Below are 54,904 nucleotides of genomic sequence, written 5' to 3'. Positions count from 1 at the left end.
CGACCAGGCCGTTGGGACCGCCTCCGACCACCACGGCGTCCACCGAGTCCTCCACGCCGATCGGCCTACCCGGACACCACGCCCGCTACACCGCCGCCCTCACCCGGGCGGGACCCCCGCGCCTGCGTCAGCTGATCGGTTCACCTAACCGGGTCCTCGGTGGAGGCGCCGAACCCGCTCGCCAGGGCCCGCACGGCGGTGTCCAGCAGCGCGACGAGTTCGGCGTCGTCGCGGTCCAGCCACTGCTCGTAGGCGGCCAGCGCGACGCCGAGGACGGCGTAGGCGATGGCCTGCGGGGCCAGCGCGTCGACCGGTTCGCCGAGGCGCCGACCGACGAACTCGGCGATCACCTGGCGCCAGGCCTGGTACCGCAGCGTGGAGTGCGCTTGCAGGGCGGGCACCCGCAGCAGCAGTTCCATCCGCCTGCGGTGCCACGGCGCCTCCTCCGGCGGCACCCGGTTGAAGTCGACGAGCACCCGCCGGATCACCTCCATCAGCGGGACGTCCGGGCCGTAGCGGTCCAGCTCCTCGCGCAGCCACCGCAACTGCTCGTCGAAAGCGCCCCACGGCACGTCGTTCTTGGACGCGAAGTAGTGGAAGAAGGTGCGCCGGGCGATCGAGGCGGCGCGGGCGATGTCGTCGATCGTGGTGCGCTCGAAGCCCTGCTCCGCGAACAGCTCGAAGGCGACGTGCTCCAGCTCGGCGCGCGAGGTGGCGCGGCGGCGGCCCGGGCGCCCGGTTGGGCCGGACGTGTCACGCGGCAACGGAATCCTTCCCTTCCTGCACTGGGTGCACATACTCTCCCCCACGACGGCCGCGGCACCGCCCCCAGGTGAGAGGAAGCCCGCCATGAGCGAGGACAGCACCGCCCGCACGTCCGACACCGAACCGACCGTCGACGAGGAGCTGCTGGTCGAGGAGGTCTCCATCGACGGCATGTGCGGCGTCTACTGAACCGCCCGATGACCGCCTTCGACACCGGCTCCGGCTACCGGCTGAGCCCGGACGTGGCGCTGCGCCCCGAGCCGTTCGGGGCGCTCGCCTACCACTTCGGCAACCGGCGGCTGTCCTTCCTCAAGGTCCCCGAACTGGTGGACCTGGTGCGCGGGCTCGGCGAGCACCCGAGCGTCGACGCCGCGCTGGAGACCGTGCCGCCGGAGCGGCGCGGCGCGTTCCGGCGGGCGCTGGCCTCCCTCGCCGACTCCGGGCTGATCGTCCCCGTCCGCGACGGACCGAAGGAGTCCCGATGACCGCCACCGCGCAACGCGTGCCCTCCCTCGTCGAGCACTTCACCTCCGGCCTCGACGCACCGATCTGCCTGACCTGGGAGTGGACTTACGCCTGCAACCTCGCCTGCGAGCACTGCCTGTCCTCCTCCGGCCGCCGCGACCCCGACGAGCTGGGCACCGAGGAGATGAAGGCCGTCATCGACGAGCTCCAGCGGATGCAGGTCTTCTACGTCAACGTCGGCGGCGGCGAACCGACCGTGCGCCCGGACTTCTGGGAACTGCTGGACTACGCCGTCGCCCACCAGGTCGGCGTCAAGTTCTCCACCAACGGCCTGCGGCTGGACCGCGACCGCGCCGCCCGGTTGGCGGCCACCGACTACGTGGACGTGCAGGTCTCGCTGGACGGGGCGACCCGCGAGGTCAACGACGCGGTGCGCGGACCGGGTTCCTACGACATGGCGATGCGCGCGCTGGAGAACCTGGCCGAGGCCGGGATGCCCGGGGCGAAGATCTCGGTGGTGATGACCCGGCACAACGTCGGCCAGCTCGACGAGTTCAAGGCCATCGCCGACGACCTCGGGGCGCAGCTGCGGATCACCCGGCTGCGGCCCTCCGGGCGCGGCGCCGACGTCTAGCACGAGCTGCACCCGACCGCCGAGCAGCAGCACGACCTGCACCGCTGGCTGACCGAGCACGGCGATTCGGTGCTCACCGGCGACTCCTTCTTCCACCTCAACGCGCTGGGCTCGACCCCGCTGCCCGGGCTGAACCTGTGCGGGGCGGGGCGGGTGGTCTGCCTGATCGATCCGGTCGGCGACGTCTACGCCTGCCCGTTCGCCATCCACGACGCGTTCCGCGCGGGATCGGTGCGCGACGCGGGCGGATTCGCCCGGGTGTGGCGGGAATCGGAGCTGTTCACCGAGCTCCGCGGGCCCTCGTCGGCCGGGGCCTGCGCGTCCTGCTCGGCCTACGACGCGTGCCGGGGCGGTTGCATGGCGGCGAAGTTCTTCACCGGCCTGCCGCTGGACGGCCCCGATCCCGAGTGCGTCCGGGGCGGTGCCGATCCGTCCTCCGTGGACCCCGCGGTGCTGCCCCGCCCGACGCAGGACCACTCCCGGGGACGCCCCGTGCGGCTCGGGATGCCCTCGGTCCGGGTGCCCGACAAGCCTTGCGACTCCAGCCCGCTGTCGGGGGCGACGTGGAGCTGACCGGTCCGGTCGGGCTGGGCCCGCGCACCGCGCCGTCCCGGGTGCTGTTCGGGCCGCACGTGACGAACCTGGGCCGCGGGCGGGCGCTGTCGGACCGGCACGTCGCCTACTACGCCGAACGGGCGGCGGGCGGGGCGGGGGTGATCGTCACCGAGGTGGCCTCCGTCGACCCCTCCGACCACCCCTACGAGCGGGCGCCGCTGGCCGCCGACTGCGCGGCGGGCTGGGCGGCGGTGGCCGAGGCGTGCCGCCCGCACGGGGCGCTGGTGCTGGCCGGGCTCGGGCACACCGGCTCCCAGGGTTCCTCGGCGTACCACCAGCGCGCGCTGTGGGCGCCCTCGCGGGTGCCCGACGTGGCGTCCCGGGAACTGCCGGTGGAACTGGAAGCGGACGAGATCCGGCGGCTGGTCGCCGGTTTCGCCGAGGCCGCGGCCACCGCGTCGGCCGCCGGGCTCGACGGCGTGGAGATCGCCGCCGGGCAGCACTCGCTGCTGCGGCAGTTCCTGTCCGGGCTCACCAACCACCGCACCGACGCCCACGGGCGGGACCGGGCGCTGCTGCTGCGCGAGGTGCTGGGCGCGGTCCGGGAGCGGCTCGGCGACGGCGTCCTCGGCTTGCGGCTGTCCTGCGACGAACTCGCGCCGTGGGCCGGGATCACCCCCGAACGCGGCGCCGAGCTGGCCGCGGAGTTCGCCGCCGCCGTCGACTACCTGGTGGTGGTGCGCGGGTCGGCGATGGGCACCTCGGCCACCCGACCCGACCTGCACACCCCGCCCGGGTTCAACAACGGGCTGTGCCGGGATGTCCGGACCGCGGTGTCCGGGCGGACGCCGGTCGTGCTCCAGGGCAGCGTGGTCTCCCCCGAACAGGCGCAGCGCGCGCTCGACGACGGGGTCGCCGACCTGGTGGAGATGACCCGGGCGCAGATCGCCGATCCGCGGTTGGTGGCGCTGGTGCGCGACGGTCGTCCCGAGCGGGTGCGGCCGTGCGTGCTGTGCAACCAGAAGTGCCGGGTGCGCGACGCCCGCAACCCGGTCGTGTCCTGCGTGGGCGAGCCGCGCAGCGGCCACGAGACCGAGGACCCGCCGGTGTCGGGCACCGACCCCGCGCCGCGCGAGGTGCTGGTGGTCGGCGGCGGGCCGGCGGGGCTCGAGGCGGCGCGGGTGCTCGCGCTGCGCGGCCACGACGTGCTGCTCGCCGAGCGCGGCGGGCAGCTCGGCGGCGCCGCCCGGTGGGCGGCCCGGGTGCACGGCCGCGACCGGCTCGGGGCGCTGGTGGAGTGGCTGGTCGCCGAGGTGCGGCGGCTCGGCGTGCGGATCGCGCTGCGCACCCCGGTCGCGGCGGCGGACCTCGTCGGCCGCGAGGTGGTGCTGGCCACCGGCTCGGTACCGGGTCCGCGCGGCTACCCGGTCCGGGGCGGGACCGCGCTGGACGCCGCGGCGCTGCTGGCCCACCTCGACCGCGGCGGCACCGCGGACGAGGCGCTGCCGGCGGGACCGGTCGCCGTGTTCGACCCGGTCGGCGACGCGGTGGGCGTCGGCGTCGCCGAGCTGCTCGCGGCGGCCGGGAGGGACACCGCGCTGCTCACCCCGGACCCGGTCGCGGGCACCCAGCTCGCGCTGACCGGCGACCTCGCCGACGCCAACGCCCGGTTGCAGCGCGCCGGGGTGCGGTTGCGCACCCGGTCGGTGCCGCGCGCGGTGACGGCCGGGGCGGTGCTCGTCGAGCACGTGCTCACCGGGGTGCGCGAAGAGCTGCCCGCGGCCGCGGTCGTCCACTGCGGACACCGGCTGCCCGACGAGGCGCTGGACGCACCGCTGCGGGCCGGGGACCGCACCGCACCCCGGACGCTGCACGAAGCGGTGCTGGAGGGCAGGCGGGCGGCGCTGGCCGTCGGGGCCACCGCGCCGGTGCCCGCCGGGAAGGCGGCCGGATGAGCGCCGCGTACCGCCACCTGTTCACCCCGCTGCGGTTGGGCCCGGTCACCGCGCGGAACCGGATAGTGTTCTCCGCCCACCTGACCAACTACGCCGAGGACGGCAGGCCCAGCGCCCAGCACGCGGCGTACTACGGGGCCCGCGCCGCGGGCGGGGCCGGGCTGGTCATCACCGAGGAGCACTCCACGCATCCGACCGATTGGCCCTACGAGAAGCTGATCCACGGCTTCGACCGCGCCGCGATCCCCGGCTACCGGCGGATCACCGACGCGGTGCACGCGCACGGGGTTCCGGTGTTCGCCCAGCTCAACCACAACGGCGGACAGGCGTCCTCGATGTACTCGCGGCGCCCGGTGTGGGCACCCTCGCCGGTGCCCGACCCGCTGTTCCGCGAGGTGCCCAAGGCCGTCGACCGCGCCGAGATCGCCGAGATCGTCGCCGGGTACGCCACCGTCGCCGCGCACTGCGCCGAAGGCGGGTTCGACGGCGTGGAGCTGCAGTGCTCGCACTCCTCGATCGTGCGGGGCTTCCTGTCCCCCGCGACGAACCTGCGCACCGACGACTACGGCGGTCCGCTGGCCAACCGGGCGCGGCTGCTGCTGGAGATCATCGCGGCGGTGCGCGACGTGCTGGGTCCGGAGCGGGCGCTCGGCGTGCGGCTCTGCGGCGACGAGCTGATCGAGGGCGGCACCACCCTCGACGAGGCGGTGCGGGTGGCGCGGCTGGTCGAGGCCACCGGAGCGGTGGACTACCTCAACACCTCGGTCGGCGTGGCGACCTCGACGCTGTACATGATCGAGGCGTCGATGGCGATCCCGCCCGGCTACGCGCTGCCCATCGCCAACGCGCTGCGCCGCGCGGTGCGGCTGCCGGTGGTCGGCGTGGGCCGCATCAAGGACCCGGCCCAGGCCGAACGCGCCCTCGCCGAGGGGCACTGCGACCTGGTCGGCGTGGTCCGCGGGCAGATCGCCGATCCCGACTTCGCCGCCAAGGCGCGCTCCGGCCACCCGGGCGACATCCGCACCTGCCTGTCGTGCAACCAGGAGTGCGTCGGCCGGATGGGGCTGAACCGGTGGCTGGGCTGCATCGAGAACCCGCGGGCGGGCCGGGAGGCGACCCCGCTGCCCGCGCCCCGGCGGCCGAAGCGGGTGCTGGTGGTCGGCGGCGGCCCGGCGGGCCTGCAGGCCGCCGCGACGGCGGCGCAGCGCGGCCACCGGGTCACCCTGTTCGAGCGCTCCGCCACCACCGGCGGTCAGGTCGCGGTCGCCGCCTCGGTGCCCAGCCGCGCCGAATTCCTCGACGTGACGCGGAACCTGCGGGCCGAGTGCCTGCGCCGCGGGGTCGAGCTCCGCACCGGCGTCGAGGTCGCGGCCGACGATCTGCGCGCCGCCGGGCCCGACGCCGTGGTGCTGGCCACCGGCGCCCGGCCGCAGCGGCCGTGGTGGGCGGGCGAGCTGGCGCGCGTCGTCGACGTCCGCGACGTGCTGGAGGACCGGGCGCGCCCGGCGGGTGCGGTGCTGGTGGTCGACGAGCTGGGCTTCCACCAGGCCACCTCGGTCGCCGAACTGCTGGCCGACCGCGGCTGCTCGGTGCGGATCAGCACCCCGGGCATGGTGGTCGGGCAGGACCTCGGCGTGACGCTGGACCTGGAGACCTTCGCGCTGCGCGCGCACGACAAGGGCATCACCGGCGGTACCGACGAGGTGGTCCTGGGCGCGGCGGCCGACGGCGACGCGGTCGTGCTCGACGTGCTCACCCACACCACCGGGGCCATGCGGCAGGTTCGGTTCGACTGGGTGGTCTGCGCGACGCACCAGGAACCGGAGGACGCGCTGTGGCGGGAGCTCGCCGACGCGCCGTTCGCCGTCCACCGCGTCGGCGACTGCCTCACGCCGCGCCGCGCGCACGCCGCGGTGGTCGAGGGCGAGCGGATCGGGGCGTCGCTGTGATCGGGGCGGCGGTCGTGGCGCTGGTGGTCGTGCGCGACGGCGAGCTGCCCGCCGGGGCCGACGAGACCACCGCCGAGTGCTCCGGCGCGGTGCTGCTCACCGGCACCGGGACCGGCGAGGCCGCCCGGTCGCTGACCGCCGCGCGGCAGGTGTGGTGCCTCGAACTCGGCGGCACCGGCCCGCACGCGGTGGCCGCGGCGGTCCGGCCACTGCTCGCCGAGGTCCCGGTGGTGGTGCTGCCCGCCTCGCCGGACGGGCGGGATCTGGCCCCGCACCTGGCGCTGGCGTGGGACCGGCCGCTGCTGGCCGGGGCGGTGCGCTGCACCCGCGAGGAGGCCGTGCTGACCCGGCTGGACGACCGGGTGGAGCTGCGCGCCGAGTTCACCGGTCCGGTCGTGGTGACCCTGCGCCCCGGGGTCCGGGGCACCCCGCCGCCGGTGCCACCCCCGCATCCCACCGACCTCACCCGCCCAAGTGCTGTTGAACCAGGTGAGGAGCACCTTCATCCGACTAAGCCGGATGAAGGTGCCCCTCACTCACCACCCATCCGGGGGTGGATGCGGAGGTGGTGGCGGTGCTCGACCCGGAGCCGGGGAGCACCGAGCTCGCCGAGTCGCGGCGGATCCTGGCCGCCGGGGCCGGGGCGGTGCCGACCGGTGCGGACGGTCGGGCGGTGATGGCGCGGCTGACCGCCGTCGCCGCCGCCTTGGGCGGCTCCGCCGGTGCCACCCGGGTGGTCACCGACGCCGGATGGGCCGAGCACGACCGGCAGATCGGCACCACGGGCGTGGTGGTCAATCCCGAGCTGTACCTCGCCTTCGGCATCTCCGGCGCGGCCCAGCACGTCGGCGGGCTGGGTCGACCGCGCCACGTGATCAGCGTGAACACCGACCCGTCGTGCCCGATGACGGCCCTGGCGGACCTGGGCATCGTGGCCGACGCCCCCGCCGTGCTCGCCGAACTGGAGCACCGGCTCGGCCTGCCGGGAGGCGACCATGACCGCTGACGCCGTGGACGCCGTCGTCGTCGGGGCCGGGCCCGCCGGAGCCGCCGCCGCGCTGGAGCTGGCCCGGGCCGGGGCCGAGGTCGTGCTGCTGGAACGCGGACCGTTCCCCGGCTCGAAGAACGTCTACGGCGGCGTCGTCTACGGCCGGGTGCTCGACGAGGTGGTCCCCCGCTGGTGGGAGGAAGTGCCGGTGCAGCGCTGGGTCACCCGCCGCAGCACCATGCTGATGACGCCGACCGGCTCGGTCTCGGTCGACGTGCGCAGCACCGCGTGGGGCGAAGCCCCGCACAACGGGATGACCGCCTACCGCGCGGACTTCGACGGCTGGCTGGCGGACAAGGCGGTGGCCGCCGGGGCGGAGCTGATCACCTCGACCACCGCCACCGGCCTGCTGCGCGACACCGGCGGCGCGATCACCGGCGTGCGCACCGATCGCGGCGAGCTGACCGCGCGCCTCGTGGTGGCCTGCGACGGGGTGAACTCGTTCCTGGCCAAGGAAGCCGGGCTGCTGCCGCGGACCGACCCCGAGCACCTCACCCTCGGGGTGAAGGAGACGCTGGCGCTGCCGCGCCCGGTGCTGGAGGAGCGGTTCGGGTTGCGCGGCGACGAGGGCGTGGACATCGAGATGATCGGCTGCACCGGCGACATCCCCGGCGGCGGATTCCTCTACACCAACCGGGAGACGGTCGGGCTCGGCGTGGTCCTCTCGCTGCCGGGCCTCACCGCCTCCGGCAGGCGCCCGGAGGAGGTCGTCGCCGACCTGCGCAGGCATCCGTCGATCGCGCCCTACGTGCGCGGCGCCGAGGTCGTCGAGCATTCGGCGCATTTGATCCCGGAGGGCGGCTACCGCACCATGCCGCCGCTGGCGGCCGACGGGCTGCTGATCGCCGGGGACGCCGCGTCGATGTGCCTGGCCGCCGGGCTCTGGCTGGAGGGCGTGAACTTCGCGATCGGCTCCGGGCTGGCGGCGGGCCGCGCGGCGGCCGAGGCGATCGGCGGCGGCGACACCTCGCGACGCGGCCTGGCCGGGTACCGCGCGCGGCTGGCCGACTCGTTCGTGCTCGCCGACCACCGGCGGTTGCGCGGCGCACCGGGTTTCGTGCTCTCCGACCGGGTGCAGCGCGCCTACCCCGGTCTGGTCTGCGACCTGACCCAAGAGGTCTTCACGGTGCGCAACCCCGAGCCGAAACCCGGGCTGCTGCGGTCCTTGCGGCGCGGCGCCCGGCGGCGCGGCATCGGGCTGCCCCGGCTCGCCGCCGACGCCTGGCGGGCGTTGCGGATCTTCGGATAGGAGGAGAGATGGCTTCGCGGCACTACGACGACATCGCGTTCGCCGACCGGATGGCCTCGGTGGAGTTCCGCGTCGGGCGGCGTCCGCACATCACCGTCGACACCGAGGTCTGCCGGTCGTGCACCACCAAGGCGTGCGTGACGGCGTGCCCGGCGGACCTGTTCGTGCCGACCTCGGACGGCGGCGTGCTGTTCAACTACGAGCAGTGCTTCGAGTGCGGTACCTGCTACCAGGTGTGCAACCGGGAGGGCGCGCTGTCCTGGTCCTACCCGGACGGCGGCGACGGCGTCGTCTTCCGGCGGGGGTGAGGGGTCGTGGCTGCGCTGATCGTGGTGGCGCTGAGCTGGTCGTGGCGCCGCGTCGCGGTGGACCCGCTGACCGGGACGGCGACCGCCGACGAGCGGGACCGGGGTCCGGGCCCGGCCGAGGAGGCGGCGCTGGAGCGCGGGCTGCGGCTGGCCGAGCGCTGCGGCGGGCGGGTGCTGGCGGTGTCGGTGGGACCGCCGGGAGCGGCCGGGCCGCTGCGCGCGGCGCTGGCCGCCGGGGCCGACGAGGCGCTGCGGGTGCACCGCGCGGAAGCGGCGGCGCCGCGACCTCGCCCGGACGGCGGTGCGGCCACCGCCGCGGCGCTGGCCGCCGCGATCCGGGACCGCGCGCCCGCGCTGGTGCTGTGCGGGGACCGCTCGCCGGACGGCGGGACCGGCGCGGTGCCCGCGTTCCTGGCCGCGCTGCTCGGTGCCCGGCAGGCCCTCGGCGCGGTGGACGTCGAGGCCGACGGCGCGGAGCTGCTGGTGCGGCGCCGGATCGACGGCGGACGCCGGGAGCTGCTGCGGCTGCGCGCCCCCGCCGTGGTGTCGGTGGAGGGCGGCCTGCCGCTGCGCCGGGCCGGGCTGGCCGCGGTGCGCGCGGCGCGGCGGCGGGACGTCCCGGTGGTCGAGGCGGTGGAGCCGGAACCGGCGCGAGCGGTGCGCTGGGGCGAGGTCCGGGCGCACCGGCCGCGGGCCCGGGAGCTCCCGGCGCCTTCGGGAGACGCGCCGCTGCACCGCATCCGCGAGCTCACCGGCGGTGCCGTCCCGGCCGAACCTCCGGTGCTCAGCACGCCCGGATCCTCCGCGGCGGCGGCGGAGGTGCTGCTGTCCTACCTGGACCGGCACGGGTACCTGCCCGAGGAGCACCGGTGAGCCCCCGGGTCGCCGTGGTCACCGGAGCCGCCCGGGGCATCGGCGCCGCCGTCGTGGAGCAGCTCGCCGGGGACGGCTGGCGGGTGGTGGCCGCGGACCTGTGCGGCGAGGTCGCCGGGGCCGCATACCCGCTGGGCACCCGCGCGGAACTGCGCGCCCTGGCCCGGCGCCATCCGGGCGCGGTGCGCGACGTGGTCGCCGACGTCCGCGACCCGGCCGCGCTGCGCGAGGCGGTCGCGGTGGCCGAGGACGAGTTCGGCGGGCTGGACGCGGCGGTCGCCGCGGCGGCGGTGATGGCGGGCGGCCGACCGCTGTGGGAATCCCCGGCGGCGGAGTGGGACGCGCTGTTCGATGTCGGGGTGCGCGGGGTGGCGCACCTGGCCGCCGCGGCCGTGCCCGCGATGCTGCGCCGGCCCCGGCCCAGCGGCCGGTTCGTGGCGCTGGCCTCGGCCGCCGCGCACCGCGGGCTCTACCACCTCGCCGGGTACAACGCCGCCAAGCACGCCGTGGTCGGGTTGATCCGCGGGCTGGCCACCGATCTGCGCGGCACCGGGATCACCGCGACCGCCGTGTCGCCGGGTTCGACCCGCACCGCGATGCTCACCGCGACCGCGGCGCTCTACGACCTCGACGACGTCGAGGAGTTCAGCGGGCACCAGCTCGTCGACCGGCTGCTGGAACCGGCGGAGGTGGCCGCGGCGGTGTGCTGGCTGTGCGGTCCGGCGTCCTCGGCGGTGACCGGCACCGTGGTGCACGCCGACGGGGGGTTCACCGCGTGAGCGACCCGCACCCGCCCGACCCGCCGGGGCCGGGCGCGCTCCACCTGGTCCCCGACCCGTCGCTGCGGGTGCTCGACGGCGGGCGCGCGCTGCTCGGCGGGTCCCCGCTGCGGGTGCTGCGGCTCGGTGGGGCCGGGGCCGCGCTGGTGGCGCGCTGGCTGGACGGCGATCCGGTCACCCCGCGCGCGGCGGAACGGGCGCTGGCCGACCGGATCATCCACAGCGGACTCGCCCACCCGCGGTACCCGGCGTCCCGGTGGGGCCCGGCCGACGTGGCGGTGGTGATCCCGGTCCGCGACGACACCGCCGGGGCCGCCCGGGTGGCCGACGCGGTGGCCGGGGTGGCCGACGTGCTGGTCGTGGACGACGGTTCGGCCGCGCCGGTGCCGGGCGCCGCCGTCCGGCACCGGCGTCCGCGCGGCCCGGCGGCGGCCCGCAACGCCGGGTGGCACCGCACCACCGCACCGCTGGTGGCGTTCCTCGACGCCGACACCGCGCCGCCGCCGGGCTGGCTGGATCCGCTGCTGGCCCAGTTCGGCGACCCGGCGGTGGCCGCGGTGGCGCCCCGGGTGCGCAGCCTTCCCGGCCGGGGTGCGCTGGCCCGCTACGAACGCGCCCGGTCGTCGCTGGACCTCGGCGCCGGACCCGGCCCGGTCCGCCCCGGCGGCCGGATCGGCCACGTGCCCTCGGCGGCGCTGGTGGTGCGCGCCGAGGCGCTGGCCGAGGTGGGCGGCTTCGACGAGTCGCTGCGGTTCGGCGAGGACGTGGACCTGGTGTGGCGGCTGGTCGCGGCCGGGCACCAGGTGCGCTACGAACCCGCCGCCGAGGTCGGGCACGCCCCCCGTGCGAGCTGGGCGGGATGGGTGCGACAGCGCTTCGCCTACGGCACCTCGGCCACCCCGCTGTCGCGGCGGCACGGCAGCGCGGTGGCGCCGGTGCGGCTGTCGGTGTGGAGCGCCGCGGCCTGGGCCGCGCTGCTGCTGGGCCGCCGGGGGACCGGCGCCGCGCTCGTGGCCACCAGCGCGGCGCTGCTGGTGCGCAAGCTCGGCCGGGTCGGCGTCCCGCGCCGGGAGGCGGTGCGGCTGGCCGCGCTCGGCCACCTCGGCGCGGTCCGGCTGCTGGCCGACGCCCTCGCCCGCCCGTGGGCACCGCTGGCCTGGCCGCTGCTGCGCACCCGGTCCGGCCGGATCGCCGCGGGCCTGATCGCGGCCCGGCACCTGGTGGCGTGGTGGCGCGAACGGCCGGACCTGGATCCGGTGCGGTGGACGGCGGCGCGGCTCGCCGACGACCTCGCCTACGGCGCCGGGGTCTGCTGGGGCGCGCTGCGCGAGCGTTCCGCCGGTGCCCTGCTGCCGCACCTGACCGACCTGCCCGGTCGATCCAGCGTCCCGGTGCGCGGCGCATGACGCGGCTGTCCGATCTGACCTGGCCCGAGGTCGGCGCGGTGGCCGGCCGCAGCGCGCTGCTGGTCCCGGTCGGGGCGACCGAGCAGCACGGGCCGCACCTGCCGTGCACGGTGGACACCGACATCGCGGTCGCGCTGTGCGAGCGGGTGGCCGGCAGCCGCGCGGACGTGGTGCTGGCGCCGCCGGTCGCCTACGGCTCCAGCGGCGAGCACGCCGGCTTCCCCGGCACCCTCTCCCTCGGCCAGGCCGCCACCGAGCTGCTGCTGGTGGAGCTGGTGCGCTCGGCCGACGCCTTCGCCGGGGTCGTCCTGGTCAGCGCGCACGGCGGGAACCGGGCCCCGGTGCGCCGGGCGGTGTCCCGGCTGCGCGCCGAAGGGCGGCGGGTCGCGGCGTGGGAACCGAGCGGCCCCGCCGACGACAGCCACGCCGGGTTCACCGAGACCGCGGTGCTGCTCGCGCTGCGCGCCGACGCGGTGCGCGCGGAACTCGTGGCCGCGGGCAACACCGCACCGCTGCCCGAGCTGATCGACCGGCTGCGCGCCCGCGGCGTGCGCGCCGTCTCCCCCGGCGGGGTGCTCGGCGACCCGCGCGGCGCCACCGCCGCCGACGGGGAGCGGCTGCTCGCCGCCTGGAGCGCCGAGCTCGCCGCCGCCGTCGACGGCGTGCGGTGACCGGACCCCGCCGGAGCGGGCAGTATCGTTGGTCCGCACCGACGACCGGGGAGGGGATTCGGGTGGCCCGGCTCAGCAGGGCGGAAGCGCAGCGGCTCAACCGCGGCAAGGTGCTGCGCGCGGCGCGCGAGGAGTTCGCCGAGCGCGGGTTCCGCGAGGCCAAGGTGGACCGGATCGCCGAGCGGGCCGAGCTGACGCGGGGTGCGGTGTACTCCAACTTCCCGGGCAAGCGGGCGCTGTACTTCGCGGTGCTCGCCGAGGCCGCCGAGAACGCCCCCGTCCCGGCCGCCCCGGACTCGGTCCGCACCGGCGGGGACGCCCTCGGCGCCTTCGCCCGGACCTGGTTGTCCCGGCTGCCGCTGGCCACCGACGAGCGCCACGGCGACGCCCGGATCGACGTGGACCTGATCCCCGAGGTGCTCGGCGATCCGCGCATCCGGCGGCCGTTCGCCCAGCTCGTGCGGGTCGACGCGCTGCTGCTCGGGTTGGCCCTGGAGCGGCTGGCCCCGGGCGGGCGGCGGGTGCGCGCCGCCGCGGCGGCGTTGACCACCCTGCACGGCGCGAGCCGGCTGGCCGCCGCCGCGCCGGGGTTCGGCGAACCCTTCGACGTGGCGCGCACCTGCGCCCGGCTGGCCGATCAGGACTTCGAGGACGCCTGGCACCCGCCGTCGTTCGCGCCGCCCGCGCAGCCCGCCGACGAACCGTGGTCCCCGCCCGAGGCCGCCGACCTGGTGCGCGGGCGCCCGGCCCGGCTCGACGCCGACGGCGTGGTCGCCGTGCTGGGCGTGCACCGGCTCTCCGGCGTCGAGGACGCGGTGCGGGCCGCCCCGGCCGATGCTCGGGTCACCGCCGTGGCCGTCACCGAGGACCCCGGCGAACTCGCCGGACTGGTCCGGCTGGCCATCGTCGACCTCGGCGGATGCCTGCGGGCGTCGTTCCCCGAGCGGGCCTGGCCCGGCCTCCAGGTGGTCTGCGACTCCTCCGGGGTCCTCGCCGCCGCGGCCGGGGTGACCGCCGTGCGCGATGACACCGAGGTGGCGGTGCGGATCGAGGCCGGGCGGGTGGTCTCCCGCGCCGAAGGGCTCGGCGCCTGCCACACCGCCGCCGTGCTCGCCCGCCACTGAGCTCCCGAGGACGGGCGCTCAGACCCCGGTGCGCCCGTCGATCCGTTCGCGCAGCAGGTCCGCGTGGCCGCAGTGGCGGGCGTACTCGCCGATCATGTGCTGGTAGATCCACCGCAGCGTGACCTGCCCGCCGTGGAACGAGCTGGTGTGGTCGAGGCCGCGGGCGGCGCAGTTGTCCTCCGCCCGCGCGATCTCGGCGCGCCAGCAGGACACCGCCTGCTCGCCGGTGGCGTCCGCGTCGAACTCGAAACCGCCGTCGTGCGCGGAGGTCCCCTCCGCGGCGAAGATCGGCGGCGCGTCCTCCTCGGCCAGGACCCGGCGGAACCAGCTCCGCTCGACCTCGGCCATGTGCCGCACCACGCCCAGCAAGGTCAGCGGGGAGGGCGGCACCGCGGCCTCGCGGAGCTGGCCGTCGGTCAGTCCGTCGCACTTCTGCGCCAGGGTGGCGCGGTAGAAGTCCAGCCAGCTCTCCAACGAGGCGCGCTCGTCGGCGTCCAGCGGGGGCATGATGCGTTCGGTTGTGCTCACGGTCGCCATCCTGCCCGACCGCACCGACAGCGCCACGCGGCGCGGCCGATCACCACACCGTGTAGCCGCCGTCGACCACGAGATCGGTCCCGGTGCAGTAGCTGCTCGCGTCGGAGGCGAGGAAGACCACCGCGGGGGCGATCTCGGTCGGCTCCCCGACGCGGCCGAGCGGGGTGCCCTCCAGCCAGACCCGCCGCCACTCCTCGTTGCCCATGCCGCGCTTGGTGAGCTCGGTGCCGACGTAGCCGGGCGAGATGGAGTTGACCCGCACGCCGCGCGACGACCACTCGCCCGCCAGCGACTTCGTCAGGTGGATGACCCCCGCCTTGGCGGTGTTGTAGGCCGACTGGGGCTGCGGCCGGTTCGCGATGTGCCCGCTCATGCTGCCGGTGTTGATGATGCTGCCGGAGCCCTGCGCGAGCATCAGCCGCCCGGCCGCGCGGCAGCAGTAGAACACCCCGTCCAGGTTGACCGACAGCACGCGCCGCCAGTCCTCGTCGCTGAGCTCCTCGCTGGGCAGGTTCTGCACCACGCCCGCGTTGTTGACCGCGATGTCCAGCGACCCGGCGGTGTCGGCGACGTGCTGGAACGCGGTCTCCACGGCGGCGGAGTCGGTGACGTCGGCGGCGACGAACTCGACCCCGAGCCGCTGCGCGGTGGCCTCGCCCGTCTCCGGGTTGACGTCGCAGATGAACACCCGCGCTCCGGCGTCCCGCAGCCCGGTGGCGATCGCCTCGCCGATGCCCTGCGCGCCTCCGGTCACCACGGCGGTGCGGCCGTCGAGCGCGAACAGCTCCTTCATGGACCCTCCTCGGTGTCGTGCCCCGAGGGAACCCGATCACGGCACCGATGTCGAGCGCGCGCCGTCGGAACCCCGGCATCCGAGCGGTGCGGGCCGGACCGCGTGCACGAGCGGGTGCGGTGCGTGATCCACTGGTGCGGTGTTGGCGCACCGATCACGAACGCCGCTCGCCGCCGAGGGCCGCGGGTGAACGACGCGACCTGTCCGCTGCCCCCGGCGCTGGGCGGTCTGGAGCGCACCACTCCGATCCCCGAGGACGCGCGCACGGAACCGATTCCGGCCGTGGAGACCACCATTCCGATCCACGGAGACACCGAGACCACCGCGCCGCTCCACGGAGACACCGAGACCACCGCGCCGGTCGAAGCGGCCACCGAGGAGATCACCGCGGTCACCCCGCTCGTCGACCCCGCGGCGAGCGCGACGACGGCGCTGATCCCGATGGTCCGGGAGCCGTCGCCGCCCCGCTGGCGGATGCTGTGGTGGGTCGCGGCGATCCTGCTGACCGCGCTGAACCTGCGGGCCAGCATCGCCAGCGCCGGATCGGTGCTGCCCGAACTGCGCTCGGCGCTGCACCTGCGCACCGTGGTCGTCGCGGGCGTGACCGCGCTGCCCGCCGTGTGCTTCGCCGGTGCCGCGCTGGCCGGACCGGGGTTGCAGCGGCGCTGGGGCGCCTCGGCGACGATCACCGGCGGGCTCGGCATGCTGGCGGGTTCGCTCGGGGTGCGGGCGTTCGGCGGCGGGGGTCTGCTGCTGGTCGGGACCGCGGCGGCGTGCTGCTCCCTGGCGCTGCTCAACGTGGTGCTCCCGGCGGCGGTGAAGCAGCAGAGCCCGGAGCACGCGGGCACGCTCACCCTGGCCTACGCCGCGACGATCAGCGTCGGAGCGGGGCTCGCGGGCTGGAGCACGCCGGTGCTCAGCACCGCGGCGGGACTGCGCACCGGGGTCGCGCTGTGGTCGGTCCCCGCCGTCGTGGCGCTGCTGGCGTGGCTGCCGTTCCTGCGGTTCGGTAGCCCTCGGCGCGCCGCCGCGCCCGCGCCGGGGCGCTCGCTGGTCCGCTCGGCGCGGGCGTGGCAGATCACGGTGTTCTTCGGGCTCCAGTCGCTGTTCGCGGTCACCCTGCTGTCCTGGCAGCCCGTGCTGTTCCGGGACCGGGCCGGGATGACCGCGATCGAAGCGGGCGAGCTCACCGCGCTGAGCATGGGCGCCTCGATCGTGGTGTCGCTGATCGCGACCCTGCGCGCCGGACGCCGCGACTCCTACGCCCCGTGGCTGGTCGCCACCACGCTCGGCGGTGGGCTCGGGCTGCTCGGGCTGCTGATCGCGCCCGCCGCGCTGCCGGTGCTGTGGGCGCTGCTGCTCGGCGCCGGGATGGCCGCGCTGTCCCTGGCGCTGGCGCTGATCCCGGAGAGCACCACCTCCACCGGTGAGACCACCCGGCTCTCGGCGATGGCGCAGGGCGGCGGCTACGCGCTCACCGCCGCGGGCCTGGCCGCCATCACCCTGGCGCACGACTTCACCGCCGACACCCGCGCCCCGCTGCTCCTGCTCTGCGCGGCCTGCGCCGTCCAGCTCGTCGCCGCCGTCCTGGCCGGCCGCCCGGGCACCGTCCGCTGACCCGGTGCCGCGCGAGGACGGCCCTCGTGCGGGCGGATCCGCTCATCCGGTGACCTCGTCGGCGCCGGACGGCCGGGCCGCCCAGGCGGTCCGGGTGCCGCGGACGACGAGATCCCGGCGGTGCAGGACGGACTCGGGGCCGTCGGCGCTGAGCAGGTGGTCCAGGACCTCGACGTCGTCGGGGTCCAGCCGGTCGGCGAAGGCCGCGCGGATCCGGCTCAGGTAACCGTGCGCGTAGCGCCCGGCGCTCGGCGGCGCCGGGTCCGCCTCGGCGGCGAACGACCGCTGCCCGACGACGTCGAAACCGGCGTGCTCCAGCTGGGAGCGCCAGTCGGGGTGGGCGTTCCAGCGCGCCTGCGCCACCACCTCGTGGCACCGGGCCTCCAGGCCGGGCCGTCCCCGGCCGACGTCGGCGGGCAGGAAGAACGGCAGGTCGTCCAGCTCGACGACGGCCAGCAGCCCGCCGGGCCGCAGGGCGGCCCGGACCTCGCGGAGCAGCCGGTCCGGGTCGGCGACCTCGTGCAGCAGCGAGGCCGCCCACACGACGTCCGGCGCCCCGACCTCGGGCCAGCCCGCGTCCAGGTCGGCCCGCACCGCACGCACCCGGTCGGCCAGGTCCGACCCGCGCGCCGCCGCGCGGAGGCGTTCCAGCATCGGTTCCGACCGGTCGACCGCCACCAGCTCGGCCGCCGGGAAGCGCCCGGCCAGCGCGAAACCACCCGCACCGGGGCCCGCCCCCAGGTCGACGATCGCGCGCGGGTCGTCCGGAGCGTGGCGCGCGACCCACGCCACCAGGTCGTCCAGGTACGCGGCGAACACCTCGGCGTCGCGTTCGAGCAGGTCCGCGAGCGCGCCGTGGTCGTGCCCGCCGTCGCCGTGGTGGTCCGAGTGCTGTGCCATGCGTTCAGACTAGACGCGTCCTGCGTCCGAGGCATATGCTCTTGCCGATGACGCAAGAAAACGTCCTGGACGGCTTGATCCGGCAGCGGATCCGCGGGCTGCGGCTGGCGCGCGGCTGGTCGCTGGACGCCCTGGCCGCCCGCTGCTACCTCAGCCCGTCGACGCTGAGCCGCATCGAGACCGGGCACCGCCGGATCGCCCTCGACCAGCTCGTGCCCCTCGCCCGCGCCCTCGGCACCACGCTGGACCAGCTCGTCGAGTCCGCCGAGGACGAGGACGTGGTGATCCGGCCGGAACCCGAGCACACCCGCGGGGTGACGACCTGGCTGCTCTCCCGCGAGCGGGCGCTGCACGGCGTGAGCGTGGCGAAGATGCGGATCACCCCGCAACGGGTGGTGGACGAGCTCGCCGTGCATCCGGGGCGGGAGTGGTTCACCGTGCTCTCCGGCACGGCCCGGCTGCGGCTCGGGGAGCGGACCATCGAGGTCGGCGCGGGCGAGGCGGCCGAGTTCTCGACCATGGTCCCGCACGCGATCGGTGCCGCCGACGGACCCGTGGAGATCCTGACCCTCTTCGACCACGACGGGGAACGCGCGCACCTGCACGACCCCGAGGCCACCTGACGACCCGGTTGGGGTGACGCGCCGCGGGGTAGCTCGGGGGCCCGAACCATCGGAGGTCACCGTGGCAACGTCACCACCGAACCCGGAACGGATGCTGGGCATCTACCTCAACGACCACCTCGCGGGGTCGACCCTCGGTACCGCGCTGGCCGCCCGGATCGCCCGCAGGCACCGGGGAACGGCCACGGGGCGCGAGCTCGACGCGCTGGCCCGGGAGATCCGGGCCGACCGGGCCTCGCTGCACGGCGCCATGCGCTCGATCGGTGTCCGCGTCGCCCCGCACAAGGTGGCCCTCGCCTGGCTGGCGGAGAAGGCGGGGCGGCTCAAGCTCAACGGTGCGCTGTGGACGCCCACCCCGCTGAGCTCGGTGCTGGAGCTGGAAATGCTGGCGCTCGGCGTGCGCGGCAAGGCCGCCGGGTGGCGCACCCTGCTCAGTCGCGCCGAGACCGACCGGCGGCTCGACGCCGACCGGCTCCGCGACCTGATCACCCGCGCCGACCACCAGCTCGAGGCGCTGGAGGAGCTGCGGATCCAGGCCGCCGCGCGGACCTTCGGCGGCGGCTGAGCGCTCCCCGGGCGCGGACCCGCCGCCGTGCGGCGCGCTGAGGGGCCGGACCCGGCGCCCGGCCCCTCAGCTGCTCGGCCCCCTCAGCGGCTCCGCGAGCGGCTCAGTACGAGTGCCGAGCGGTGGCGTCGTAGAGCACGCCGCCCAGCCCCAGCGTGTCGGCGGCGAACTCGCCGACCTCGGTCAGCTCGGGTGCGGCGTAGGTGTCGGTCATGCCGTGCCTCCTCGTCGTGGGCGGTGGCGCCCGGCGCGGGCACCTGCTCCGGTGATCGGCGGCGATCCGGGCGGGTTGAGGCCCCGGCGACCGGAGTTCACCCGCGTTCCGCAGCGGTGCCACCCGGCCGCGGGCCCGCCGCGCCGTTCGGCGCGGTGAGGAATGGCGGCGGCCCGGTCCGGGTAGGCCACCGGAGTGGAAGCGGTCGCCGACCGCGACCGCGCGACAACGCCACGACGAGATCGCGAGGTCCACCATGACGACCCGAGTGGAACCCGTTCACGGCCAACCCGCGACCGACCGATCCACCGCGCAGCTCATGACCGATTTGAGCGACCAGCTCACCCGCCTGGTGCGCAGCGAGATGCGGTTGGCGCAGCGGGAACTCCAGACCAAGGGCAAGCAGGCCGGGATCGGTGCCGCCATGTTCGGCGCCGCCGGGATCCTGGCGATGTTCGGGGGCGCGACGCTGGTGGCCGTGGCGGTGCTGGCGCTGGCGCTGGTGCTGCCCGCCTGGCTGTCCGCGCTGATCGTGGCCGCCGTGCTGCTGGCCGCCGCCGGGATCGCGGCGCTGGTCGGGCGGACCCGGCTGCGCCGCACCGTGCCGGGGCAGCGCGGCGGCCTGGTCGAGTCGGTCAACGACGACTACCACGAGCTGAGCGAGGCGGTGCGGAAATGACCACGGAACGCCCGAGCCGGCACCTGTCCGACGGCGATCCGCCCGCGGGGCTGCGCGCCGAGCACGACCTGGCCAAGCAGGAGCTGGCGGAGACGCTGCACGAGCTGCGGCACCGCACCGACGTCACCGGGCGGTCGAAGGCGGCGGCGCACCGCTACGCGCAGCGCAGCCGGGCCACCGGGGTCCCGCCACCGGTGCTCGGCGCGGTCGCCGCGGTCGCGGTGGCGGCCGCCGTCGCCTACGCCGTCTCCCGGGCGTGCCGGAGCTGACCCGACGCCCCCGCCGCGGAGGTGTTCTGCGATGACGAGCCTGCGCAGCCGAGCGGTGATCGCGAAGTACCGGATCACCCGGCGCAAGCGCGTGTTCTCCGACGTCGACAAGCTGCACGAGAGCATCCGGCACCCGTCGGCGGTGCCCCGGGTGCCGCGCGGGGCGTTCCGCGGCTGCCGGATCTCCTGCCACGACGTGCGCGGTTTCCCGTACTTCCGGATCACCCCGGAGTCGGGTCCGGCCCCGTACCACGTGCTGTACCTGCACGGCGGCGCGTACGTGCACGGCATCGAAGGGGCTCACTGGCACTTCCTGGACCGCTTGGTGCGGACGACCGGGTGCGCGGTGACGGTGCTGCTGTACCCGCTCGCGCCGGAGCACACCCACCGGGAGGTGCTGCCCGTGGTGGAGGAGTGCTACGAACGCGCCCTCGGCGAGCTGGCTCCGGACCGGCAGGTCGTCATGGGCGACTCCGCCGGCGGCGGGTTGGGCCTGCACCTGGCGCAGTGGCTGCGGGACCAGCACCGGCCGCTGCCCCGCCGCACCGTGCTGATCTCGCCCTGGCTGGACATCTCGGCCGCCCACCCGGCCATGGCGGGGCTCGACCGGACCGATCCGTACCTGAGCCGCCCCGGGCTGCGCGAGGCCGGCCTGCTCTACGCCGACGGCCTCAGCCCGCACGACCCCCGGGTCAGCCCGCTCTACGGCGGTCTGGACGGGTTGGGGCCGACCGTCGTGTTCAGCGGCACCCGGGACGTGCTGCTGTCCGACGCCCGCCGGTTCCGGGAGCTGGCCGCCCAGCACGCCGTCCCGCTGGACTACGAGGAGTACCCCGGCATGTTCCACGGCTGGATGCTCCAGGACCTGCCGGAGGCCCGGCAGGCGACCCGGCGGCTGGCGGCGCTGCTGGAGTCGGTGCCCGCCGCGCGCTGAGCCGGTCAGCTCGCCGCAGCACCCGCCGTCGCGGGCCGGGCGGGCTGCGGGACCGGAGCGACCTCCGCCAACCGCGCCCACCGGGAGCGGGCGGGCAGGGCGCGGCGCTCCGGCATCCGGGCGAAGGCCAGCCAGGCGACACCGGTGGCCAGGACGGTGACGATCCCGGCGACCTCCAGCGCCCAGCCCGGACCGGACAGCTCCGAGAGCCAGCCGAGCAGCGGTCCGCCGACCGCACCGGAGGCGGCGGTCACCATGGCCTTGGCCGCGAGCACCCGGCCGCGCATGTCCTCGTCGGTGTCGAGCTGGATCCGGGTGCTGGTGGCGGTGTCGAGCACCACCGCGCCGATCGCGATCGGGAACATGATGGCGGCGAACTGCCAGATCGTCCCCGAGGCCCCGCTGACGAACTGCAGGGCGCTGGTGATCATCGCGGCGAACAGCAGCAGGCTCAGGGTGAGCTGGCGGAAGGCCGCCGCGACCAGCCCGCCGACCACGGTGCCGACCGCGAACACCACCGACAGGGTGCTGTAGCCGGAGGCACCGGCGCCGAGCGGGCCGTTGGCCATCGCCGCCATCGTCACCTGGTAGTTGCGGCCCAGGCAGGACAGCACGAAGCTGAGCAGGAACATCACGACCAGCGGCCGGTGGCCGAGCACGTACTTCAGGCCCGCCTTGACCCCGGTGCGCGCGGCGTCGCTGGTGGCCAGCGGGTAGAGCTGGTCGTCGCGCACCCGCGCGATCGCGACCAGCACCGCGATGAAGCTCAGCCCGTTGAGCACGAACAGCAGCGGCACGCCGGTGACCGCGACCAGCGCACCCGCCAGCCCCATGCCGAGGATGCGACCGCCGGAGCTCAGGATCGACCCCAGGCCGAGGGCGTTGCTCAAGTCCTCCCGCGCGACCAGTTGGGCCCCGAAGCGGCCCAGCGCGGGACCGTCGAACACGCTGACCACGCCGGAGACCAGCGCGATGGCGTAGACACCGGCCAGCGGTCCGTCGAGGAAAGCGCAAGCGGCCAGCACGAGCGCGAGCAGCCCGTGCAGCGACTGCGTCACGAAGATGATGCGCTTGGCGGGCCAGCGGTCGGCCAGCGCGCCCGACCAGGAGGCCAGCAGCACCCCGGGCAGCGTCTGGAACAGCAGGGAGAGGCCGAGCAGCCCCGGGGAACCGGTCTCGGTGAGCACGTACCAGTTCAGCGCCAGGTTCTGCATCCAGGCGCCGGTCACCGAGACGAAGTCGGCGACGGCCCAGCGCCGGTAGTTCGGATGCCTCAGCGCGCGGAACATCGTCCTGAGTCGGGCGCGCAACACGGGTCCTTTCACGGGGACAACGCCCCAGGCAGGAACCCCGAGGCACGGATACGACCGTGCCAGCGAATCCGCGGCGATGAACACTCTTTGTGTTTGCCCTCTCAAGAACAACCACGTCAGAGCGACAGTCGCGGACGGTCAGCCACAAAATTGCACACTAGGAGTAGTCATCGGGGTGGAGGCCGGTGCTGAACCACCGCCGCACCCGCACGTCGCGGTACGGCGTCCCCGGCTCCAGCCGACTCGGGAAGTTCACCCGGTCGCCGCCCGAGCGCACCCGGTGCGCCGACCGACCGGTGAACCTCAACCGGTTCCCGCTGACCTCGTCGGCGGTGAGCCGCCGCGCCCGCAGCGATCCCGAGTAGGAGACCACCGGGTTCAGCGCCGCGGCTCCCGACGGCCCGCCGACCGTTCCCGGCGCGGTGGTGGGCGGTGCTCCCGCCGCGCCGCGCGTCGTCGCTCCCACCGCTCCCGGCCGGCCTGCTCGGAAGGGTCCGCGCCGCCCTCGCCTTCCTCGGCGTCCCCGCCGGAATCACCCGAGGCGGTGTCGCGGGCCGCTGCGCCGGCGTCCTCCGCCGTCCGGCCCGCACTTCCCCCGACGTCCTGGGCCGTGCGCCCGACGTCCTCGGTCGCCGACTCCGCACCGACTCCCAGCGAGCGGGTGGCCGACCCGGCCCCCTCACCGACCACGCGAGTCGCCGACCCGGCGCCTTCGCCGACCTCGCGGGTGGCCGCCCCGGCGCCTTCGCCGATCTCCTCGGTCGCCGCACCCGCGCCGCGGCCGACCTGCTCGGCGGCCGATCCGAGGCCGACGGCCGCCGACTTCACGCCGCGCGCGACGTGCTGCAGGACTTCGGGATGCCGGTCGATGGTGCGCAGCACGTTCTCCAGGATCGAGGCGACCTCGTCGAGCCGGACGTCGAGCAGCGCCTGCGCCTCGACGCCCTTGAGCTCCAGCGCGGCCCGGCCGAGCACGGCGTCCACCCCGACGTTGAGCTTGAGCAGGTCACCGACCTCGGCTTGCAACGACACCTTGGCGCGCAGGTCGGAGACCTCCAGGTTGAGCTCGTCGACCCGCAGGTCCGGCACGTCCAGGTGCACGTCGGGCTCGCCCTTGCGCCGCGCTTCCGCCGAGTTGATCTCCTGCCGGTCCTCGCCGCCCTCGGTGCCGTCGGTGCCGTCGACCATGTCCGCCTCCCCCTCCGACCGTGCGCGCCTCCGCGTTCCTCCACCCGTAGTGCACGGCCCGCCGGGCGAGTAGGGCCTTTGGACCCGGGTTCCGAGGGTGCCCCGCTCGTACCGTCAACGCAGCCCGCACGCGCGGAGCGGGACCGGCACGCCGTGGCACGGGAGGTCGAGCGGATGAAGGCAGGACCACGGATCGCGACCGCTGTCGCGGTCGGCTACGCCCTCGGGCGGAGCCGCAAGGCGAAGCTCGCCTTCGCCGTCGGCGGCTACCTGGCGGGCAAGCGGCTGGGCGGGGGCTCCCAGGCGCTCCTGCACAAAGCGGGCGAGGCGGTGACCTCCTCGCCCGAGTTGCGGCAACTCGGCGAGAGCCTGCGCGGACGCCTGTTCGACGTCGCCCGGAGCGCGGCCACCTCCGCGGCCACCCACCGGATCGAGGCGCTCACCGACTCGCTCACGCGGGCCGCCGGGGGATCGGGGTCCAGCGAGGGCGAGCGCGACCAGGACCAGGACGACCAGGAGCGCGGACGGGTCCAACGGAAGCGGGGCCGGGACCGCGGCGAGGAGCAGGACGCGGGCGACCAGGACCAGGACGACCAGGGCCAGGAAGAGCAGGACGAGCTCGAGGAGCAGGTCCCCGCGCCCCGGCGCCGCCCGGCCGCGCCCGCCCGCCCGCGCAAGCCCGCCACGTCCCGGTCCTCCGGCGCGAGGACCTCCGGTGGTGGTTCCACCCGCACGAGGAGGGGGGCGTGATGGCCGAGCGCGAGGACGACCCGGTGGGGCGGCTGGAGCAGGCCGCGCGCGGCCTGCTCGACGCCGCGGTGTCCCGGTTGGTCGGAGTGGTCGAGGACAAGGTCGACCGGCTGGCCGACCGGCTCACCGACGTGGTGGACAACGACGGGTCCGGGCTGGCCGCCGCGCTCACCGGCGGGGGCGGTGCCCGCCAGGTGCTGGGCTCCGCCGCCTCCAAGGTGAAGGAGAAGGCCACGGGCTCCTCCGGCGGAAGCGGCGGAGGAGGCGGTGGCGGCGGCGGTGGCGGCAAGGTCGTCAACATCGTCGAGAACGTCGACGTGGGGTTGCCGCTGCGGGTCGTCTACGACCAGTGGACCCAGTTCGGCGACTACCCAGAGTTCACCCGCAAGGTCGAGTCCGTCGAGCACGACGACGACGCGACGGCGCGCTGGCGAGCGCAGATCTTCTTGTCGCACCGGACCTGGACGTCGACCATCGTCGAGCAGGTCCCGGACGAGCGGATCGTCTGGCGCTCCGAGGGCGCGAAGGGGTCCGTGGACGGCGCCGTCACGTTCCACGAGCTGACGCCGACCCTCACCCGCGTGCTGCTCGTGCTGGAGTACCGCCCGGACGGGTTCCTGGAGAAGACCGCCGCGCTGTGGCGGGCGCAGGGCCGCCGGGCGCGGGCGGATTTCCGGCACATCAAGCGGCACATGATGACCCGCACGATCCTGGAGCAGGAGGACACCCCGGGCTGGCGCGGTGAGATCCGCGACGAGGAAGTGGTGCGCAGCCACGAGGACGCCATGAGCGACGACCAGGACCAGGGGCAGGACCAAGAGCAGGAACAAGAGCAGGAACAAGAGCAGGAACAGGAGCGGGCTCCCCGGCGCTCGCGGCGGCGCTGATCCGCAGGCGTAGCGACCGGCCCGCCCGGGTATCCCGCCCGGCATGGACGATGTGCGCGACTCGTTGTGGTCCGAGGTCGACCGGCCGGAGCACCCGGCGCTGCGCGGGGAGCACCGCTGCGACGTGGTGGTGGTCGGCGCCGGGATCGCGGGGCTCACCACCGCCCTGCAACTGGCGCGGCGGGGGTGCGGGTCGCGGTCGTCGAGGCGGGCCGGGTCGCCGGGGCGACCACGGCGTACAACACCGCCAAGGCCACGGCGTTGCAGTCCACGGTCCACAGCGCCATCCGCGCGCACCGCGGGACCGAGGCGGCCCAGGTGTACGCGGCGGCGAACACCCACGCGGTCGCCGAGATCGCCCGGCTCGCCGAGCAGGAGGGCATCGAGTGCGACCTGCGGCGCCGGCCCGCCTACACCTACGCCACGGGGGCGAGCGATCTGCCCGCCGTGGAGCAGGAGGCGCAGGCCGCGCGGGAAGCCGGTCTGCCCATCACGTTCAGCACCGTGGTCGACCTGCCGTTCCCGGTGGCCGGGGCGGTCAAGCTGGACGACCAGATCGAGTTCCACCCGGTGCGCTACGCGCTGGGCCTGGCCGCGGCGCTGGTGCGCGCGGGCGGCGCGATCTTCGAAGGTACCCGGGCACTGCGCCTGCGCGAGGGTTCGCCGTGCCGGGTGGAGACCGAGCACGGCGCCGCCGTCGGCGACCGCGTCGTGGTCGCCACCCACTACCCCGTCTGGGACCGGGGCTTCTACTTCGCGCGGTTGGAACCGCATCGCTCCTACGCGTTGGCCGCGCGCATCCGCGGTGACGCGCCGCAGGACCTCGGGATCAACACCGGGCAGCCGACCCGGTCGATCCGCTCCTACGACGGTCGTCTCGTGCTGGCCGGGGAAGGGCATCCGACCGGGGCGGTGGCCGGGACGGGGCCCTACGACCGGCTGGAGGCCTTCGCCCGGGAGCACTGGGACGTCGCGGAGGTGACGCACCGGTGGTCGGCGCAGGACCCGGTGCCCTACGACCGCTTCCCGATGGTCGGCCAGTACACCCCGGTGTCCGCGCGCACCTACGTGGCCACGGGGTTCATGAAGTGGGGCCTGACCGGTGGCACGTTCGCCGGGACGGTGCTCGCCGACCTCATCACCGGCCAGGACAACGCGTGGGCCGAAGCGCTGTCGCCGAACCGGGTCTCGCCCCGGGCCGCACCGGTGCTCGGGAAGATGAACCTCCGCGTCGGCGCCCACTTCGCGGCCGACCGGATGGTGCGCTCGCAGGTCGAGGAGGTCGACGAGATCCCGAGCGGCGAGGCGCGGATCGTCCGCGACGGCGTGGAGCTCAGCGGCGTCTACCGGGACGACGACGGCGGGCTGCACGCGGTCGGACTGCGCTGCACGCACTTGGGCTGCCTGGTCCGGTTCAACGGCGCCGAGCGCACCTGGGACTGCCCGTGCCACGGCTCCCGGTTCGACGTCGACGGCGGGGTGCTGGAAGGCCCGGCGGTGCGCCCGCTGCCGTCGAAGGAACCGAAACCGCCGTCCTGACCGCACGTCGACGAACACGGGAGGTGCTGTTGCCACCGATGACCACCGCGCCCGACCAGGCGAGCACGTCGCCGCCGCTGCCGCGCTCCCGGGGGCCGGTGTCCGCGGCCGTGCTCGACGCGCTGGCCGCCCCACCCCCACCGGGGCCGCTGCCGCTCGACGAGGCCGAGCGCGCCGATCCCCGCGGCGAGGACCTCGCGGTGGCCCTGCACACCTGCTACGAACTGCACTACCGGGGCTTCGCGGGCGTCTCCCCGGATTGGGAGTGGGAGCCCGAGCTGCTGCGGCTGCGCGCCGCGCTGGAGCGGAACTTCCTGGCCGCGCTGCGGGACGAGGCCGACGGCCCCGACGACCTGACCGAGGCGCTGGACGCGCTGCTGGTGGAGCCGGGCGAGGGCAGCGTGCCCCAGCACCTGCGCGACGAGGCCGAGTGGTGGCAGTTCCAGGAGTTCTTCGCGCACCGCTCGATCTACCACCTCAAGGAGGCCGATCCGCACATCTGGGCGGTGCCCCGGCTCCAGGGCCAGGCCAAGGCCTCGCTGATGGCCGTCGAGTTCGACGAGTTCGGCGGTGGGCGGGGCGAGCGGGTCCACGCCCGCCTCTTCGGCGACCTGCTGGTGGGCGCCGGGATGTCCGACGACTACCTGCACTACTTCGACCAAGTGCCCGCGCCGCAGCTCGCGCTGGTCAACCTGATGTCGCTGTTCGGGCTGCACCGGGCGCTGCGCGGGGCGCTGGTCGGGCACTTCAGCGCCGCCGAGATCACCACCGCGCCCAGCGCCGAGCGGATCGCCCACGGACTGCGCCGGGTCGGCGCCGACCCGGCGTGCCAGTTCTTCTTCACCGAGCACGTGGAGGCCGACGCGGTGCACGAGCAGCTCATGCGCCGCGACGTCATCGGCGACCTGCTCGACCGGGAGCCGGGCCTGCGCGGCGACGTGCTGCTGGGCATCCGGGCGACCACCGCGCTGGAGGACGCGCTGAGCGCGCACCTCGCGCGGTGCTGGCGGCAGCGCACCAGTTCGCTGCGCTCCGCCTGAGGCGCCCGCGAACCCGCCTGCGGGGACGGCGCGGCAGCCGCTCAGTCCTCGGGACCGCGGCGGCTGCGGCCGGCGCCGCGCCGGTGGCTGGTGTCGCAGAACGGGTAGCGGCGGCTGCGGCGGCACGCGCACACCGCGACCACGACCCGATCCGAGGTCACCGCGGTGCCGTCGTCGCAGACCAGTTCCACGGGGCCTTCGACGAGGACCGGTCCGCCGCGCACGAGCGTCACCCGGCGCCGGTCCCGGCCACCCGGTCCGCCGCGGTCGTCGGTCCACCGGTCGTCAGTCGGCCGGGCGCTCACCGCGCACCACCACCAATTCCTCCTCCCGCTGTCCGGGCGCGATCAGCCCCCGGTCCTCCAGCAGCGCGGTCCGGCCGCGCAGCACCGGGCCGAACTCCTGCCTGCGGCGGGCCACCACCGAGGCGGCCAGCCTGCTCCCGCGCAACCGGCGCAGCGTGGTGTCCACATCGGATAGCGCGGAGTGGACCAGCAACAGCGTGCCCCTCGGGCGCAGCAGCGCGGGGGCCAGCGCGCAGAGCCGGTCCAGCAGCGCCCGCCCGTCGCGCCCGGCATCCCACGCCCGCGCCCGCCCGCGCGTCGGCACGGTCGACTCGGAAGCGGGGACATAGGGCGGGTTGGACACGATCACGTCGAAGCGTTCCAGCAACTCCTGGCGGAGCACGTCGGTCCGCGCCACCCGCACCGGCAGGCCGCGCAGCGCCGTGTTCAGCCGGGCGGCGAGCACCGCCCGGCGGGAGACGTCGACCGCCAGCACCCGACCCGCCCCGGCCCGCGCCGCCGCGATGGCCAGCGCGCCCGTCCCGGTGCCCACGTCGAGCACCGCGCTCCCCGGGCGCAGACCCGCGTCGAGCAGGGCTTCGGCCAACAACCCGGTGTCGCCCTGCGGGCGGTAGACACCGGGCAAGCGCACCAGTCGCACACCACCGGGGATACCTCACCGGGCAGCGCGGAAAACCCCGCACCCGCCGGGTCATGCCGACGGCGGGTCGCCGACGCCGCGCAGGTGTTCCTCCACCAGCATCCGGGCCACCTCGGCGAGCCGCCGGTTCGTGTCCTGGGAAGCCGCGACCAGCAAGCGGAACGCCGCGTCCGGGCCGATGCCCTCGCGCGCCATCAGCAGCCCCTTGGCCTGGCCGATCACGTCGCGGGTGGCCACCGCCCGGTTGAGCTGGTCATCGCGCCGCTTGACCGTCAGCGCCATCGCGGCGTGGGTCGCGAACAGCTCGCCGACGCCCAGCGCGGCCGGGTCGATGGCCGCGCCCAGCGCGTAGAGGTTCAGCGCGCCGAGCGTCTCGGCGCCGGCGTGGAGCTGGACGGAGACCATGCTCCGCACGCCCCGCTCGACGGCCTTCGGCGCGAAGGCGGGCCAGCGGCGCTCGCTGGCCATGTCCGCGACGTAGACGGCGCCCCGGGTCCGGATCGCCTGCGCGCACGGCCCCTCGCCGAGCTCGGACTGGAGCCGGTCGCAGTGGGCGACGAGCTCGTGGGTGGCGGCCTTCGGGACGAACCGGCGGCGCTCCACCCAACTGATGCCCGCGTGGTCGACGCCCGGCACGGTGCGCACGGCGGTGTCGGTGATCGCGCGCAGGGTCGCGTCGACGTCCTGTTCGGCGTCGAAGCGCCGCGCCGCCGCGCTCAGCGCTCGTGCGAGTTCGTAGCCGGTCTCGTTCCTCATCCCGCGTCTCCTCGTAGCCCCTCGGGCTCCGGGACGCATATCCCAAAGCTTGCGGGGCACCAGCGCGGCTAGGTCCTCAACCGGCGTACCGACTCAGAGTAACAAAGGCGTTCTTCCCTCACTCGGAGGGGATCATGATCGGCGCTCGCGGAGGCGGCGGGGTCCGTCCCTTGTGCACAGCAGCGCACCACCGCGGACGAGGCCGGCTCGCGCACCGCGACGCATCTCGTCACGGTGTCGTCACCGACCGCCACCTCCGGACCACCGTCCGCAGTGGACCAGTCCGAGCGGGGTCCGGTCGGTCCCACCGCACCGAGCGGCGCGGTGGGACCGACCGGACCTCAGAACTCCAGCACCAGACGGCCCCGGGTTCCCCCCGCCGCCAGCGTCCGGTGCGCCTCGGCCGCCTGCTCGGCGGGGAAGGTCCGGGCGACCCGCAGCGTCAGCGTGCCGTCCTCGACCTGCGCGCGCAGCCGGTCGAGCAGCTCCCGCTCCTCGGCGTAGTCCACCACCAGCACCGGGTGCAGGGCGATGCCCCGCTCCGCCTCGCCGCGCCAGAACCGCACCGTGGCGACCGCCCCGCCGTCGCGGACCGCGGGGAGCACCTGCTCGTTCTGCACCGCGCCGTCGGCGACCGCGTCCACCCCGTCGGGTTCCACCTCGCGGATGCGCTGGGCGACGTCCTCGCCCCGGGGGACCACCACGTCGGCACCGAGCTCGCGGACCAGCTCCTCGTCCTTCGGGGCCGCGTCCGCGATCACCCGCAGGCCCTCGGCCTTGGCGAGCTGGATGACGTACCCGCCGAACGCACCGGCCGCACCGGTCACCGCGAGCACCTGGCCCGGGCGCAGGGCCAGCAGGTCGAGCGCGCGGCGGGCGGTCAGCCCGTTCATCGGCAGCGTCGAGGCGGCGACGTCGTCGGCCCCGGCGGGCACCCGCACCACGGAGCCGGCGGGCAGCACCAGGCTCTCCGCGTACCCGCCGTGGGAGCCCGAGGGCACCACGATCGCCATCACGTGCTCGCCGACCGCCAGGTCCGTGCTCGTCCCCTCACCGATCTCGTCGAGCACGCCCGCGACGTCCATGCCCGGCACGTACGGCGGTTCCTGCTCCTGCTGCGCCTTCTTCCGGTCCCCGCTGGCGACGTAGGTGTCGGTCGGGTTGACCGCGGCCGCGCGCACCCGCACCCGCACCTCGCCCGGACCGGCGTGCCGCTCCGGGACCTCGACGACGCGCAGCGCCTCCGGTCCGCCGTACTCGGTGGCTCCCACAACTCGCATGTCCACCAGCAACACCGCCCCCGGCAGCGCTATTCCCGGCCCGGCACCGACGCGCGGGCTCAGTGCGAGTGGGATCCGCCCAGGTGCACCAGCACGCTGCTGAAGTCGTTGCCGATGTAGGACGGGCGCCGGGGCGGCACGCCGGTCGGTTCGGCCAGCGCCAGATCGGGGAACCGGTCGAACAGCCTCGGCAGCGCCACCTCGGCCTGCATCCGGGCGAGCGGGGCGCCCAGGCACCGGTGCACGCCGTGGCCGAACGCCAGGTGCGCCTTGTCCACCCGGTCCACCGCGAAGCGCGCCGGTTCCGGGTGCACCGCCGGATCGCGGCCGGGCACCCCGTAGCCGATCAGGACCGGCTCGCCCGCCGCGATCACCACCCCGTCGCCGAGGTCGACGTCGGCCGTCGCGTAGCGCAGCGGCAGGTGCACGATCGGCGGGTGCAGCCGCAGCACCTCGTCCACCACGTCCGGCCACCGGTCGGACGTGCGGACCTCCTCCAACTGCGCCGGGTCGCGCAGCAGCTCGTAGACGGCGTGGTCGAGCAGCGAGACGACGGTGCCGCTGCCCGCCCCGACCAGCAGCGCCAGGACGCCGAGCAGCTCGGTGTCGGTGAGCCGGTCGACGTGCAGCAGCGCGCTCGTCAGGTCGTCCCCGGGGCGCTCGCGCTTGCTGCGGACCAACGCGCGCAGGGCGTCGAGCAGCTCCTCCCGCTTGGGCACTCGGCCCGCACCCGCGTCGAGCACGTCGTCCAGCGCACCCCGCAGCTCGGCGCGGAGCGCGTCGGGCACGCCGAGCAGCGCGCAGATCACCCGCGAGGGCAGCAGCGCGGCGAAGGAAGCGCGGAAGTCCACCGCCCCGCCGGTGCGCCCGTTGGCCATGTTCTCCAGGAGGCAGTCGACCAGCGCCGCCACCTCGGGACGCAGCGCGGCGATGCGATCGGCGGTGAAGGCCTCGCGGACCAGCGCGGCCAGCCGCTCGTGGCGCACCCCGTCGACCGGCTCCGGCTCCGCCACCCGGACCGCCGGGAACAACCACGGCCACTCCCCCGGGCGCGCGCCCGGCAGGCTCCACCGCGCGTCCTTGACGATCACCGGATCGGCCAGCAGGCGGGTGATCACCTCGCCGCGGGTGACCGACCAGACCTCACCGCCCTCCGGCAACCGCACCCGGACCGCCGGACCCGCCGCCCGCAACGCGTCCGCCTGCTGGTGGATCCGCGCGCCGTCGAGCACCTCCGGAACCTCCGCCATGACCGCCCTCCCCGCGTGCCACCGCCCTCTCCCGGGTCGCCGCCGGACCGGGCCCCCGCGCACCGCCGGAACCGTGATCGACGCATGTCTTGGTAGCACGGCCGAGGACCGCCGCCATAGAGCGGATCAGGTCCAACCCGGCCGCCGAGCGAGTGAACGCCGCGAGATCAGGCCACGACGACGTAGTCCTCGGGAAGCGGTTCGCCGCGCAGGTGGGCGTCGAGCATCTCGCGGACACCGGCGGCGATGCGCTGCTGCGCCTGCTGCGTCATGCCGGAGTGGACCACCCCGCGCCGCTCCGCGCGGGAACGGCGCGGGGTGGTCGGGGATCAGCTCGGGGTCGTGGTGCTGACCGGGAACCGCAGCACCGCACCGACCCCGTCGGCCAGCCCGGTGCTCGCGGTGGTGAGCGCCACCTCGGCATCGGTGCGGGCCGCCACCTCCAGCAGCACCGCCTCCCGGGCCACCGGGGTGTCCGGTTCGAACAGCAGCGTCTCCACCGCACCCATCTCGGCGGCCTTCGCGACCTCCTCGTGGCCCTGCACCGCCCGGTCGTGGGCCAGGCCACCGGCCCACCGGTCGTGCTGCTCCCGGGCGCTGCGATCGCTCTCCTCGCCCGCGATCCGCAGCAGTTCCTCGGTCAGCGCCTCCTCGGAGCCGTCGGCGCTCGCACCGCCCCGGCCGGTCTCCACGAGGCGGTCGGCGAGCTCGTCGGGCAGCTCCGCGCGCAGCGCCGTGCGGCCCTGCACCTCACCGGCGAGGACCACCACCCGCGGGTCGAACCGGTCGGCCACCTCGCGCACGCGCCGGGCGACGTCCTTGGCGTTCTGCCCGGCGGCCTCCTCGGCGCGGCGCTGGATGTGCCGGTGCGACAGGGCCCCGCCGCGGGGCTTGTGCACCCCTTCCACGGCGCCGCCCTCGACCCGCTCGACGTCGTGCTCGGCGGGCTCGCCGCGCTCGGAGACGACTTCCTGGCGCACCTGCGCCCCGTGCTGGTCGCTGATCACGACCAGCTCGCGGACCGATCGGGCGGCCTCGCGGATGAACGCGCCCAGCTCGGGCAGCGTCGCCCAGTGCGCCTGGTCGCCGCTGCCCTGGGCGGCGTCCCAGTGCTCGTCGAGCACCACCTCGCCGTCGACGGCCACCAGCACTCGGCCGTTGGCCTGCTCCTCACCCGCGGTGCCCGGCTGGAGCCGCTGCTCCAGCGCCTCGACCGCGCCGGCCGCGGCACCCGCTTCCTCCAGGCGCTCGCGCAGCCCCCGCCAGCGCAACCGGATCTGGTCCCCGGCGTCCTCGCCCGACGAACGGGCTTCCAGGTACACGGTGGCGAACGGTCCTTCGCGGTCGAACACCTGCCGCGCGGTGGACAAGCGCATCCATCCCACCTCCCGGGATCTCGGGTTCATGGGACGTCGTCCCATCGGCCACTGGGGTGCTCCTTACCCCGCGCCGGAGCAGGCCAAACCGCTACCGGACGAACCGGCGGACGAAGTCGAGGGACAGTCGCGCGACCGCCTCCCACCCGGCGTCGATGGTCAGCGAATGCCCCCGATCGGCGAGCTCGGCGAACTCGGTGATCCCCGGGTTGCGCCGCTGCCGCTCGTAGGTCGCCGCGGTGGTGGCCGGCGGCACCTGGTGGTCCCGGTGGCCGGAGACGATCAGCATGGGGCCGCGCTGCGGAGCGGCGCTGTCGGCCCGGGCCTCGGTGCGCGGGCTGAAGTTCGCCAGCATCGACTCGAACATCGGCGCCCCCGAGGCCGCCACGTGGTAGCGGTCGTAGAGCTCCCGGGCCTCCTCCTTGCTGATCGCGTTGGCGAAGCGGTAGCGGAACTGCCTGAAGCTCAGCATCACCGCCCGGCCGCGGTTGCCGGGTCTGCGCAGCACCGGCAGCGCCGACCGCAGCGCCGCGAACGGCATCGGGAGCACGCCGCGGGTCGGGACGGGGTCGATGACGACCGACGCCATGGCGCCGCCGCGCCCGGCCAGGAGCTGCGCCAGCAGACCGCCGAGGGCGTGGCCGACGAGCGCGGGCGTCCGGTCCAGCCCGGCCATCACCCGTTCGTGGTACGCGGCGACGTCGCCGATCCCCTTGCGCGCGAAGGCGTCGGGATCGTTCCTGGCCTGCTCGACGGTCTCCGGGTCGTCCGGCCAGCCGGGGGTCAGCGCAGCGTAGCCGGCGTCCTCGAAGCAGTCCGCCCACGGCCGCCAGCTCTCCGCCAGCAGCCACATGCCGTGCAGGAAGACCACGGGCGGGCGACGGGACCGGTTGGCGCGGTCGATCTCGTCCTGCTCCCGCCGGGTCAGCTCGCGAACGGGGGTCACCGTCATGCGGCCGCCTCCTGCGATCGCGCCGGGATATGGGTCGGCTCGAGGCTAGGGACGCGGCGGAGCCGCTGAACAGGGACCGAAGACCCTGGTGCGGCGCTCAGGTGTCCCGGACGTGCAGCACCGCGGGCCACGGCCGGGCGGCCGCGTCGGGGTCCCACCGCCCCCGGATGGCCGCCAGCACGGCGCGCCCCAGGTCCGCCCCCGGGGCGTCCAGATCGATCTCCGCCGAGGTCAGCCGGGGACGCAGCATCTCGCAGAACGGAGCGTTGTCCGCCCCGACCAGCGCGAGGTCACCGGGGACCCGCACGCCCCGGTCCAGCAGGGCGCCCAGCAGCAGCCCGGCGTGGTCGTCGGTGCAGGCGAACACGCCGTCGGGCGGATCGTCCCCGGCGACGGTGCGGGTCAGCCGGTCGGCGGAGTCGCGGCGCAGCCCCATCCGCACCACCTCCAGCCGCATCCCGGTGCGGGCGGCCACCCGTTCGAACCCCGCCACCCGGTGCGCCACGAGCTGCCGGTCGCCCTTGGCCTTCGGCACCACCACGAGCACCCGGCGGCAGCCGCGCTCGGCGAGGTGCTCGGCGGCGACCTCGCCCAGCCGGGAGTCGTCGATCACCAGCGTCGGCACCGCCGGGACGGGTTGGGTCGCGATGCCGATCGGCACCACCCCCGCGCGGCGGAGCAGCTCGGCACCGCCCTTGGTGAACCGGTCGGCGTGGGCGATCACCGCCGCCGGTCGCAACGCCGCCCAGGACCGCGCCGCCGCCATCCCCTTCAGCTCGGTGTCGCGGTGCAGGACCATCGTGTAGCCCGCTTCGCCGAGCTCGACGGCGAGCCGGTCCAGCCCCGCGGTGGCCAGTCGCGCGAGGGTCATCCGCTCGCCGCCCAGGTGGCCGATGACCAGCTCGTGCCCGGTCGTCCGGCGGCCGCCGGGCGGGACGTAGCCGAGCTCGCGGGCGACGGCCCGCACCTCGGCCCAGGTCTCGGGCCCGATCCGCTCGTCGACGAGCCCGTTGAGCACGTACGACACCGTCGCCCGGGACACCCCGGCCAGCGCCGCCACGTCAGCCGCGGTCGGCCCGGTCCGCTCGTCCTCTCGCCCGCCAGCCGTCATCCGTGCCATCCTCCCAGGTCCCGGGGCGCGAGCACCGCCGTTCGCGGGATCATATCCCCCACCCGGCCGCTGGTGTCTACTGTGGACATGAGGTGATGTGCCAGAATGGTCGTGTGGACGATGCCACCACCGAGCGGTACCTGGCCCGGATCGGGATCGAGGCGGTCGGGCCGCCCGACGCGACGACCCTGCACGCGCTCCAGTCCGGGCACCTGACCTCGGTGCCGTTCGAGAACCTCGACATCCACCTCGGCGAGCTGGTCGAGCTGACCGAGGAGCACCTGGTCGACAAGATCGTGCGGCGCCGCCGGGGCGGCTTCTGCTACGAGCTCAACGGGCTGTTCGCGGCGCTGCTGACCGCGCTCGGCTACCGGGTGGAACTGCTCGCCGCGCGGGTCTTCGCCACCCCCGAGCAGCCGGGTCCGCCGATGGACCACCTGGCGCTGCGGGTCGACCTCGACGAGCCGTGGCTGGTCGACGTCGGCTTCGGCCGCAACCCCGTGCACCCGCTGCGGATGGCGAGCACCGGCGAGCAGCCCGACCCGGAAGGCTCGTTCGCCCTCCGCCCGGTCGACGCGGCGTCCGGCGACCTGGACCTGCTGCGCGACGGCGAGCCGCAGTACCGGCTGGAGCCCCGCCCCCGCGCGCTGCGCGACTTCGAGCCCACCTGCTGGTACCAGCAGACCTCGCCGCGCTCGCCGTTCACCCGCGGTCCGACCTGCTCGCTGCGCACCGGAGCGGGCCGGGTCACCCTCAGCGGAACACGACTGGTCCGCACCGAGCACGGCGAGCGCACCGAGCGGACCCTCACCGAGGACGAAGCGCTGGCGACCTACCGCGAGGTGTTCGGGATGCCCCTCGACCGGCTCCCCGCCGACCCGGCGCAGCGCTGAGCGGACGTCCACTGCGGGGGCCCACCGGTCCGTCCGGCTCGGCGGCGGGCGGGCGCCCGCGCGACGGTGTGTCCGGGATCTCACCGCGGCGGCGCGGCGGATCGAAAGGCGACGTCAACGGGCGCCGCGCCCGGCGCGCGGGGACGCTCGTGGCGGCGGGCGCCCTTGCCAACGCGAGGTCGGCGGCTAGCCTGATCCGTGCTGGTGGTTCGGCCGCCTCCGCCCGACCGGGCGGGAGCGGCCGAGGCAAGAGGGAACCCGGTGCGAATCCGGGACTGCCCCGCAGCGGTGAACGGGAACCAACGCCGTCCCCGGTCCACGACCGGGATCAGCACTGGGCCACCAGGCCCGGGAAGCGACGGCCAGTAGGAATCCCCGGCGACGCCGGGAAGCGCCCGTGAGTCCGAAGACCTGCCACCGGTGCGCGCGCCGGAGCGGTGCGCGCTGTTCGAGGCCCCGAGGGAGGGCCTGCCGGACGCCCGCGCGGCAGCTCGTCGCGCCGTCGCGCCCTGCGCTCTCCCGGTCTCGGACTCCTGTCGTCGAGCTCGCGAGGAGAGAGCGTTGACAACCACGATCGGTTCCACCGTGCTGGGCTACCCCCGGATCGGCCCCGACCGGGAGCTCAAACGAGCCTTGGAACGCTACTGGGCCGGGCGGATCGGCGAGCCGGAACTCCGGGAGGTCGCCCGCGGCCTGCGGGTGGACACGTGGCGCTCGCTGCACGAGGCCGGACTGAATTCGGTGCCGGGCAACACGTTCTCGTACTACGACCAGGTGCTCGACACCGCGGTCGTCTTCGGTGCGGTACCCGAACGGTTCACCGCGCTCGGGCTGAGCCCGCTGGACACCTACTTCGCGATGGCGCGCGGGGTGGAGTCCACGCCGCCGCTGGAGATGACCAAGTGGTTCGACACCAACTACCACTACCTCGTCCCGGAAATCGGCCCGGACACGCGGTTCTCGCTGTCCGACCAGTCCCCTGTGGACCAGTACCAGGAAGCCCTGGAAGCGGGCGTGACCACCCGTCCGGTGCTGGTCGGGCCACTGACCTTCCTGCTGCTGTCCAAATCGGACGACCAGGCGCCGGAGTCGTTCCGCCCGCTGGACCGGCTCGACGACCTGCTGACCGCCTACGCCGAGCTGCTCGGTGAGCTGCACCGCGCGGGCGCGGAGTGGGTGCAGCTCGACGAGCCCGCCTTCGCCGCCGACCGCTCCCCCGCCGAGCTGGCCGCGCTGCGCGCCGCCTACCGGCGCCTGGGCGAGCTGACCGAGCGGCCGAAGATCCTGGCGGCCGGCTACTTCGGCGATCTGGGCGAGGCGCTCGGCGAGCTGGCCGCCACCCCGGTCGAGGCGCTGGCGGTGGACCTGGTCGCCGGGCGGTCGGCGCTGGACCGGCTCCCGTCGGTGCGCGGCCTGGCGGACAAGGCGCTGGTCGCCGGACTGGTCGACGGCCGCAACGTCTGGCGCACCGACCTGGACGGCGCGCTGTCCACCGCCGCGACCCTGCTGGGCCTGGCGGGCGAGGTCGCGGTCGGCACGTCCTGCTCGCTGCTGCACGTGCCCTACGACGTCGAGGCCGAGACCGCCTTGGACGCGCGGGTGGCGTCCTGGCTGGCCTTCGCGCGGCAGAAGGTCGACGAGGTCGTGGTCCTCGGCCGGGCGCTGCGCGACGGGCGCGAGGTGGTGGCCGACGAGCTCGCCGCCGCCCGGCGCGCGGTCGCCGACCGGGCCGGTGCCGACTCGGTGCGCGACAACCGGGTCCGGGCCCGGCTGGACTCGCTGCGCCCGGAGCACGCGCGGCGCGGTGACTACGCCGGGCGGCAGGAGGCCCAGCAGCGGTCGTTGCGGTTGCCGCCGCTGCCGAGCACCACGATCGGTTCCTTCCCGCAGACCACCGACGTCCGCAAGGCGCGCGCGGCGCTGCGCGCCGGACGCATCGACCCGGCGACCTACCAGCAGCGGATGCGCGACGAGATCGAGCGGGTGATCCGGGTGCAGGAGCGGCTCGGCCTCGACGTGCTGGTGCACGGCGAACCCGAGCGCAACGACATGGTGCAGTACTTCTCCGAGCACCTCGACGGGTTCGCCAGCACCGAATTCGGCTGGGTGCAGTCCTACGGGTCGCGGTGCGTGCGCCCGCCGATCCTCTACGGCGACGTCTCCCGCCCCGCCCCGATGACCGTGGAGTGGGCCACCTACGCCCAGAAGCTCACCGAGAAGCCGGTCAAGGGGATGCTCACCGGACCGGTCACCATCCTGGCGTGGTCGTTCGTCCGCGACGACCAGCCGCTGGCCACCACCGCCGACCAGGTCGCCCTGGCCATCCGCGACGAGGTGGCCGACCTGGAGGCCGCGGGCATCCGGGTGGTCCAGGTGGACGAGCCCGCCCTGCGCGAGCTGCTGCCGCTGCGCGAGGCGGACCGGCCCGGGTACCTGGACTGGGCGGTGACGTCCTTCCGGCTGGCCACGTCCGGCATCGCCGACTCCACCCAGATCCACACGCACCTGTGCTACTCCGAGTTCGGCGACGTGATCGACGCGATCGTGGCGCTGGACGCCGACGTCACCAGCATCGAGGCGGCCCGTTCCCGGATGGAGGTGCTCGACGACCTCAACGCGGTCGGCTTCGCCCGGGGCGTCGGCCCGGGCGTCTACGACATCCACTCGCCGCGGGTCCCGACCGCGGCGGAGGTCACCGACCTGCTGACGGCCGCGCTGGCCGCGGTGCCCGCCGAACGCCTGTGGGTCAACCCCGACTGCGGGCTCAAGACGCGGGGCTACACCGAGGTGGAGCAGGCGCTGGAGAACGTGATCATCGCGACCGCCGGGATCCGTCCGTCGCTGCGCTGATCACTCCCGTCGCGGGCGGGGCCGCCTCCCCCACCACTCGGCGGCCTCGCCCGCGACGGCTCAGCCGCGGCCGATGAAGGGCATCGCGGTCGCGGTGACGGTGAGGAACTGGACGTTGGCCGACAGCGGGAGCCCGGCCATGTAGAGCACGGCCTCGGCGACGTGCCGGACGTCGAAGGTCGGCTCGGCGCGGACCGTCCCATCGGCCTGCGGGATGCCCTCGGCCATCCGGGTGGTCATCTCGGTGGCGGCGTTGCCGATGTCGATCTGCCCGCAGGCGATGTCGTGCTCCCGGCCGTCCAGCGAGATCGACTTGGTCAGCCCGGTGATCGCGTGCTTGGTGCTGGTGTAGCCGACGCTGCGCGGGCGCGGGCTGTGCGCGGAGATCGACCCGTTGTTGATGATCCGGCCGCCGCGGGGCCGCTGGTCGCGCATCACTCGGAAGGCGTGGTGCGCGCAGAGGAACGAGCCGGTCAGGTTCACCCCGACGACGCGCGCCCAGTCCGCCGGGTCCACGTCGCCGACCGAACCCGGCGCCCCGGACATCCCCGCGTTGTTGACCAGCAGGTCCAGCCGCCCGCAGCGCTCGCGCACGGCGTCGAACAGCGCCGCGACCGATTCCTCGTCGGCGACGTCGGTGGGCACCACCAGCGCTCCCGGCCGCCGACCCGCCGTCTCGTCCAGCTTCTCGGCCCGGCGCCCGGCCAGCACCACCCGGTAGCCCGCCGCCAGCAGCGCGCGGGCGATCGCCCGCCCCACCCCGGAACCCGCTCCGGTCACCACGGCCACTCGCACGTCGTCCATCGGACCTCCCGCTCCCGCGCTCGCCTCGCGTGCCGTCTGCGTTGATACCCCGAACGGGCCGCGTTCGGCCATCCCGGCACCGGGCTATGGTGGGGGTTCCCACCCGGCAGCCGGACAGAGGCGGTGCGCGACGTCGTGAGCGAATCAGCGGGCCGGTCCCGCGCGGGCGCCGCGAAGGAGCACCGGACGGTCAGCAGGGTCACCACGATCCTGGAGGCGGTGGCCGCCGATCCCCACGGCGTCCGGCTCAACGTGCTCGCCGGGGTGCTCGACGCACCGAAGACGTCGGTGCACGGCTTGGTGAAGGGCCTGGTCGCCAACGGTTACCTGCACGAGCACGACGGCGCCTACCTGCTCGGCCCGGCGGTCGGCGCGCTGCTCGCCCCGCCCGGCAACCCGCTGATCGACGCCGCGCGCCCGCACATGCGCGACCTGCGCGAGCGGTTCGACGAGACCGTGATGCTGGGCGCGCTCGTCGGGGACTCCGTCGTGTACCTGGACACCATCGAATCGACCCAGCTCATCCGCTACTCGGCCCCGCTGCGCAAGCGGCGGCCGATCTACCCGACCAGCACCGGCAAGTGCCTGCTCGCGCACCTGCCCGCGCCGCACCGCGACGAGTACCTGCGCGCCCACGTCGCCGACCCGGCGGAGCGGGACCGGGTGGCGCAGGAGCTCGACGAGGTGCGCACCGAGCGGGTGGCCCGCAACCGGGGCGAGACCGTGCCCGACGTCTCCGCGGTGGCGGGCATCGTGCCCTCCGCCCAGCCCCTCGCCTCGGTGGCGATCGCGGGCCCGACCACGCGCGTCGCGGACCGGCTCGACGAGATGGCGGCCGCGGTCCGCGAGGCAACCACCGCGATCAGCTACCGGCTGCGGTGACCGCGCCGGGTCGTACTTTCGGTGCGTTCCGGCGCTGCGGGGATGCCCGCGCTGATCATCCGAGGTTAACCTGACGCCCGTTCCGCACGACCGTCCATGATCGTAAAGTGGTGCGGTCGTACCGCTACGCCCGAAGGGGGTTCCCGCCGTGGAACAGGTGGTTCTGCTCGACGACTCCGGCGAGGCGGTCGGTGTCGCGGACAAGGCGGGGGTGCACCACCGGGAGACCCCGCTGCACCTGGCCTTCTCCTGCTACGTCTTCAACGGGCGCGGCGAGTTCATGCTGACCCAGCGCGCCCACCACAAGCGGACCTGGCCGAGCGTGTGGACCAACACCTGCTGCGGGCACCCGGCCCCGGGCGAACCGCTGCCGGAGGCGATCACCCGGCGCCTCGGCGAGGAGCTCGGGCTGGCGGTGCGGGACCTGGCGCTCGCGCTGCCCCGCTTCCGCTACCGGGCGGTGATGGACAACGGCGTGGTGGAGAACGAGATGTGCCCGGTGTTCTTCGCCTTCACCGATGGCGAGGCCAGCCCGAACCCGGACGAGGTCGACGCGGCGCGGTGGGTGCCGTGGAAGGAGTTCAGCGCCGACGTGCTCGCCGGACGCGCCGGGGTGTCCCCGTGGTGCGTGCAACAGGTCGAGCAGCTCGCCGAGCTGGGACCGGACCCGGCGCAGTGGACGGCGGGCGACCCGGCGGAGCTGCCCGCGGCGGCCCGGTAGCCGACCCGCCGGGGTCGGGGACGCCGACCAGCGCGGGGTGCGCGCCGGCTCGCCGCCCGGCGATCCCGCGCTCCGGTGTGCCGGCGTCGGAGGCCCTTTCATCCACAGTGGATCGACGCGGTCCGGGCGGGCCGACCGGGCACGGCGCGTGATGATCCGGCTGCCGTCCGTCGCCGAGCGTGACCTGGTACAAGGGTGCGTATCCGAAGCCCCGCAGCGAAGGGAACCGGCCGGATGCCGAGCGACAGCACGAACGCGCGCAAGATCGATCGCGGCGACGCGCCCGGCGGCTGCCCGATCAGCCGCGGGGCCGACGGGGAGTGGGACGTCAGCGGCTACGCGGCGGCCCGCGCGGTGCTGCGCAGCGGCTCGACGGTGCAGGCGGGCCTGGGCGTCGAGACCGTCGAGCGGATGCCGGGCAGCATCCGCCGCCCGGTCCTCTACCGGGACGGCCCCGAGCACCGGGAGCACCGCAGGCAGACCGCCCGGTTCTTCACCCCGCGCCGGGTCGACGAGCACTACCGCGGCATCATGCGCCGGGTCACCGACACCCAGCTCGAGAAGTTGCAGCGCAACGGGCGCGCGGACCTCTCCTCGCTGAGCTTCAACCTGGCCATCGAGGTCGCCACCGCCGTCATCGGGCTGACCAACAGCCGCCCCGGCATCCAGGGGCGGCTGGAGCGGTTCTTCCCGGCGGAGTTCGGCAAGCCGGGGTTCACCAGCCTGCACGGCCTGTACTGGGTGCAGCGGCAGGTCGTCAACTGGCTCGGGATCTACCTCGGCGACGTCCGGCCCGCGATCAAGGCGCGGCGCGCGCGCCGGCAGGACGACCTCATCTCGCACCTGCTCGACGAGGGGTGCTCCGCCGCCGAGATCCTCGGCGAGTGCATCACCTTCGCGGCGGCGGGCATGGTGACGACCCGCGAGTTCATCAACCTCGCCGCGTGGCACCTGTTCACCGACGACGCGCTGCGCGAGCGGTACCTCGCGGGGGACGAACCGGACCGGCTGGCCGTGCTGCACGAGCTGCTGCGGCTCGAACCCGTCGTCGGCCACCTGCGCAGGCGGACCACCGAGCCGGTCGAGCTCGAGCAGGACGGCGAGCAGGTGACCATCCCGGCGGGCGAGGTGATCGACATCGCGGTCACCGGGACCAACGCCGACCCGGCGGCCGTGGGCGCGGAGCCGGAGCGGGTGTGCCCGGGCCGGAAGCTGAGCGGCGGGGCGGTGGCCAGCGGGCTGTCGTTCGGCGACGGCCCGCACAAGTGCCCCGGGGCGACCGTGGCGATCCTGGAGGCCGACACCTTCCTCACCACGCTGTTCGCGCTGCCCGGCGTCCGGATGGACACGCCGCCCCAGGTGTCGATGAACGAGGCCATCGGCGGGTACGAGCTGCGCGGGATGGTGGTCGCCATCGGCAGCCGACCCGCGGCGTAGCCGCGGCGGCCCGGCAGCGCGGGGTTCAGCTCCGGCTGACGACGTCGGCGGAGACGACGCCGGTGGTGCCGAGCTGGCGCTTCGGCCTGCGGACGCCCCACGGGCCGCGCAGGGCGATCAGGTCGATCGGCACCGGACAGGCGCGGCCGCCCTCGGCGGGCGACTGCGGCGCGACGGCGTTGCCGGACACGACGTGACTGGGCACGATCCTCACCCCGGGTGTGACGGGAATTCAGCGGAATGCGCAGCAACAGGGTGCGTGCTGCGATCTCATTGTGCCCCACCCCGCCGAGGCGGCCGCGACCGGGGCCACCCCAGCCGCACCCAAGATCCACTTCCTACCAGCGACGATGCCCCGGCGGACCCCTCGGGAGCACCTCGCCGAGTCCACTGTGGAAGGACTCTGACGGCCGGGCGCCGGATCGGGACGGCGCCGGATCGGCGGCACCGCTCCGACGTCTCCGGCACACCCGTTCGAACCGCCCCTCCTTCACTCGAACGGAGCAGCCTCGGGACAGGGCGCCGGCGGGTGGTCAGCGCCGCCACGTGGTGCCCGGGGGCCACCCGCGGCACCCGGGCACCACCGGCCACAGTGGTCCCGCGTGCTGCTGTACAGCCCGTTCCGGGCCCGGCTAGCCTCGCCGGAAGGGGGGAGTACTCCGGTGCAGACCGGTCCGGTCAGGACGGACATCCACGATGTCCCCGGGCGGTCGCCCGCACGCGGGTGGAGGAGACCTCGAACGCCGTTCGAGGAGGTCCCGTGCAGCTCGCCGCACCGACCGCGGACACCATCGGCACGCCTTGGCTCTGGGGCATCAGCATCGCCGTGCTCCTGGCCCTGCTGGTGACCGACTTCGTGGTGACCCACCGGCCGCACAAGGTGACGCTGCGCGAGGCGATCGGCTGGACCGTCTTCTACCTGGCGCTGCCGGTGGCCTTCGGTGGGCTGCTCTGGCTGCTCTACGGCGGACCACAGGCGCTGGAGTTCATCACCGGTTTCGTCGTCGAGAAGTCGTTGTCGGTGGACAACCTCTTCGTCTTCATGCTGCTGCTGGCGGCCTTCGCCGTGCCGGACGCGCTCCAGCAGCGGGTGCTGCTCTACGGGATCGTCGGCGCCCTGCTGCTGCGGGGCATCTTCATCGCCGCCGGGGCCGCGCTGCTGCAGGCCGGCACCTGGGCGTTCCTGGTGTTCGGCGCGCTGCTGTTCCTCACCGCGCTGCGCATCCTGCGCGAGGCCTCGTCGGGCGGCGGGTTCGACAAGGAGGTCTCGGAGCTGCGCTCGGTGCGGCTGCTGCGGCGGGTGTTCCCGGTGACCGAGGAGTACCACGGCACCAAGCTGCTGACCCGGGTCGACGGGAAGCGGGCGCTCACCCCGCTGATGGTCGTGGTGGTGGCCATCTTCGCCGCCGACGTGGTGTTCGCGGTCGACTCGATCCCGGCGGTCTACGGCATCACCGGCGACCCCTACCTGGTGTTCGCCACCAACGCCTTCGCGCTGCTGGGGCTGCGGGCGCTGTACTTCGTGCTGCACAAGGCGCTGTCCCAGCTCACCCACCTCAACCACGGGCTCGCCATCATCCTGGCGTTCATCGGCGTGAAGCTGGTGCTGCACTGGGCGCACGGCATCTGGCCCGCCGTGCCCGAGATCCCGACGCTGCTGTCCCTGGCGGTGATCGTGGTGGTGCTGGGCACCGTCACGGCCACCAGCGTGTGGAGCAACCGCCGGGCCGCCCGCGGCCAGGGATGACCGCGTGGCGGCCGGGCGGCATCCGCCGCACCCTGGGGACGGGGAAGGAGCAACGATGACCAACGAGCACCAGTACACCGTCGTGGTCGGCGTCGACGGGTCGCCCACGTCCCGGATGGCGCTGCGCTGGGGGCTCTGGCACGCCGGGCTGGCGGGCGGAGCGCTCACCGCCGTGATGGCCTGGGACATGCCGCTGCGCTACGGCTGGAGCGGCCCCGGCCTCGACGAGTTCGAGGACGACGCCGCCCGGGCGCTCGACGAGGTGGTCGACAAGGTCGGCACCGTGGCGGGCACGGTGCCGGTCACCAAGCGCATCGGCCAGGGGCACCCGGCGAAGGTGATCATCGAGGTGGCCGGGAAGGTCGGGGCCGACCTGGTCGTCGTCGGCAACCGCGGGCACGGCGGGTTCACCGAGGCGATGCTGGGTTCGACCGGGCAGTACACCGTGCACCACGCGCACTGCCCGGTCGTCGTGGTCCGCGAATCGACCATCTGAGGCCCGGACCCGCCCCGCGCTCAGCCCCAGATGGCGCCGACCCACTCCGGGCGGTCGACGAAGGGGTTCCGGTTGTGCTGGAACCGCTCGTAGATCACGTCGTTGCGGCGCTGCTCGGCCGCGTCCGGCGGGTCCTGCCGGTGCCACTCGCGCAGCACCGACGAGCGCCCCAGGTACGGCGCGCTGCCGTTGTCGACCTGGTCGTTGAGCTCCAGGTCGGCGAAGCCGCCGGCACCCTCGTAGCGCACCGCCATGTAGAAGACCATCCGGGCCACGTCGCCCTTGACCTCGTCGCGCGGCTCCCACGAATCCGCGTCGGTGCGGTTGCCCGGCGCCTCGCCGACCTCGGAGCCGCCCAGGTCGAAGTCCTTGTTGCCCCGCTCGGAGTTGACCGTGACATCGGTCGGCCGCAGGTGGTGGACATCGGTGCCCGGCCCCGGCGCGGTGCCGAAGTCACCGTGCGACTTCGGCCAGACGTGCTCGCGGTTCCACTCGTCGGCACCGCCGCCGTTGCTGTCCTTGGAGCGCGGCTCGCCCGAATACAGCAGCGTGATGCTGGCGGCGTCGGCCGGGTGCTGGTCGGTGACCTTCAGCGCGTCCCATACCTCGTCGTAGGTCAGCGTCGTGGTGCCGGTGCTGATGATCCCGTGCAGCGCGGTCTTGAGCTCCTCGCCGGTCTTGCCCTCCGCGTCCTGGTAGTAGTCCGCCACCTCGACGGTGCCCGGCGCGGGCTCGGCGACGGCGACCGGCGGCGCACCGGCGGCCAGCGCGGCGCCGATCAGCAGCGGCAGCGGTTTCCAGCGGTTGATCGGCATCTCGTCCTCCCGGCCTCGGCGTGGTCGCCGATCAGCCTGACACGGGGCGGCTCACCACCGGGTGAACCGGATGGAGCATTCCGATGTCGCGCAGGCGTATTCGGGACGCGGTGGCGAGAACCCGCCACGTCTCCACTGTGGACCGTCATAGCGCGATCCAGCCCGCGGCCAGCGCCACCACGCCGACGACCGCGCCGACCACCGAGGCCAGCAGGACCAGGACCTCGCGCGGCGCGAACAGCCGCCTGCCCCGCTCGCGACGCGCCATCGCGAACAGGACGCTGGCCGGGGCGTAGACGATCAGCGACACCAGCAGGAACTTCGGCCCGGCGGCGTAGAGCAGGAACACCGTGTAGAGCGTCGCGAGCACGGCCACGACCAGTTCGCGCGCCCGGCGCGGCGGGCGCGACCACGCCAGCCGCACCGCGTACCCGGCGGCGAGCAGGAACGGGATCAGGGTGAGCGAGCTGGTCAGCCCGAGCGCGAAATTGAACGCGTCCGCGGAGAACAGGGTGACGACCAGCACCACCTGGACCAGCACCGCGGTCATCAGCAGCGCCGCGGTGGGGACGTCCTCGCGGCCGGTGCGCTTGAGGAACCGCGGCATGTCGTCGTCCCGCGCGGCCACGAACAGCACCTCGGCGGCCATCAGCGTCCAGGCCAGGTAGGCGCCGAGGACGGCGACGACGAGCGCGACCCCGACGAACGCGCTGCCCCACGGCCCGACCTCCGCGGCCAGCACCCCGGCCATCGACGGCTGCCGCAGCTCCGCGATCCGCTCGCGCGGCAGGATGCCGTAGGAGACGATCGTGACCGAGGCGAACACCGCCAGCACCGAGAGCAGGCCGAGCACCGTCGCCCGGCCGACGTCCTCGCGGCGCCGCGCGTGCCGGGAGTAGACGCTGGCCCCCTCGATGCCGAGGAATACGAACACGGTCACCAGCATCGTGCCCCGGACCTGCTCGAACAGCGGACCGGCCGCCGCACCGCCGGAGACGTTGGCCGCGAAGACCGCCGGGTCCAGCGCGAACAGCGCCAGCAGCACGAACACCAGGATGGGGACGAGCTTGGCGATGGTGACGATCCGGTTGATCGCCGCCGCCTCCCGCACGCCGCGCCGGACCAGGGCGTGGAACGACCAGACACCGGCGCTGGCCAGCAGGACCGCCAGCGGGGTGTCGCCCTCGCCGAGGCCCGGTACCGCGGCGCCGAGCGTGGACATGATCAGCACCCAGTAGGTCACGTTGCCCACGCAGGCGCTGGCCCAGTACCCGAAGGCCGCGAAGAAGCCGAGGTACTCGCCGAAGCCGGCCTTGGCGTAGGCGTAGACGCCCGCGTCGAGGTGGGGTTCGCGCACGGCGAGGGTCTGGAAGACCAGGGCGAGCATCAGCGTTCCCGCGCCGGCGACCGCCCACGCCACCAGCGCTCCGGCCACCCCGGTCTCCTCGGCGAACCGGCTCGGCAGCGAGAACACCCCGGCGCCGACCATGGACCCGACGACCAGCCCGGTCAGGGTGAGCGCGGAGAGCCGCTGGGCCCCCTCCCCCGCTTCGGTGCCCGCCATCGCCTCCTCCTCGGCGGCTCCGGTCGACCGCGCCCCCATTGTCGGCGGATCGGCGGGTTCCGCACCCGCAGGACCGGGGGCGGGCGGCTCACCCGGCGCCCACCGCGCCCGGCCCACCGGTGGGCAGCCACAGCCCGGACCGCGCCCGCCCGGTGCGCCCCGGCGCTCCGGGTTCCCCGGGTTCGGGCAGGTCGAGCAGCGCGTTGATCGCCGTGACCGCGTCCCCGCTGCTGCTCCACACGACTTCCTCGGCCTCCACCGCGCTGTCCAGCACCGCCCGGGTGGCCACCGCGTCGTGCTCGTCGTTGATCTGGATGCGGTCGTAGTACTCGGCCCACCCGTAGGTGCCGATCACGGCGCAGATGCGATCCTCCCGATCCGAGAGCTGCAAGAACCGGTAGCCGCGCGCGACCAGGGCGCGCAAGCCGTCGTCAACGCTGTGCATCTCAGCTTCTCCCCGTCGACCGTCCGGGACCAGGGCGGCGGGCGCCAGCGATGCGCGCCCGCCGCTGCCGCGGGGGTGGGAGACCGGGCCGGAGGACGACCGGCGGAGCACGCGGTTCCGCTCCCCCGCGATCGGTGCGCGGGCCGATGGCATCGGGGGACCACCGGCCCGCCGATCCAGCCTCGCGCCTGCCCGGCGAAGCGGGAACAGCGTTCCGGTCGCCGGTTCACCAGGCCGCGAGATCGGCGTCGGAGGCGGTGGCGAACTCGGAGATCTACTCGGAGACTTGCCCGGAGATCACTCCGGCCGCGCGCTCGCGAACTACCCTTCGAACACGACCGAGCACCGAGAGGCAGTCGTGATGCCCGCGACCAACGGCAGACTCGTGGCCGCCCGGACGGCGGCCATGTTGACGCAGGAGTCCCTGGCCGGTTTGGCGAACGCGCAGGTCGAACGCGACACCGGCAAGCCGGGCGCGATGGACGCCGACTACGTCAGCAAGCTCGAGCGCGGGGTGCACCACTGGCCGGGCAAGGACTACCGGCGGGCGCTGCGCACCGTGTTGGGCGCGTCCGAAGACCGCGATCTCGGCTTCTACTCCACGCGGAGCAAGGCGGCTACGGTCGTCGGTGATCCAGCAGAGGCGGCCCAAGGGAGCGACGACGTGAAGCGGCAAGCATTCCTCCGGGCGCTGGCGGCCACCGCGGCCGGGATGGCGGTCGGTGACCCGGTGGCCGAGGCGGTGGGCCGCGCCGGCAGCGGCGACACGCCCGCGCGGGTCGGAGCCACCGAGGTGGAGCAGGTCGACCACGCGATCGAGCTGTTCGGCGAGTGGCAGGACCTCTACGGCGGCGGCGTCTGCAAGGACGCGCTGGCCGGGCAGGTCCGGTGGGCCACCTCGCTGCTCGGCGCCCAGGCCACCGAGAAGGTGCGCAACCAGCTCTACCGCTCCGTCGGGTTCCTCGTCGACATCGCGGGCTGGGGCGCGTTCGACGCGGGGCACCACGACACCGCGCGCTCCTACTTCCGGCTCGCGCTGGGCTGCGCCGAGCAGGCCGACGACTGGGGGTTGCGCGCCAACGTGCTCTCCGACATGGCGCGCCAGGCGATCTACGTGAACCGGCCGGACGACGGCCTGAGCCTGATCGAGCTGGCCCAGGTGCGGCAGGACCGGCAGACGCCGACGGTGCGCTCGATGCTCGCCACGGTGCACGCGCGGGCCCTGGCGAAAGTCGGCCGCGGGGAGGACTGCTACCGGGCGGTGATGGGGGCGGAGGACTCCTTCGGCGACCGCCGGGTAGGCGACGACCCGCCGTGGATCACCTACTTCAACTCCGCCGACCTCGCGGGGGACACCGGGCACGCCCTGCTGGACGTGGCGCTGGACGGCGAGCACGTCGACGACGCCCGAGACCGGTTGCGCCGATCGGTGGACACCTATTCCCAGGCCCAGGCCCGCGCCCGGGCGTTCTCGCTCGGCAAGCTGGCGATCCTGGAGCTCTCGGTCGGTGACGCGGACCGGGGGGTCGACTACGGCGAGCAGGCCCTGGCCGCCGAGGCACCGCTGAAGTCCCAGCGCGCGCGGGACGACCTCGCCGAACTCCGCAAGGCGCTGCGGGCCCGGCGCGAGGTCCCCGGCGCCCCGGAACTGCGCTCCCGGCTCACCCGCGCGCTGCGCTCCGCCTGAACGGCGCTCCCGCGGGAGCACGGGGTGGCCGCCGTGCCGACCACCATCGCGGCGGTGTTCGAGTCCGACGATTCGCGCACCGATCTCTGGGTAACCCGGTCGTGGGACGCACAGATCGGATTCCCGTTCCCGCGGAGGTGATGACGATGAACAAGACGGCCCGCCTGCCCAGGCCGGTGGTCGACTCGTACCAGTGGCAGCTCGACGCCGCGTGCAGGCACGAGGAGACCAGCCGGTTCTTCCACCCGGACAACGAGCGCGGGTCCGCTCGGCACAACCGGGAGCGGCGAGCCAAGGAGGTCTGCTTCGAGTGCCCGGTGATGCAGCAGTGCCGGGCGCACGCGCTGAACGCGCGCGAGCCCTTCGGGGTCTGGGGCGGGCTCGGCGAGCTCGAACGCCGCGACATGCTCGCGGGTGACCGAGCGGCCTGATCGGCGCACGCCCAACCCCGCACGGCACGAGCAGCAGGAGGCGCCGCGGTGCCCGACGACGAACTCACCCCGGTCGAGCGGACCGCGCTGCTGACGCTGTCCGCGCGGGCCTGGGACGCCCGGCACGTCAGCCCGGTGCTCGGTGACGCGATGGCCGAACAGGTGCTCGGTGCGCTGGGGTCCGCCCCGGAGCACTGGCGGATGACCTCGGCCGCCGTCGCGGAGATCGCGCTGCGCACCTCGATGCTCGACGACGCGGTGCGCGGGTTCGCGGTCGAGCACCCCGACGCCGTGGTGCTCGACCTGGGTGCCGGGTTCGACGCCCGCGCGCAGCGGATCGACCCGCCCGACGGCGTCGACTGGTACGACGTGGACCTCCCCGCGGTGGCGCGGCTGCGGGAGCGGACGCTGCCCGCCCGCACCGGGAGCCGCGCGGTCGGCGCTTCCCTGGCGGAACCCGGGTGGGCGGAGCCGATCCCGACCGGACGCCCGGTGGTGGCCGTCGCCGACGGCCTGCTGCCCTTCCTGACCGAGCAGGAGATCGCCGTGCTCCTGCTCGCGCTGACCGACCGCTTCGGCACCGGCGAACTCCTCGTCGACGACTCCCGGTGGCCACCGCTGGGCGCCTGGCCGAGCCCGTCGATCCGCGGCGTGGCCCGCCGCCCCGCGGGGATCGAGGACCCGCGCGCACTGGAGCGCTGGAACCCCCGGATGCGCTGGGTCGAGGAACGTCCCCTGGTGCACGAACCGGAGGTGGCACGGCTCCCGCCGGTGCCGCGCCACCTGGCCCGCGCCGCGACGCACTTCCCGGCCGCCGCGCGCACCGCCCGCGTGCTGCGCTACCGGTTCTGAGGGGCGCGGCCCGGCGTTTGGGGATCAGCGCCGGCGGTCATCCCAGCGAGAATGGACGAACTCGACGGGGCGCGCGCGGCGATCCCCGAGGGAGTGCGCATCGCGGCGGCCTGGAGCTGGCGGCTGCTGCTGCTCGTCGGCGTGTTCGTCGTGCTGTGGCGCGCGGGCTCGGCGATCTCCCAGGAACTGCTCGTCGTCGCGGTGGCGGTGCTGTTCAACGCGCTGCTCTCGCCCGCGGTGAACTGGCTGGACGACCGCGGGGTCCACCGGACGCTCGCGGTCGTCCTGGTGCTGCTCGGCGGGCTGGCGCTGATCGGCGGGGTGCTCACCGTCGTGGTCCGCACCCTGGTGCGCGGCTTCGCCGGGCTGCGCGGCCAGCTCCTGTCCAGCCTGGAGCACCTGCACCGCTGGCTGCTGGACGGTCCGCTGAACCTCAGCCAGCAGCAGCTCGACCGGGTGTTCAGCGGGCTCCCGCAGGCGCTGCACCTCGGCGGCGGGGTGACGGCGACCGCGGTGACCACGGCGGACGCGGTGCTGCGGCTGCTCGCCGGAGCGCTGCTGGCCCTGTTCACGCTGTTCTTCCTGCTCCGCGACGGCTCCCGGATCTGGCGGTTCCTGGTCTGCGTGCTGGTGCCCCGGCGGGCGCGGTGGCGGGTGCACCGCGCGGGCTGCGCGGGGTTCAGCACCCTGGTGGCCTACGTGCGGGCGACCGCGGCGGTGGCCTTCATCGACGGCGCGGGCATCGGCATCGGGGCTCTGGTGCTCGGCGTGCCGTTCCCGTTCGTCATCGCGATCACGGTGTTCCTCGGCGCGTTCGTGCCCTACATCGGTGCGGTGGTCACCGGCGGGCTGGCCGTGCTGGTGGCGCTGGCGGCGAACGGGATCGTACCCGCGCTGATCATGCTGGCGGTGGTGGTCGGCGTGATGCAGCTCGAAGGGCACGTCCTGCAACCGCTGCTGCTCGGGCACGCGGTGCGGCTGCACCCGCTGGCGGTGGTGCTCAGCGTGACGGCGGGATTCACCATCGGCGGCGTCGGCGGCGCGGTGCTGGCCGTGCCGGTGGTCGCCACCGGGAACACGATCGTGCGGGCATTGCGCCGAAAACGGTGATCACGACAGGCTTTTCAGTCTTCCGGGCGACAGCGGGCACCGGTTCGCCGGTGAAGGATCGCGGCATGACGAGAGTCAACCCGATCGAAGCGCTCTACCGGGCTCGGGACGCCCTGGAACTGGCCGCCGCCGAGCAGGCCCGGCAGGCCGAACCGACTCCCGACCAGCTCTCGGCCTACGGATCGGCGATCGTCTCCACCCTCGCGGCGGCGGGTGAGCTGGCCACCGTCCTGGCCGGTCAGGTCGCCGACTACGACGAGCAGCGCCTGCGCGAGCAGGCCACCCAGAACCACCCCGCCGACAAGCTGCGCGCGGCCCTGTCCCACCTCACCGCCTTGCAGGAGGTGCTGGCCAACGCCCTCGTCGACGCCAGGCACTACTGGACCGCGGCGGCGGGCATGCACGACGACCTCCAAGCCGACCGGGAATGAGCACCGGCGCCTCGGGTACCCGGCGGGGATGGGAAGCGAACGGCTGACCGAATACCGGCGCAAGCGCGACTTCGACCGCACCGCCGAGCCGTCCGGGAAGGAGGCGTCCCGGGCGTCGGGTCACCGCTTCGTGGTGCAGCGGCACCGCGCCAGCAGGCTGCACTACGACCTGCGGCTGGAACTCGACGGCGTGCTGGTGAGCTGGGCGGTGCCCAAGGGGCCGACGCTGGACCCGAAGGCCCGCCGGATGGCGGTGCACGTCGAAGATCACCCGATCGAGTACGTCGACTTCGAAGGCGTCATCCCCGAGGGCGAGTACGGCGGCGGCGACGTCATCGTCTGGGACCGGGGCACCTGGCAACCCGTGGACGGCGCCGACCCGGCGCGCGCGCTCGACGACGGGAACCTGCACTTCGACCTGCACGGCGAGAAGCTCAGCGGCCGGTTCGTGCTGGTCCGCCCCGGCGGGAACCGCGATCCGAAGCAGTGGCTGCTGCTGCACAAGAAGGACGACGACGCCGCGACCGGGTGGAACCCCGAGGAGCACCCGCAATCGGTGAAGACCGGGCGGACCAACGACGAGGTGGCCGCCGACCCCGAGGCGATGTGGCGGACCGACCGGCCCGCCGAGTCCGCGGAGACCCCGGTGCGCCGCGGCGGCGGGAAGGGCGGCGGCAAAGGCAGCACGACCGGGGGCGGCGGCTCCGGCGGCGCGGCGCGGCAGTCGACGACCGCCTCCGGGAAGCGGCGCACCGGGACCCGGGACCGCTCCGGCGGACGCGGCGGGAAGGGCGGCGGCTCGTCGAAGGAGAGCGGCCGGGGGCGGCGCTGGAAGCCGCCGACGGCGGCGCAGCTCCGCGAGCTGGACGAGCTCGGCGGCAAGGGCCGCTGGCACGTCGACGGCCGCGACCTCGTGCTGACCAACCTGGACAAGGAGCTGTTCCCCGGCCGGGACGGAGCTCCGCCGGTGACCAAGCGCGACCTCATCCGCTATCACGCGCTGATCGCCCCGGTGATGCTGCCGTACCTGGTGGACCGCCCGCTCAACAGCCACCGCTTCCCGCAGGGCGTGGATGAATCCGGGTTCTGGCACAAGGAGTACCCCGAGCACGCCCCGGAATGGTTGCGGCGCTGGCACTACCCCGCCGCCGACGCCGACGAGACCCAGGACTACATCGTCCCGGACAGCGTCGCGGCGCTGGCCTGGCTGGCGAACTGGGCGGCGCTGGAGCTGCACCCGTGGTCTTCCCGCGCCGACGACGTCGACCACCCGACCTGGGCGCTGTTCGACATCGACCCCGGCTCCCGGACCACCTTCGAGGACGTGCTGGTGCTGGCGCGGCTGCACCGCACCGCGCTGGACCACCTCGGCGTCGTCGGCAAGCCGAAGGTGACCGGGCAGCGCGGCATCCAGATCTGGGTGCCGGTGGAGCCGCGCTACACCTACGCCGAGACGCGGGCGTGGGTGGAATCGGTGTCGCGGGCGGTCGGCAACGTGGTCCCGGAGCTGGTGAGCTGGGCGTGGCGCAAGGGCGATCGGCGTGGCCTGGCCCGGCTCGACTACACCCAGAACGTGATCAACAAGACCCTGGTCGCGCCCTACAGCGCCCGGCCGGCCCCCGGCGCCCCGGTGTCGGTCCCGCTGGAGTGGGACGAGCTCGACGATCCGGACCTGGCACCGGACCGCTGGACGGTGCGGGACGTCCTCGACCGGGTGCGGGAGGTCGGCGATCCCTTCGCCAGCCTGCTCGACGCGCAGCAGCGGCTCCCGCCGCCGTGAGCGGTCCGCGCCGCGGCGAGGAACCATGCGGCTCGACACCGGCCCGATCCGGCACCAGGTCCGATCCGACACCGGCCTTGGGAGGCGGTCCGATTGAGCACGGTGATCGCGCTGTTCACCAGGAAACTGCGGGTGCACGACAACCCCGTGCTGCACGCGGCGGCGCGGGCGGAGGCGGTGGTGCCGCTGTTCGTGCATGACCGGGCCGTCCTCGACGGCCCCTTCCACCGCCCGAACCGCGCGCTTCCTGCACGACTGCCTGACCGACCTGCGGGACCGGCTGCGCGAGCTGGGCGGTGCTCTGGTGGTGCGCGACGGCGACCCGGCGACCGAGGTGGCGCGGCTGGCCGAGGAGGTCGGCGCCGACGCCGTGCACGTCGCCGCCGACGTCAGCGCGCACTCCTACGCCCGCGAGGAGGCGCTGCGCGCCGCGCTGCCCGGCGGGCTGCTGCACGTCCACGGCAACGTGGCCACCGCCCGCCGCCGAGGGCTGGATGCACAACCGGGCGCGGCTGATCACCGCCAGCTTCCCGACCAAGTCGGGACCGCACCGACACCCGGCCCAACCGGGTGCTCAACCCGGTGCGGCAGGCCCAGCGCTACGACCCGCGCGGCGACTACGTGCGCCGCTACGTGCCGGAACTCGCCGAGGTGCCCGCC

Annotated in this window: 59 protein-coding genes, 3 pseudogenes and 1 riboswitch (2 of these 63 cut by a window edge); of the genes and pseudogenes, 40 read left to right on the top strand and 22 right to left on the bottom strand. The window is 74.9% G+C overall.

All coding sequences use genetic code 11. From position 1 onward, the window contains the following. Both ACQP0T_RS10185 and mftR read right to left on the bottom strand, forming a co-directional pair. On the bottom strand, positions 1-55 hold the 5' end (the start) of the coding sequence (locus ACQP0T_RS10185) for a phytoene desaturase family protein (protein WP_433872454.1). Its footprint begins 1,535 nt before the window's first position; the window shows 55 of its 1,590 coding nt (coding positions 1-55); its start codon is at positions 53-55; its stop codon lies beyond the left edge, outside the window. Positions 56-140: 85 nt separating this feature from the next. Further along, positions 141-764 (bottom strand): mycofactocin system transcriptional regulator, encoded by a 624-nt coding sequence (mftR, locus tag ACQP0T_RS10180; protein WP_433872453.1) that lies wholly within the window; start codon positions 762-764, stop codon positions 141-143. 85 nt (positions 765-849) lie between these two features. Here mftR and mftA point away from each other — a divergent pair, with 85 nt between their 5' ends. The 14 genes and pseudogenes from mftA to ACQP0T_RS10110 all read left to right on the top strand — a co-directional run bounded on the left by mftA (position 850) and on the right by ACQP0T_RS10110 (position 13,781). Continuing rightward, on the top strand, positions 850-954 hold the full coding sequence (mftA, locus tag ACQP0T_RS10175) for a mycofactocin precursor MftA (protein ID WP_345361670.1): 105 nt from the start codon (positions 850-852) through the stop codon (positions 952-954). A gap of 8 nt (positions 955-962) precedes the next feature. After that, the gene (gene mftB / locus ACQP0T_RS10170) at positions 963-1,250 is read left to right on the top strand and encodes a mycofactocin biosynthesis chaperone MftB (protein WP_345361673.1); all 288 of its coding nucleotides are present in this window, start codon (positions 963-965) and stop codon (positions 1,248-1,250) included. Further along, positions 1,247-2,437: pseudogene (gene mftC / locus ACQP0T_RS10165) on the top strand (mycofactocin radical SAM maturase). The gene mftB and the pseudogene mftC overlap by 4 nt, the downstream one beginning before the upstream one ends. Continuing rightward, positions 2,398-4,374, top strand: a complete 1,977-nt coding sequence (locus ACQP0T_RS10160) for a mycofactocin system FadH/OYE family oxidoreductase 1 (protein WP_433872451.1) — start codon at positions 2,398-2,400, stop codon at positions 4,372-4,374. Before mftC ends, ACQP0T_RS10160 begins: the two are co-directional and overlap by 40 nt. Continuing rightward, a complete protein-coding gene (locus tag ACQP0T_RS10155) occupies positions 4,371-6,323 on the top strand; it encodes a mycofactocin system FadH/OYE family oxidoreductase 2 (RefSeq protein WP_433872450.1) in 1,953 nt (650 codons plus the stop codon). The genes ACQP0T_RS10160 and ACQP0T_RS10155 overlap by 4 nt, the downstream gene beginning before the upstream one ends. After that, positions 6,320-7,000, top strand: coding sequence for a hypothetical protein (locus ACQP0T_RS10150; protein ID WP_433872448.1), 681 nt, complete (start codon positions 6,320-6,322; stop codon positions 6,998-7,000). Before ACQP0T_RS10155 ends, ACQP0T_RS10150 begins: the two co-directional genes overlap by 4 nt. After that, positions 6,889-7,329, top strand: coding sequence for an FAD-binding protein (locus ACQP0T_RS10145; protein ID WP_433872446.1), 441 nt, complete (start codon positions 6,889-6,891; stop codon positions 7,327-7,329). Before ACQP0T_RS10150 ends, ACQP0T_RS10145 begins: the two co-directional genes overlap by 112 nt. Continuing rightward, entirely contained in the window at positions 7,319-8,620 is a 1,302-nt protein-coding gene (locus ACQP0T_RS10140; RefSeq protein ID WP_433872444.1) for an FAD-dependent oxidoreductase, read from the top strand. Before ACQP0T_RS10145 ends, ACQP0T_RS10140 begins: the two co-directional genes overlap by 11 nt. An 8-nt stretch (positions 8,621-8,628) precedes the next feature. Beyond that, complete coding sequence (locus ACQP0T_RS10135) at positions 8,629-8,928, top strand: ferredoxin family protein (protein WP_345361691.1); 300 nt, start codon at positions 8,629-8,631, stop codon at positions 8,926-8,928. Positions 8,929-8,934: 6 nt separating this feature from the next. After that, complete coding sequence (locus ACQP0T_RS10130) at positions 8,935-9,801, top strand: mycofactocin-associated electron transfer flavoprotein beta subunit (RefSeq protein WP_433872442.1); 867 nt, start codon at positions 8,935-8,937, stop codon at positions 9,799-9,801. Next, on the top strand, positions 9,798-10,580 hold the full coding sequence (locus tag ACQP0T_RS10125; RefSeq protein ID WP_433872440.1) for a mycofactocin-coupled SDR family oxidoreductase: 783 nt from the start codon (positions 9,798-9,800) through the stop codon (positions 10,578-10,580). Before ACQP0T_RS10130 ends, ACQP0T_RS10125 begins: the two co-directional genes overlap by 4 nt. Next, positions 10,577-11,986, top strand: a complete 1,410-nt coding sequence (gene mftF, locus ACQP0T_RS10120; protein ID WP_433872438.1) for a mycofactocin biosynthesis glycosyltransferase MftF — start codon at positions 10,577-10,579, stop codon at positions 11,984-11,986. Before ACQP0T_RS10125 ends, mftF begins: the two co-directional genes overlap by 4 nt. After that, positions 11,983-12,657, top strand: coding sequence for a mycofactocin biosynthesis peptidyl-dipeptidase MftE (gene mftE, locus ACQP0T_RS10115; protein ID WP_433872436.1), 675 nt, complete (start codon positions 11,983-11,985; stop codon positions 12,655-12,657). The genes mftF and mftE overlap by 4 nt, the downstream gene beginning before the upstream one ends. A 62-nt stretch (positions 12,658-12,719) precedes the next feature. After that, positions 12,720-13,781 (top strand): helix-turn-helix domain-containing protein, encoded by a 1,062-nt coding sequence (locus ACQP0T_RS10110; RefSeq protein WP_433872434.1) that lies wholly within the window; start codon positions 12,720-12,722, stop codon positions 13,779-13,781. Positions 13,782-13,799: 18 nt separating this feature from the next. On the opposite strand, the gene ACQP0T_RS10105 is transcribed toward ACQP0T_RS10110, so the two are convergent. Together ACQP0T_RS10105 and ACQP0T_RS10100 are read right to left on the bottom strand one after the other, a co-directional pair. After that, positions 13,800-14,288 (bottom strand): DinB family protein, encoded by a 489-nt coding sequence (locus ACQP0T_RS10105; RefSeq protein ID WP_433873657.1) that lies wholly within the window; start codon positions 14,286-14,288, stop codon positions 13,800-13,802. 70 nt (positions 14,289-14,358) lie between these two features. After that, the gene (locus ACQP0T_RS10100; RefSeq protein ID WP_433872433.1) at positions 14,359-15,111 is read right to left on the bottom strand and encodes an SDR family NAD(P)-dependent oxidoreductase; all 753 of its coding nucleotides are present in this window, start codon (positions 15,109-15,111) and stop codon (positions 14,359-14,361) included. A 186-nt stretch (positions 15,112-15,297) separates the two neighbouring features. On the opposite strand from ACQP0T_RS10100, the gene ACQP0T_RS10095 reads away from it, so the two are divergent. Next, positions 15,298-16,728, top strand: coding sequence for an MFS transporter (locus tag ACQP0T_RS10095; protein ID WP_433872431.1), 1,431 nt, complete (start codon positions 15,298-15,300; stop codon positions 16,726-16,728). Positions 16,729-16,770: 42 nt separating this feature from the next. On the opposite strand, the gene ACQP0T_RS10090 is transcribed toward ACQP0T_RS10095, so the two are convergent. Next, positions 16,771-17,628 (bottom strand): class I SAM-dependent methyltransferase, encoded by an 858-nt coding sequence (locus ACQP0T_RS10090; RefSeq protein ID WP_433872430.1) that lies wholly within the window; start codon positions 17,626-17,628, stop codon positions 16,771-16,773. Between the two features lie 47 nt (positions 17,629-17,675). Here ACQP0T_RS10090 and ACQP0T_RS10085 point away from each other — a divergent pair, with 47 nt between their 5' ends. Together ACQP0T_RS10085 and ACQP0T_RS10080 are read left to right on the top strand one after the other, a co-directional pair. Continuing rightward, positions 17,676-18,251 (top strand): helix-turn-helix domain-containing protein, encoded by a 576-nt coding sequence (locus ACQP0T_RS10085; protein WP_433872429.1) that lies wholly within the window; start codon positions 17,676-17,678, stop codon positions 18,249-18,251. A gap of 61 nt (positions 18,252-18,312) precedes the next feature. Continuing rightward, positions 18,313-18,816 carry a hypothetical protein gene (locus ACQP0T_RS10080; RefSeq protein ID WP_433872428.1) on the top strand — a complete coding sequence of 168 codons (504 nt, stop codon included), beginning with the start codon at positions 18,313-18,315 and terminating at the stop codon, positions 18,814-18,816. Between the two features lie 103 nt (positions 18,817-18,919). Here the strand turns inward: ACQP0T_RS10080 and ACQP0T_RS10075 are convergent, their stop codons facing one another. Then, positions 18,920-19,030 carry a lasso RiPP family leader peptide-containing protein gene (locus ACQP0T_RS10075; RefSeq protein ID WP_345363228.1) on the bottom strand — a complete coding sequence of 37 codons (111 nt, stop codon included), beginning with the start codon at positions 19,028-19,030 and terminating at the stop codon, positions 18,920-18,922. A gap of 319 nt (positions 19,031-19,349) precedes the next feature. Between ACQP0T_RS10075 and ACQP0T_RS10070 the strand changes: the two genes are divergently transcribed. The 3 genes from ACQP0T_RS10070 to ACQP0T_RS10060 are packed head-to-tail and all read left to right on the top strand — an operon-like array spanning position 19,350 to position 20,912. Continuing rightward, positions 19,350-19,709, top strand: a complete 360-nt coding sequence (locus ACQP0T_RS10070) for a phage holin family protein (RefSeq protein WP_345363226.1) — start codon at positions 19,350-19,352, stop codon at positions 19,707-19,709. Then, positions 19,706-19,978, top strand: a complete 273-nt coding sequence (locus ACQP0T_RS10065) for a hypothetical protein (protein WP_433872425.1) — start codon at positions 19,706-19,708, stop codon at positions 19,976-19,978. The genes ACQP0T_RS10070 and ACQP0T_RS10065 overlap by 4 nt, the downstream gene beginning before the upstream one ends. Positions 19,979-20,009: 31 nt before the next feature. Further along, a complete protein-coding gene (locus ACQP0T_RS10060) occupies positions 20,010-20,912 on the top strand; it encodes an alpha/beta hydrolase (RefSeq protein WP_433872424.1) in 903 nt (300 codons plus the stop codon). A 5-nt stretch (positions 20,913-20,917) separates the two neighbouring features. On the opposite strand, the gene ACQP0T_RS10055 is transcribed toward ACQP0T_RS10060, so the two are convergent. The 3 genes from ACQP0T_RS10055 to ACQP0T_RS10045 form a co-directional block, all read right to left on the bottom strand. Then, positions 20,918-22,201, bottom strand: a complete 1,284-nt coding sequence (locus tag ACQP0T_RS10055) for an MFS transporter (RefSeq protein ID WP_433872423.1) — start codon at positions 22,199-22,201, stop codon at positions 20,918-20,920. A gap of 181 nt (positions 22,202-22,382) precedes the next feature. Continuing rightward, on the bottom strand, positions 22,383-22,598 hold the full coding sequence (locus ACQP0T_RS10050) for a hypothetical protein (RefSeq protein WP_433872421.1): 216 nt from the start codon (positions 22,596-22,598) through the stop codon (positions 22,383-22,385). A gap of 5 nt (positions 22,599-22,603) precedes the next feature. Continuing rightward, complete coding sequence (locus tag ACQP0T_RS10045; RefSeq protein ID WP_433872419.1) at positions 22,604-23,413, bottom strand: hypothetical protein; 810 nt, start codon at positions 23,411-23,413, stop codon at positions 22,604-22,606. Positions 23,414-23,587: 174 nt separating this feature from the next. Between ACQP0T_RS10045 and ACQP0T_RS10040 the strand changes: the two genes are divergently transcribed. The 4 genes from ACQP0T_RS10040 (at position 23,588) to ACQP0T_RS10025 (ending at position 27,629) form a co-directional block, all read left to right on the top strand. Further along, positions 23,588-24,163 (top strand): hypothetical protein, encoded by a 576-nt coding sequence (locus tag ACQP0T_RS10040; RefSeq protein ID WP_433872418.1) that lies wholly within the window; start codon positions 23,588-23,590, stop codon positions 24,161-24,163. Beyond that, the gene (locus ACQP0T_RS10035) at positions 24,163-25,050 is read left to right on the top strand and encodes an SRPBCC family protein (RefSeq protein ID WP_433872416.1); all 888 of its coding nucleotides are present in this window, start codon (positions 24,163-24,165) and stop codon (positions 25,048-25,050) included. The genes ACQP0T_RS10040 and ACQP0T_RS10035 overlap by 1 nt, the downstream gene beginning before the upstream one ends. Before the next feature lie 186 nt (positions 25,051-25,236). Then, a complete protein-coding gene (locus ACQP0T_RS10030) occupies positions 25,237-26,589 on the top strand; it encodes an FAD-dependent oxidoreductase (protein WP_433872414.1) in 1,353 nt (450 codons plus the stop codon). A gap of 38 nt (positions 26,590-26,627) precedes the next feature. Further along, positions 26,628-27,629 carry an iron-containing redox enzyme family protein gene (locus ACQP0T_RS10025; RefSeq protein WP_433872412.1) on the top strand — a complete coding sequence of 334 codons (1,002 nt, stop codon included), beginning with the start codon at positions 26,628-26,630 and terminating at the stop codon, positions 27,627-27,629. A 41-nt stretch (positions 27,630-27,670) separates the two neighbouring features. Here the strand turns inward: ACQP0T_RS10025 and ACQP0T_RS10020 are convergent, their stop codons facing one another. The 8 genes from ACQP0T_RS10020 to ACQP0T_RS09985 form a co-directional block, all read right to left on the bottom strand. Then, positions 27,671-27,862, bottom strand: a complete 192-nt coding sequence (locus tag ACQP0T_RS10020) for a CDGSH iron-sulfur domain-containing protein (RefSeq protein WP_345363258.1) — start codon at positions 27,860-27,862, stop codon at positions 27,671-27,673. A gap of 52 nt (positions 27,863-27,914) precedes the next feature. Beyond that, on the bottom strand, positions 27,915-28,574 hold the full coding sequence (locus tag ACQP0T_RS10015; protein WP_433872410.1) for a HemK2/MTQ2 family protein methyltransferase: 660 nt from the start codon (positions 28,572-28,574) through the stop codon (positions 27,915-27,917). A 51-nt stretch (positions 28,575-28,625) separates the two neighbouring features. Further along, complete coding sequence (locus ACQP0T_RS10010) at positions 28,626-29,330, bottom strand: GAF and ANTAR domain-containing protein (protein WP_433872409.1); 705 nt, start codon at positions 29,328-29,330, stop codon at positions 28,626-28,628. Positions 29,331-29,671: 341 nt separating this feature from the next. Further along, positions 29,672-30,610 (bottom strand): quinone oxidoreductase family protein, encoded by a 939-nt coding sequence (locus ACQP0T_RS10005; protein ID WP_433872408.1) that lies wholly within the window; start codon positions 30,608-30,610, stop codon positions 29,672-29,674. Between the two features lie 59 nt (positions 30,611-30,669). Then, positions 30,670-31,860, bottom strand: coding sequence for a cytochrome P450 (locus tag ACQP0T_RS10000; RefSeq protein ID WP_433872407.1), 1,191 nt, complete (start codon positions 31,858-31,860; stop codon positions 30,670-30,672). Positions 31,861-32,189: 329 nt separating this feature from the next. Further along, positions 32,190-33,236: a hypothetical protein gene (locus tag ACQP0T_RS09995; protein WP_433872405.1), complete on the bottom strand. Its 1,047-nt coding sequence runs from the start codon at positions 33,234-33,236 to the stop codon at positions 32,190-32,192. A gap of 91 nt (positions 33,237-33,327) precedes the next feature. After that, positions 33,328-34,188, bottom strand: coding sequence for an alpha/beta fold hydrolase (locus tag ACQP0T_RS09990; RefSeq protein ID WP_433872404.1), 861 nt, complete (start codon positions 34,186-34,188; stop codon positions 33,328-33,330). Between the two features lie 97 nt (positions 34,189-34,285). Then, the gene (locus ACQP0T_RS09985) at positions 34,286-35,299 is read right to left on the bottom strand and encodes a LacI family DNA-binding transcriptional regulator (RefSeq protein ID WP_433872403.1); all 1,014 of its coding nucleotides are present in this window, start codon (positions 35,297-35,299) and stop codon (positions 34,286-34,288) included. Between the two features lie 113 nt (positions 35,300-35,412). Here ACQP0T_RS09985 and ACQP0T_RS09980 point away from each other — a divergent pair, with 113 nt between their 5' ends. Continuing rightward, positions 35,413-36,192, top strand: coding sequence for an arylamine N-acetyltransferase family protein (locus ACQP0T_RS09980; protein ID WP_433872401.1), 780 nt, complete (start codon positions 35,413-35,415; stop codon positions 36,190-36,192). A gap of 188 nt (positions 36,193-36,380) precedes the next feature. Further along, positions 36,381-36,625, top strand: a riboswitch (cobalamin riboswitch). 128 nt (positions 36,626-36,753) lie between these two features. Next, positions 36,754-39,042 (top strand): 5-methyltetrahydropteroyltriglutamate--homocysteine S-methyltransferase, encoded by a 2,289-nt coding sequence (gene metE, locus ACQP0T_RS09975; protein WP_433872399.1) that lies wholly within the window; start codon positions 36,754-36,756, stop codon positions 39,040-39,042. Between the two features lie 60 nt (positions 39,043-39,102). Here the strand turns inward: metE and ACQP0T_RS09970 are convergent, their stop codons facing one another. Further along, complete coding sequence (locus tag ACQP0T_RS09970; protein WP_433872398.1) at positions 39,103-39,846, bottom strand: SDR family oxidoreductase; 744 nt, start codon at positions 39,844-39,846, stop codon at positions 39,103-39,105. Positions 39,847-39,981: 135 nt separating this feature from the next. Here ACQP0T_RS09970 and ACQP0T_RS09965 point away from each other — a divergent pair, with 135 nt between their 5' ends. From ACQP0T_RS09965 to ACQP0T_RS09955, 3 genes are all read left to right on the top strand, one after another. Beyond that, positions 39,982-40,728 carry an IclR family transcriptional regulator gene (locus ACQP0T_RS09965; RefSeq protein WP_433872396.1) on the top strand — a complete coding sequence of 249 codons (747 nt, stop codon included), beginning with the start codon at positions 39,982-39,984 and terminating at the stop codon, positions 40,726-40,728. A 148-nt stretch (positions 40,729-40,876) separates the two neighbouring features. After that, entirely contained in the window at positions 40,877-41,449 is a 573-nt protein-coding gene (gene idi / locus ACQP0T_RS09960) for an isopentenyl-diphosphate Delta-isomerase (protein WP_345363167.1), read from the top strand. A 234-nt stretch (positions 41,450-41,683) separates the two neighbouring features. Then, entirely contained in the window at positions 41,684-42,886 is a 1,203-nt protein-coding gene (locus ACQP0T_RS09955) for a cytochrome P450 (RefSeq protein WP_433872394.1), read from the top strand. 25 nt (positions 42,887-42,911) lie between these two features. Here ACQP0T_RS09955 and ACQP0T_RS09950 read toward each other — a convergent pair whose 3' ends face one another. Continuing rightward, on the bottom strand, positions 42,912-43,091 hold the full coding sequence (locus ACQP0T_RS09950) for a hypothetical protein (protein ID WP_433872392.1): 180 nt from the start codon (positions 43,089-43,091) through the stop codon (positions 42,912-42,914). A gap of 555 nt (positions 43,092-43,646) precedes the next feature. Between ACQP0T_RS09950 and ACQP0T_RS09945 the strand changes: the two genes are divergently transcribed. Continuing rightward, positions 43,647-44,633 (top strand): TerC/Alx family metal homeostasis membrane protein, encoded by a 987-nt coding sequence (locus ACQP0T_RS09945; RefSeq protein WP_433872390.1) that lies wholly within the window; start codon positions 43,647-43,649, stop codon positions 44,631-44,633. Between the two features lie 55 nt (positions 44,634-44,688). Beyond that, positions 44,689-45,129 carry a universal stress protein gene (locus ACQP0T_RS09940; protein WP_433872388.1) on the top strand — a complete coding sequence of 147 codons (441 nt, stop codon included), beginning with the start codon at positions 44,689-44,691 and terminating at the stop codon, positions 45,127-45,129. A gap of 20 nt (positions 45,130-45,149) precedes the next feature. Here ACQP0T_RS09940 and ACQP0T_RS09935 read toward each other — a convergent pair whose 3' ends face one another. From ACQP0T_RS09935 to ACQP0T_RS09925, 3 genes are all read right to left on the bottom strand, one after another. After that, positions 45,150-45,944, bottom strand: coding sequence for an endonuclease I family protein (locus tag ACQP0T_RS09935; protein WP_433872386.1), 795 nt, complete (start codon positions 45,942-45,944; stop codon positions 45,150-45,152). Between the two features lie 145 nt (positions 45,945-46,089). Next, on the bottom strand, positions 46,090-47,508 hold the full coding sequence (locus tag ACQP0T_RS09930) for a basic amino acid/polyamine antiporter (protein ID WP_433872384.1): 1,419 nt from the start codon (positions 47,506-47,508) through the stop codon (positions 46,090-46,092). Between the two features lie 88 nt (positions 47,509-47,596). After that, complete coding sequence (locus ACQP0T_RS09925; RefSeq protein ID WP_345363153.1) at positions 47,597-47,953, bottom strand: hypothetical protein; 357 nt, start codon at positions 47,951-47,953, stop codon at positions 47,597-47,599. Positions 47,954-48,314: 361 nt separating this feature from the next. On the opposite strand from ACQP0T_RS09925, the gene ACQP0T_RS09920 reads away from it, so the two are divergent. The 9 genes and pseudogenes from ACQP0T_RS09920 to ACQP0T_RS09880 all read left to right on the top strand — a co-directional run. Then, a complete protein-coding gene (locus ACQP0T_RS09920; protein WP_433872382.1) occupies positions 48,315-49,640 on the top strand; it encodes a helix-turn-helix domain-containing protein in 1,326 nt (441 codons plus the stop codon). Positions 49,641-49,786: 146 nt separating this feature from the next. Beyond that, the gene (locus tag ACQP0T_RS09915; RefSeq protein ID WP_345363149.1) at positions 49,787-50,071 is read left to right on the top strand and encodes a WhiB family transcriptional regulator; all 285 of its coding nucleotides are present in this window, start codon (positions 49,787-49,789) and stop codon (positions 50,069-50,071) included. A gap of 48 nt (positions 50,072-50,119) precedes the next feature. After that, complete coding sequence (locus ACQP0T_RS09910; RefSeq protein WP_433872380.1) at positions 50,120-50,923, top strand: class I SAM-dependent methyltransferase; 804 nt, start codon at positions 50,120-50,122, stop codon at positions 50,921-50,923. Positions 50,924-50,974: 51 nt separating this feature from the next. Beyond that, a complete protein-coding gene (locus ACQP0T_RS09905) occupies positions 50,975-52,033 on the top strand; it encodes an AI-2E family transporter (RefSeq protein WP_433872379.1) in 1,059 nt (352 codons plus the stop codon). A gap of 65 nt (positions 52,034-52,098) precedes the next feature. Then, positions 52,099-52,464: a hypothetical protein gene (locus tag ACQP0T_RS09900; RefSeq protein ID WP_345363143.1), complete on the top strand. Its 366-nt coding sequence runs from the start codon at positions 52,099-52,101 to the stop codon at positions 52,462-52,464. 28 nt (positions 52,465-52,492) lie between these two features. Then, a complete protein-coding gene (locus tag ACQP0T_RS09895; RefSeq protein ID WP_433872377.1) occupies positions 52,493-54,244 on the top strand; it encodes a DNA polymerase ligase N-terminal domain-containing protein in 1,752 nt (583 codons plus the stop codon). Between the two features lie 102 nt (positions 54,245-54,346). After that, positions 54,347-54,439: pseudogene (locus ACQP0T_RS09890) on the top strand (deoxyribodipyrimidine photo-lyase); the annotation flags it as partial. Position 54,440: 1 nt separating this feature from the next. Further along, a pseudogene (locus ACQP0T_RS09885) lies at positions 54,441-54,623 on the top strand (deoxyribodipyrimidine photo-lyase); the annotation flags it as partial. Positions 54,624-54,826: 203 nt separating this feature from the next. Next, on the top strand, positions 54,827-54,904 hold the beginning of the coding sequence (locus ACQP0T_RS09880; protein ID WP_433872376.1) for an FAD-binding domain-containing protein. 123 nt of this gene lie beyond the right edge of the window; only the first 78 of its 201 coding nucleotides appear in the window; it begins with the start codon at positions 54,827-54,829; the stop codon falls past the right edge of the window.

This window comes from Saccharopolyspora sp. CA-218241, from assembly GCF_050954615.1.
Lineage (GTDB): Bacteria > Actinomycetota > Actinomycetes > Mycobacteriales > Pseudonocardiaceae > Saccharopolyspora > Saccharopolyspora cebuensis.
Note: the sequence above shows the minus strand (reverse complement) of the source record. Positions and strands in the feature narration are given on the sequence as shown.

Coding starts and splice junctions, on each gene's coding strand:
- ACQP0T_RS10135 (WP_345361691.1), top strand. CDS start 8,629: ATGGCTTCGCGGCACTACGACGACATCGCGTTCGCCGACCGGATGGCC.
- ACQP0T_RS10000 (WP_433872407.1), bottom strand. CDS start 31,860: ATGGCGGAGGTTCCGGAGGTGCTCGACGGCGCGCGGATCCACCAGCAG.
- ACQP0T_RS09955 (WP_433872394.1), top strand. CDS start 41,684: ATGCCGAGCGACAGCACGAACGCGCGCAAGATCGATCGCGGCGACGCG.
- ACQP0T_RS10105 (WP_433873657.1), bottom strand. CDS start 14,288: ATGCCCCCGCTGGACGCCGACGAGCGCGCCTCGTTGGAGAGCTGGCTG.
- ACQP0T_RS09940 (WP_433872388.1), top strand. CDS start 44,689: ATGACCAACGAGCACCAGTACACCGTCGTGGTCGGCGTCGACGGGTCG.
- mftB (WP_345361673.1), top strand. CDS start 963: ATGACCGCCTTCGACACCGGCTCCGGCTACCGGCTGAGCCCGGACGTG.
- ACQP0T_RS09900 (WP_345363143.1), top strand. CDS start 52,099: ATGACGAGAGTCAACCCGATCGAAGCGCTCTACCGGGCTCGGGACGCC.
- ACQP0T_RS10075 (WP_345363228.1), bottom strand. CDS start 19,030: ATGACCGACACCTACGCCGCACCCGAGCTGACCGAGGTCGGCGAGTTC.
- ACQP0T_RS10070 (WP_345363226.1), top strand. CDS start 19,350: ATGACCGATTTGAGCGACCAGCTCACCCGCCTGGTGCGCAGCGAGATG.
- ACQP0T_RS09985 (WP_433872403.1), bottom strand. CDS start 35,299: ATGACGGCTGGCGGGCGAGAGGACGAGCGGACCGGGCCGACCGCGGCT.
- ACQP0T_RS09905 (WP_433872379.1), top strand. CDS start 50,975: ATGGACGAACTCGACGGGGCGCGCGCGGCGATCCCCGAGGGAGTGCGC.
- ACQP0T_RS10010 (WP_433872409.1), bottom strand. CDS start 29,330: ATGAGGAACGAGACCGGCTACGAACTCGCACGAGCGCTGAGCGCGGCG.
- ACQP0T_RS09915 (WP_345363149.1), top strand. CDS start 49,787: ATGAACAAGACGGCCCGCCTGCCCAGGCCGGTGGTCGACTCGTACCAG.
- ACQP0T_RS09995 (WP_433872405.1), bottom strand. CDS start 33,236: ATGCGCTTGTCCACCGCGCGGCAGGTGTTCGACCGCGAAGGACCGTTC.
- ACQP0T_RS10100 (WP_433872433.1), bottom strand. CDS start 15,111: ATGAAGGAGCTGTTCGCGCTCGACGGCCGCACCGCCGTGGTGACCGGA.
- mftE (WP_433872436.1), top strand. CDS start 11,983: ATGACGCGGCTGTCCGATCTGACCTGGCCCGAGGTCGGCGCGGTGGCC.
- ACQP0T_RS10005 (WP_433872408.1), bottom strand. CDS start 30,610: ATGCGAGTTGTGGGAGCCACCGAGTACGGCGGACCGGAGGCGCTGCGC.
- ACQP0T_RS10055 (WP_433872423.1), bottom strand. CDS start 22,201: ATGTTCCGCGCGCTGAGGCATCCGAACTACCGGCGCTGGGCCGTCGCC.
- ACQP0T_RS09925 (WP_345363153.1), bottom strand. CDS start 47,953: ATGCACAGCGTTGACGACGGCTTGCGCGCCCTGGTCGCGCGCGGCTAC.
- ACQP0T_RS09970 (WP_433872398.1), bottom strand. CDS start 39,846: ATGGACGACGTGCGAGTGGCCGTGGTGACCGGAGCGGGTTCCGGGGTG.
- ACQP0T_RS10085 (WP_433872429.1), top strand. CDS start 17,676: ATGACGCAAGAAAACGTCCTGGACGGCTTGATCCGGCAGCGGATCCGC.
- ACQP0T_RS10035 (WP_433872416.1), top strand. CDS start 24,163: ATGGCCGAGCGCGAGGACGACCCGGTGGGGCGGCTGGAGCAGGCCGCG.
- ACQP0T_RS10045 (WP_433872419.1), bottom strand. CDS start 23,413: ATGGTCGACGGCACCGACGGCACCGAGGGCGGCGAGGACCGGCAGGAG.
- ACQP0T_RS09990 (WP_433872404.1), bottom strand. CDS start 34,188: ATGACGGTGACCCCCGTTCGCGAGCTGACCCGGCGGGAGCAGGACGAG.
- ACQP0T_RS10065 (WP_433872425.1), top strand. CDS start 19,706: ATGACCACGGAACGCCCGAGCCGGCACCTGTCCGACGGCGATCCGCCC.
- ACQP0T_RS10060 (WP_433872424.1), top strand. CDS start 20,010: ATGACGAGCCTGCGCAGCCGAGCGGTGATCGCGAAGTACCGGATCACC.
- ACQP0T_RS09930 (WP_433872384.1), bottom strand. CDS start 47,508: ATGGCGGGCACCGAAGCGGGGGAGGGGGCCCAGCGGCTCTCCGCGCTC.
- ACQP0T_RS10090 (WP_433872430.1), bottom strand. CDS start 17,628: ATGGCACAGCACTCGGACCACCACGGCGACGGCGGGCACGACCACGGC.
- ACQP0T_RS09935 (WP_433872386.1), bottom strand. CDS start 45,944: ATGCCGATCAACCGCTGGAAACCGCTGCCGCTGCTGATCGGCGCCGCG.
- ACQP0T_RS09895 (WP_433872377.1), top strand. CDS start 52,493: ATGGGAAGCGAACGGCTGACCGAATACCGGCGCAAGCGCGACTTCGAC.
- ACQP0T_RS10140 (WP_433872444.1), top strand. CDS start 7,319: ATGACCGCTGACGCCGTGGACGCCGTCGTCGTCGGGGCCGGGCCCGCC.
- ACQP0T_RS10040 (WP_433872418.1), top strand. CDS start 23,588: ATGAAGGCAGGACCACGGATCGCGACCGCTGTCGCGGTCGGCTACGCC.
- ACQP0T_RS09920 (WP_433872382.1), top strand. CDS start 48,315: ATGCCCGCGACCAACGGCAGACTCGTGGCCGCCCGGACGGCGGCCATG.
- ACQP0T_RS10025 (WP_433872412.1), top strand. CDS start 26,628: ATGACCACCGCGCCCGACCAGGCGAGCACGTCGCCGCCGCTGCCGCGC.
- ACQP0T_RS10155 (WP_433872450.1), top strand. CDS start 4,371: ATGAGCGCCGCGTACCGCCACCTGTTCACCCCGCTGCGGTTGGGCCCG.
- mftA (WP_345361670.1), top strand. CDS start 850: ATGAGCGAGGACAGCACCGCCCGCACGTCCGACACCGAACCGACCGTC.